The organism is Enterobacter sp. FUJ80071 (assembly GCF_038739915.1).
GTDB classification, from domain to species: Bacteria; Pseudomonadota; Gammaproteobacteria; order Enterobacterales; family Enterobacteriaceae; genus Enterobacter; species Enterobacter kobei.
The window spans coordinates 1-56,062 of sequence record NZ_JBBXKH010000001.1; the positions used below are offsets into that span (position 1 = coordinate 1).

The window sequence follows — 56,062 nt, forward strand, 5'->3', positions numbered from 1 at the left end:
GTGTCACTTTCGCTTTGGCAGCAGTGTCTTGCCCGATTGCAGGATGAGTTACCAGCCACAGAATTCAGTATGTGGATCCGCCCGTTGCAGGCGGAGCTGAGCGATAACACGCTGGCTTTGTATGCGCCAAACCGTTTTGTGCTCGATTGGGTAAGAGACAAGTACCTTAATAACATCAATGGCCTGCTGAACGATTTCTGCGGGTCAGATGTCCCGCAGCTGCGTTTTGAAGTGGGCACCAGGCCCGTCACCCAAACCGTTCGTGAAACCGTGAATGTCGCAGCGCCAGCTCAGGCCGCTCCTGCGCCAGCCCCTCGCGTTGCACCTGCTCGTCAGGGCTGGGATAACGTGCCTGCACCGGCAGAGCCAACCTACCGCTCCAACGTTAACGTGAAGCACACGTTCGATAACTTCGTTGAAGGTAAGTCGAACCAGCTGGCGCGCGCGGCGGCTCGTCAGGTTGCTGATAACCCCGGAGGCGCCTACAACCCGCTGTTCCTGTATGGCGGCACGGGTCTGGGTAAAACGCACCTGCTGCACGCGGTGGGTAACGGCATTATGGCCCGCAAGCCGAATGCGAAAGTGGTGTATATGCACTCCGAGCGCTTCGTTCAGGACATGGTAAAAGCCCTGCAAAACAATGCGATCGAAGAGTTTAAACGCTACTACCGTTCCGTTGATGCGCTGCTGATCGATGACATCCAGTTCTTTGCCAATAAAGAACGATCGCAGGAAGAATTTTTCCACACCTTCAACGCCCTGCTGGAAGGTAATCAGCAGATCATTCTGACCTCGGATCGTTATCCTAAAGAGATCAACGGCGTTGAAGATCGTCTGAAATCCCGCTTCGGCTGGGGCCTGACCGTGGCGATCGAGCCGCCGGAGCTGGAAACCCGCGTCGCGATCCTGATGAAAAAAGCCGATGAGAACGACATTCGCCTGCCGGGTGAAGTGGCGTTCTTTATTGCCAAGCGTCTTCGTTCCAATGTGCGTGAGCTGGAAGGAGCACTGAACCGCGTGATCGCCAATGCCAACTTTACCGGTCGTGCGATCACCATCGATTTTGTGCGAGAAGCGCTGCGTGATCTGCTGGCATTGCAGGAAAAACTGGTCACTATCGACAATATTCAAAAGACGGTGGCCGAGTACTACAAGATCAAAGTGGCAGATTTACTGTCTAAACGTCGTTCCCGCTCGGTGGCGCGTCCGCGTCAGATGGCGATGGCGCTGGCAAAGGAGTTAACCAACCACAGTCTGCCGGAAATCGGCGATGCGTTTGGTGGCCGTGACCATACGACCGTGCTGCATGCGTGCCGCAAGATTGAGCAGTTACGCGAAGAAAGCCACGACATAAAAGAAGATTTCTCCAATTTAATCAGAACACTATCATCGTGACGCTATGAAATTTACCGTTGAACGTGAACATTTATTAAAACCGCTGCAACAGGTGAGTGGCCCATTAGGTGGCCGCCCAACGCTGCCTATTCTCGGAAACCTGCTGCTTCAGGTCGCGGACGGTACGCTGTCGCTGACCGGTACAGATCTGGAAATGGAAATGATCGCGCGCGTTACGCTGACGCAGCCGCACGACGCGGGCGCGACCACGGTTCCGGCACGTAAATTCTTTGATATCTGCCGTGGGCTGCCGGAAGGCGCTGAAATTGCTGTGCAGCTGGAAGGCGATCGTATGCTGGTGCGCTCTGGCCGCAGCCGTTTTTCACTCTCCACGCTGCCTGCTGCAGACTTCCCGAACCTGGACGACTGGCAGAGTGAAGTTGAATTCACCCTGCCGCAGGCGACGATGAAGCGTTTGATTGAAGCCACGCAGTTCTCCATGGCGCATCAGGACGTTCGTTACTACTTAAACGGCATGCTGTTCGAAACCGAAGGCGAAGAGCTGCGTACCGTAGCGACCGACGGCCACCGTCTGGCGGTCTGTTCTATGCCGATTGGCGACTCGCTGCCAAACCATTCGGTTATCGTGCCGCGTAAAGGGGTGATTGAGCTGATGCGTATGCTCGACGGTGGCGACACGCCGCTGCGCGTGCAGATCGGTAGCAACAACATCCGCGCGCATGTGGGCGATTTTGTCTTCACTTCAAAGCTGGTTGACGGCCGTTTCCCGGATTATCGCCGCGTATTGCCGAAGAACCCGGACAAGACGCTGGAAGCGGGCTGCGATAGCCTCAAGCAGGCGTTTGCCCGTGCCGCCATTCTCTCTAACGAGAAATTCCGCGGCGTGCGTCTGTACGTGAGTGAAAACCAGATCAAAATCACCGCCAATAACCCGGAGCAGGAAGAGGCAGAAGAGATTCTGGACGTCACCTACGCCGGAACCGAGATGGAAATCGGCTTCAACGTCAGCTATGTGCTGGACGTGTTGAACGCGCTGAAATGCGAGAACGTGCGCATTCTGCTGACCGACTCCGTATCGAGCGTACAGATTGAAGATGCTGCCAGCCAAAGCGCGGCTTATGTTGTCATGCCAATGAGACTGTAATGTCGCTCACCCGTCTGTTGATCCGCGACTTTCGCAACATCGAAAGTGCGGATCTCGCTCTCTCCCCTGGCTTTAACTTCCTGGTTGGCGCAAACGGCAGTGGCAAAACCAGCGTGCTGGAAGCCATCTATACGCTCGGCCATGGTCGGGCGTTTCGCAGTTTGCAGATTGGCCGCGTCATTCGCCACGAGCAGGAATCTTTTGTTCTGCATGGGCGTTTGCAGGGGGCGGAGCGAGAAACCGCCATTGGCCTGACCAAAGACAAGCAGGGCGACAGCAAGGTACGCATCGACGGCACCGACGGCCACAAGGTGGCGGAGCTGGCGCTGCTCATGCCGATGCAGCTGATTACGCCCGAGGGGTTTACTTTACTCAACGGCGGCCCCAAATACAGAAGAGCATTCCTCGACTGGGGATGCTTTCACAACGAAGCCGGTTTCTTTAACGCCTGGAGCAACCTGAAGCGCCTGCTCAAGCAGCGTAACGCCGCGTTGCGCCAGGTCACCCGTTACGCCCAGCTGCGCCCGTGGGATTTGGAGCTTATCCCTCTCGCGGAACAGATCAGCCGCTGGCGTGCCGAATACAGCGCAGGTATCGCCGAAGACATGGCCGACACCTGCAAACAGTTTTTACCCGAGTTCTCTCTCACCTTCTCCTTCCAGCGCGGCTGGGAGAAAGAGACGGATTATGCTGAGGTGTTAGAGAGAAACTTCGAGCGCGACCGCATGCTGACCTACACCGCGCACGGCCCGCACAAGGCGGATTTCCGCATTCGTGCCGACGGTGCGCCGGTGGAAGACACATTGTCGCGCGGGCAACTCAAGCTCCTGATGTGCGCACTGCGCCTGGCGCAGGGAGAGTTCCTCACTCGCGAGAGCGGGCGACGCTGCCTGTACCTGATAGATGATTTTGCCTCGGAACTTGACGACGCGCGGCGCGGGCTGCTTGCCAGCCGCTTAAAAGCCACGCAGTCGCAGGTTTTCGTCAGCGCGATTAGCGCTGAACACGTTATGGACATGTCGGACGAAAATTCGAAGATGTTTACCGTGGAAAAGGGTAAAATAACGGATTAACCCAAGTTGAAATGAGCGAGAAACGTTGATGTCGAATTCTTATGACTCCTCCAGTATCAAAGTCCTGAAAGGGCTGGATGCGGTGCGTAAGCGCCCGGGTATGTATATCGGCGACACGGATGACGGCACCGGTCTGCACCACATGGTATTCGAGGTGGTAGATAACGCTATCGACGAAGCGCTCGCGGGTCACTGTAAAGACATCGTGGTCACCATCCATGCGGATAACTCCGTCTCCGTCACTGATGATGGCCGTGGCATCCCAACCGGTATTCACCCGGAAGAGGGCGTCTCTGCTGCGGAAGTGATCATGACCGTTCTGCACGCAGGCGGTAAGTTTGACGATAACTCCTATAAAGTTTCCGGCGGCCTGCACGGCGTAGGCGTCTCCGTGGTTAACGCCCTGTCGCAGAAGCTGGAGCTGGTTATCCAGCGTGAAGGCAAAATTCACCGTCAGCTTTATACGCACGGCGTGCCGCAGGCACCGCTGGCCGTCACTGGCGACACCGACAAAACCGGTACCATGGTGCGTTTCTGGCCGAGCCTCGAAACCTTCACCAACGTCACCGAATTCGAGTATGACATCCTGGCGAAACGCCTGCGTGAACTGTCGTTCCTAAACTCCGGTGTGTCGATTCGTCTGCGCGACAAGCGTGACAACAAAGAAGACCACTTCCACTACGAAGGCGGGATCAAGGCATTCGTTGAGTATCTGAACAAGAATAAAACGCCAATTCACCCGAATATCTTCTACTTCTCCACAGAAAAAGACGGTATCGGCGTTGAAGTGGCGTTGCAGTGGAACGATGGTTTCCAGGAAAACATCTACTGCTTTACCAACAACATTCCACAGCGTGACGGCGGTACGCACCTGGCGGGCTTCCGCGCGGCGATGACCCGTACCCTGAACGCCTACATGGACAAAGAAGGCTACAGCAAAAAAGCGAAAGTCAGCGCCACCGGCGACGATGCCCGTGAAGGTTTGATTGCCGTTGTCTCCGTGAAAGTGCCGGATCCGAAGTTCTCATCACAGACCAAAGATAAGCTGGTCTCTTCTGAGGTGAAATCGGCGGTTGAACAGCAGATGAACGAACTGCTGAGCGAATACCTGCTGGAAAACCCGTCTGACGCGAAAATCGTTGTCGGCAAAATTATTGACGCGGCACGTGCTCGTGAAGCTGCGCGTAAAGCCCGTGAAATGACCCGTCGTAAAGGCGCTCTGGACTTAGCGGGTCTGCCAGGCAAGCTGGCTGACTGCCAGGAACGCGACCCGGCGCTCTCTGAACTGTACCTTGTGGAAGGGGACTCCGCGGGCGGTTCTGCGAAGCAGGGCCGTAACCGTAAGAACCAGGCAATCCTGCCGTTGAAGGGTAAAATCCTCAACGTTGAGAAGGCGCGCTTCGACAAAATGCTCTCTTCTCAGGAAGTAGCGACGCTTATCACCGCGCTGGGCTGCGGCATTGGGCGTGACGAGTACAACCCGGACAAACTGCGTTATCACAGCATCATCATCATGACCGATGCGGACGTCGACGGCTCGCACATCCGTACGCTGCTGTTGACCTTCTTCTATCGTCAGATGCCGGAAATCGTTGAACGTGGCCACGTCTACATTGCACAGCCACCGCTGTACAAAGTGAAGAAAGGCAAGCAGGAACAGTACATTAAAGATGACGATGCGATGGATCAGTACCAAATCGCGATCGCGCTTGACGGTGCAACCCTGCACGCGAACTCTCATGCCCCTGCACTGGCCGGCGAGCCGCTGGAGCGTCTGGTTTCTGAGTTCAACGCCACTCAGAAAATGATTGGTCGTATGGAGCGTCGTTATCCGAAAGCGCTGCTGAAGGAGCTGATCTATCAGCCAACCCTGACTGAAGCCGAACTGAGCGACGAACAGGCAGTTACCCGCTGGGTGAACACCCTGGTGAGCGAGCTGAACGAGAAAGAGCAGCACGGTAGCCAGTGGAAATTTGACGTTCAGCAGAACGCGGCCCAGCAGTTCGAGCCGATTGTTCGCGTGCGCACCCACGGCGTCGACACCGACTACCCGCTGGAGCATGAATTCGTGACCGGTCCGGAATATCGTCGTATCTGCACCCTCGGCGAGAAGCTGCGCGGTCTGATCGAAGACGATGCGTTTATCGAACGTGGTGAACGCCGTCAGCCGGTAGCCAGCTTCGAGCAGGCGCTGGACTGGCTGGTGAAAGAGTCCCGTCGCGGTCTTTCTATCCAGCGTTATAAAGGTCTGGGTGAAATGAACCCGGATCAGCTGTGGGAAACCACCATGGATCCAGAAAGCCGTCGTATGCTGCGCGTCACCGTGAAAGATGCGATTGCAGCCGACCAGCTGTTCACGACGTTGATGGGCGATGCGGTTGAACCACGCCGTGCCTTCATCGAAGAGAACGCGCTGAAAGCGGCGAATATCGATATTTAATCGTAGTGAGATTGCTTTACTGAGGCCGCGCATTTAGCGCGGCTTTTTTATGGACGCAGACAAATCCAGCGACAGCACTGACGGTAAACGGCTGGCGAGCATATCGACGGCAATTCTGACTCTCAGTGGCAGATGTGGCGTCTTTTGCCAGACTGCATGAACGTCGAAGCGCACTTCCGGTGCCTGCTTTAACAGCGGGATGAGTTTTCCCTGATGAATTTTTCTGCTGGCCATCCAGCAGGGCAGCCACGCAATGCCGTGTCCGGCCAGCGCCGCATCGCAGATAGCCTGCAAGTCGTCCATGTTGAGTGAGGTGCGGGGAGTAAAGGTGTGCGACGTCCCTTCGTTATCCATCAGCTCCCAGGGCAAAACTCTGCCTGCGCGCAGATAGTTAATGGCTGCATGGTGTGCTAAATCCGCAACGCTTTGTGGCTGGCCCCTCTCCAGCAGGTAATCCGGCGCGGCGCACAGCACCATCCGGTGCTCCCCCAGCCTTCTGGCGACCAGCATGCTACTGTCCTGTAGCGTGCCGTTACGTACCGCCATATCGAATCCTTCCTCCACGAGATCCACCACGCGGTCGCTGAAAGACATTTCCAGTTCAAGACCGGGGTGCTCCTGCGCCAGTTCTATCAGCAAAGGGGCAACGCACTGGCGGCCAAACAGAACCGGCATGGCGACGCGCAGGCGGCCACGGATCTGCTGTTTCCCGGACTCAAGCAACGATTCTGCGCCCCGAATCTCCTCCAGCGCGCGCAGGCAGCGTTCATAAAAAAGTGCGCCGTTATCGGTCAGCTTCAGGCTACGAGTGGTGCGCTGAAACAGACGAACGCCAAGACGCTGTTCAAGGCGAGCGATGCTTTTTCCTACCGCCGAGCGTGACAAATGCAGACGGATGGCGGCCTGAGCAAAACTTCCCGCCTCCACGGCGGCGACAAAAACAGGGATATCCTTCAGCGTATCGCTCATGAATTGTATCTTTTGTGGCGTCAATAAAGAGAAAACTTATCGCCACTGGAGAGATTAAGTCAACGGTAGACTGTCAGAACTGAAGCTTAATAGATGGCAGGAGTAAATTATGACAGAGACAATGCAACGCTGGTCCATGAATGCCCTCGGGCGCGAGAACCTCAGACTCATTCAGGAACCTGTTCAAACGCCTGGCCCGGGTGAAGTGCGCGTACGGGTAAATGCCGTTGCACTTAACTATCGCGATAAAATGGTTATTGAAGGCACGATGCCGATTCCGCTTGCCTTCCCGTTTACCCCTGCGTCTGACATGGCGGGCGTGGTGGACAGCACGGGCGAAGGCGTAACACGTTTCAAACCCGGCGCTCGTGTCATTTCCACTTTCTTCCCGGAGTGGATCGACGGCAGGCCGCAGGCGGACGCGCGCAATTTGCCCTATAAAACCTCCGGCGGCTATTTCCAGGGAATGCTGGCCGAGTATGTGATTGTGAAGGAAGACGCGCTGGTGGCCGCCCCGGACACTCTGGACGATGCAGAAGCCAGCACGCTGCCCTGCGCAGGGCTTACCGCCTGGTTCGCGCTGGTGGAGCGCGGTCAGTTACGTGCCGGGCAATCGGTACTGGTGCAGGGGACGGGCGGCGTGGCGATATTCGCCCTGCAGATCGCAAAAGCGCACGGCGCAGAGGTATTTGTCACCTCGGGGAGCGATGAAAAACTGGCGCTGGCCAAAAAACTGGGCGCCAGCCAGGGCATCAACCGGCTGAAAGGCGACTGGGCTGAAAATACCCTGGCGCTCACGGAGGATCGCGGCATCGACCATATTATCGAAACCGTGGGGGGAGAGAACCTGAAGCATTCCCTGCGTGCCGTTGCCGTTCACGGGCGTATTTCTGTTATTGGCGTGCTGGCCGGAAGTGAGATTTCGCTGTCCGCTAGCGAACTGTTGCTGAAATCTCCGGTCATTCAGGGGATTGGCGTCGGGCACCGCCGGGCGCTGGAAGATTTCGTCCGCGCTGTGGATGTGACGGGACTGAAACCTGTGATCGAGCATCGCTACCGCTTTGATGAACTCGAACAGGCGCTTAAACACCTGGATCGCGGTGCGTTTGGCAAAATTGTCCTGACCCGCGAGTAAGGCATTATTCCCCGGGATGCGGGTAAAAGGGGCACTTCTGTTGCGCAATGTAGCTCTATTTTTGTGTGCTTAATCGCGTTAGCATGAGACAGCACTCATTTATCCCGGGGAACTCATGGCTATCAAACTCATTGCAATCGACATGGACGGCACGCTGCTGCTGCCAGACCACACTATCTCTCCTGCCGTTAAAAACGCGATCGCTGCCGCACGCGCGAAGGGCGTGAATGTGGTACTGACCACCGGGCGTCCGTATGCGGGCGTGCATAGTTACCTGAAAGAGCTGCACATGAACCAGCCGGGCGATTACTGCATCACCTATAACGGCGCGCTGGTGCAGAAAGCCGCAGATGGCAGCACGGTTGCGCAAACGGCACTGAGCTACGACGACTATCTGTTCCTGGAAAAACTTTCCCGTGAAGTGGGCTCTCACTTCCACGCGCTCGATCGCAATACGCTCTACACCGCCAACCGCGATATCAGCTACTACACGGTACATGAATCTTACGTTGCGACCATTCCGCTGGTCTTCTGTGAAGCCGAGAAAATGGACCCGGCGACGCAGTTCCTGAAAGTGATGATGATCGATGAGCCGGAGATCCTGGATAAAGCCATCGCGCGTATTCCGGCAGAGGTCAAAGAGAAGTACACCGTGTTGAAAAGCGCGCCGTACTTCCTCGAAATTCTCGATAAACGCGTCAATAAAGGCACGGGTGTAAAATCACTGGCTGACGCGCTGGGTATTAAACCTGAGGAAATCATGGCGCTGGGCGACCAGGAAAACGACATCGCGATGATTGAATTTGCGGGGATGGGCGTCGCGATGGATAACGCGATCCCGTCGGTGAAAGACGTGGCTAACTTCGTCACCAAATCCAATCTGGAAGACGGTGTGGCGTACGCCATCGAGAAGTTTGTGCTGCAGTAACGCCTGTTTGCATTCATCGGCCTCGGTTATCAACCGGGGCTTTTTTTTGCGCTGAATTTATTGAATTGTTCTTTTTGTGATCTTTATTGTAGTACAATATTGAATGATTGTACTACATTACAGCCATGGCAAAGACGAACTCCCTCACGTTTGTACTGCAAAAGTGAGGTGAAATTCGGCGGTCGCGGTAAAGTAGTCATGTACACAAAGAGCACAAGGACTCTCCATGACTCTCAATAAAACCGATCGCATCGTCATTACGCTGGGCACCCAGATTGTCGGGGGCAAATATGTTCCCGGTTCGCCACTGCCAGCAGAGGCTGAACTGTGTGAGGAATTTGAAACTTCGCGCAACATCATCCGGGAAGTATTCCGCTCGCTGATGGCGAAGCGTCTGATTGAAATGAAACGGTATCGCGGCGCGTTTGTTGCCCCGCGCAACCAGTGGAACTACCTCGATACCGACGTATTGCAGTGGGTACTGGAAAACGATTACGACCCGCGGCTTATCGGCGCGATGAGTGAAGTCCGAAATCTGGTGGAACCGGCAATCGCACGTTGGGCAGCGGAACGGGCAACGTCCGGCGACCTGGCACAAATCGAGTCGGCTTTAAACGACATGATTGCCAATAACCAGAACCGGGAAGCGTTCAATGAGGCTGATATTCGCTATCACGAAGCGGTGTTGCAGTCGGTACATAACCCGGTATTACAGCAGCTTAGCGTGGCGATCAGCTCGCTACAGCGAGCAGTATTTGAACGTACCTGGATGGGCGATGAGGCCAACATGCCAAAAACGCTCCAGGAACATAAAGCGCTGTTTGATGCGATACGGCATCAGGATGGCGATGCGGCAGAGCAGGCGGCACTTACCATGATTGCCAGCTCGACACGAAGGTTGAAGGAAATCACATGACATCTCGCTACATCGCAATTGACTGGGGTTCGACCAATCTGCGCGCCTGGCTGTACCAGGACGAGCAGTGCCTGGAGAGCAGGCAATCAGAAGCAGGCGTAACGCGCCTGAACGGTAAATCCCCTGAGGCGGTGTTAGCAGAAGTGACGCAAAACTGGCGCGATAGCGCCACGCCGGTAGTCATGGCGGGTATGGTAGGCAGTAACGTAGGCTGGAAAACCGCGCCTTATTTGCCTGTTCCCGCCCATTTCTCTGCTATTGGCGATCGTTTAACGTCCGTAGGCGACAATATCTGGATTATTCCCGGTTTGCGCGTTTCTCGCGACGATAACCACAACGTGATGCGCGGCGAAGAGACGCAGCTCCTTGGCGCGCGCACGCTATCTCCTTCTTCTGTCTACGTTATGCCCGGAACGCACTGCAAGTGGGTCCAGGCGGATGCTGAGCAAATCCACGACTTTCGCACCGTGATGACCGGCGAGCTGCATCATTTGCTGCTCAACCATTCGCTGGTGGGGGCTGGTTTGCCGGAGCAAAAATCCTCGCCAGAGGCGTTTGCTGCTGGTCTGGCGCGTGGGATCGCCTGTCCTGTCGTTTTGCCGCAACTTTTTGAGGTTCGCGCCTCGCACGTGCTGGGCGATCTCCCGCGCGAGCAGGTCAGTGAATTTCTCTCGGGCCTGCTGATTGGCGCTGAGGTCGCCAGCATGCGTGACTTCATCGTGCACGAGCAGGCCATCACGATTGTCGCAGGCGCATCGCTAACGTCACGCTACGAACAGGCGTTCCGCGCTGTTGGGCTTACCGTTTCAACGGTACCCGGCGACACGGCATTTCAGGCAGGAATAAGGAGCATCGCTCATGCAGTGGCAAACTGACCTTCCCCTTATCGCGATTTTGCGCGGTATCACGCCCGATGAGGCGTTAGCGCACGTCGGCGCAGTTATAGACGCCGGGTTCGACGCGGTGGAGATTCCGCTCAACTCCCCACAATGGGAAAAGAGCATTCCGGCCGTGGTGGATGCGTTTGGTGATAAAGCGCTGATTGGCGCGGGGACCGTCTTACAACCGGAGCAGGTGGACCAGCTGGCAAAGATGGGCTGCAAGCTCATCGTCACCCCGAACATCCATCCTGAGGTGATCCGCCGTGCAGTGGGTTACGGCATGACCGTTTGTCCGGGATGCGCGACGGCCACAGAAGCGTTTACTGCCCTCGACGCGGGCGCGCAATCGCTGAAAATTTTCCCGTCCTCGGCTTTTGGTCCGGATTACATCAAAGCGCTGAAGGCGGTATTGCCCGCCAGCGTGCCGGTCTTTGCCGTGGGTGGCGTTACGCCAGAAAACCTGGGCCAGTGGATAAGCGCTGGCTGTGTGGGCGCGGGGCTGGGCAGCGATCTTTATCGCGCCGGACAGCCCGTTGAACGTACCGCACAGCAGGCGGCAGCATTTGTGAAAGCGTATCGAGAGGCAGTGAAATGAAAATAACCAAACTCACCACGTACCGTTTACCCCCGCGCTGGATGTTCCTGAAAATCGAAACCGACGAAGGTGTTGTGGGCTGGGGCGAGCCGGTGATTGAAGGGCGAGCCCGCACCGTTGAAGCTGCAGTGCATGAGCTGGGGGAATATCTGATTGGGCAGGATCCGGCACGCATTAACGACCTCTGGCAGGTGATGTATCGCGCGGGTTTCTACCGCGGTGGTCCGATTCTCATGAGCGCTATCGCCGGTATCGACCAGGCGCTATGGGATATCAAAGGTAAAGTGCTGAACGCCCCGGTCTGGCAACTGATGGGTGGCCTGGTGCGCGACAAAATCAAAGCCTATAGCTGGGTCGGAGGCGACCGCCCTGCGGAAGTGATCGACGGCATTACACAGCTGCGCAACATCGGTTTTGACACCTTCAAGCTCAACGGCTGCGAAGAGATGGGCGTCATCGACAACTCGCGCGCGGTAGACCGGGCGGTAAATACCGTGGCGCAAATCCGTGAAGCCTTCGGCAACGAGATTGAGTTCGGTCTGGATTTTCATGGGCGTGTCAGCGCGCCGATGGCGAAGGTGCTCATTAAAGAACTGGAACCATATCGCCCGCTGTTTATCGAAGAGCCGGTGCTGGCCGAGCAGGCCGAATACTATCCGAAGCTGGCTGAACAGACGCACATTCCTATCGCGGCGGGCGAACGGATGTTCTCACGCTTTGAATTTAAACGGGTGCTCGAAGCGGGCGGCATTGCGATCCTGCAGCCGGATCTCTCCCACGCGGGCGGTATCACCGAATGCTACAAAATTGCCGGCATGGCAGAAGCCTACGACGTGGCGCTGGCTCCGCACTGTCCGCTCGGACCAATCGCGCTGGCGGCCTGCCTGCATGTCGATTTTGTCTCCCGCAATGCCGTGTTCCAGGAACAAAGCATGGGGATTCACTATAACAAAGGCGCGGAGCTGCTCGATTTTGTGAAAAACAAAGAAGACTTCAGCATGGAAGGCGGATTCTTTAAACCGTTAACGAAACCGGGTCTGGGCGTTGAAATTGACGAAGCCAAAGTTATTGAGCTGAGTAAACATGCGCCGGACTGGCGTAACCCGTTATGGCGGCATGAAGACGGTTCAGTCGCCGAGTGGTAAATGCGCGTCATACTTCGCGCTGGTGAGGCGTTGGCTGCGCTTTCTTACCCCGGTCACATACTTTTGTATGCTCCCGGGGATGCGAAAACTTGCCGCCTTCCCCCCAGCACGAATTATTTAGCGCATTCTGGCTACGTTTTTAAATAAAAAAATAATTACACCCTCTGAAACTACAGGGCATGGTGAGCGGCTTCGCTATGCCCAAAATCTGGAGACAGATTGCGATGGATATTCCAGTTACTGCTGCAAAAACCGGGCGTCGCCGTTACCTGACGCTGTTGATGATCTTTATTACCGTGGTCATTTGTTATGTTGACCGCGCCAACCTTGCCGTGGCATCGGCCCATATTCAGGAAGAGTTTGGTATCACTAAAGCGGAAATGGGTTATGTCTTCTCGGCGTTTGCCTGGCTCTATACGCTTTGCCAGATCCCGGGCGGCTGGTTCCTTGACCGCGTGGGTTCACGTCTGACTTATTTTATCGCTATTTTTGGCTGGTCCGTGGCGACCTTGTTCCAGGGCTTCGCGACCGGACTAATGTCGCTGATCGGTCTGCGTGCCATCACCGGGATATTTGAAGCACCCGCGTTCCCGACCAATAACCGCATGGTGACCAGCTGGTTCCCGGAACACGAACGTGCCTCCGCAGTGGGCTTTTACACCTCCGGGCAGTTTGTTGGTCTGGCATTCCTGACGCCATTGTTAATCTGGATCCAGGAACTGCTGAGTTGGCACTGGGTGTTTATTGTTACCGGTGGGATCGGCATCATCTGGTCGTTTATCTGGATTAAGGTCTATCAGCCGCCGCGCCTGACCAAAAGCATCAGCAAAGCAGAGCTGGACTATATCCGCGACGGCGGCGGCCTGGTGGATGGTGATGCGCCCGTGAAAAAAGAGGCGCGACAGCCGCTGACCAAAGCCGACTGGAAGCTGGTCTTCCACCGTAAGCTGGTGGGGGTTTACCTGGGGCAATTTGCGGTGACGTCCACGCTGTGGTTCTTCCTGACGTGGTTCCCAAACTACCTGACGCAGGAGAAGGGGATCACCGCGCTGAAGGCGGGCTTTATGACCACCGTACCGTTCCTTGCCGCGTTCTTCGGTGTCCTGCTCTCGGGCTGGCTGGCGGATAAGCTGGTAAAAAAAGGGTTCTCATTGGGGGTAGCGCGTAAAACACCGATTATCTGCGGATTGCTGATCTCCACCTGCATCATGGGTGCCAACTATACCAACGATCCGGTGTGGATAATGACCCTGATGGCAGTGGCGTTCTTTGGTAATGGTTTCGCATCGATTACCTGGTCGCTGGTGTCGTCCCTGGCACCGATGCGGCTGATCGGTCTGACCGGCGGTGTGTTCAACTTCGTTGGCGGGCTGGGTGGAATTACCGTGCCGCTGGTCATTGGTTATCTGGCTCAGGATTACGGTTTTGGCCCGGCGCTGGTTTACATCTCCGCCGTGGCGTTGATTGGCGCGCTTTCTTACATACTGCTGGTAGGCGATGTGAAACGAGTAGGCTAATCCACACGGATGTTTTACCCTGATGCGATAACTGCGCATCAGGGTATCCTCATGAAACAAATCACCTTCGCTTCCCGCAACCACCAGCTTACTAATATCAATACCTGGACGCCGGACAGCCAGTGGCTGGTCTATGACGTGCGTCCGTCAGGGGCGTCGTTCACCGGTGAAACCATCGAGCGAGTTAATGTAGGCACGGGCGAGGTCGAGGTGATTTATCGCGCGACGGACGGCGCGCACGTTGGCGTGGTGACCGTTCATCCTGCACAGGATGAATACATCTTTATCCACGGTCCGAAACACCCGGATGCGGACTGGCGCTACGATTTTCATCATCGCCAGGGGGTGATTGCGCATCACGGTCAGGTAAGCAATCTGGATGCGATGGATATCACTGCGCCCTATACTCCAGGCGCGCTGCGCGGTGGCAGCCACGTACATGTCTTCAGCCCGAACGGGCAGTTGGTCAGCTTTACCTATAACGACCATGTCATGCATATGCGCGATCCGAAGCTCGATTTACGCAACGTTGGCGTGGCGGCGCCTTTCGGCCCGGTGAATCCACAGGGGAACCATCCGCGTGAATATCCGGGAACCTTCTGGAGCGTGCTGGTCAGCCGCACGACGCCTAACCCACAACCGGGCAGCGACGAAATCAATCGCGCCTACGAAGAGGGCTGGGTGGGCAACGACAGGCTGGCGTTTATCGGCGATACCCTCTCAGCACAGGGCGAAAAAGTGCCTGAACTGTTCATTGTTAACCTGCCAGAAGATGAACAGGGCTGGAAACGTGCGGGCGATGCGCCGCTGCAGGGAACGCCAGAAACGCTGCCTGCGCCGCCAGAGGGCGTGATGCAGCGTCGGTTAACCTTCACGCACCACAACCGCTATCCGGGTCTGGTGAACGTGCCGCGCCACTGGGTGCGCAGTAACCCGCAGGCGACACAAATCGCGTTTCTGATGCGTGATGATAACGGCGTTGTGCAGCTGTGGCTGATCTCGCCTGAGGGTGGCGAGCCGCGCCAGCTCACCCACGCTGAGCGCGATATCCAGTCTGCGTTCAACTGGCACCCGTCCGGGAAGATGCTGGGATTTGTGCTCGAAAATCGGATTGCGTGCTGCGACGCACAGACCGGAGAGGTGACGTTTTTGACGTCCGATCACGGCAATCCACCTTCTGCGGATGCCGTCGTGTTTTCTCCGAACGGGCGCGTTATTGCATGGATGGAAGAGACGGGCGGTTTCCGTCAGCTTTGGATAACGGAAACCGCACAGAACTAGCGCGGAGGCATCTCGGCGGGCGGAATGACGGCGTTGGTCGCCAGGTTTTCCTGCTCGCTTTTCTCTACCCGTGAACGTACGGAGTCATCCTTACGGAATACATCCCACGGCAGCAGAAGCGTATCCGCTACTGCCGTAAACGGCATATCCAGGATAACCAGGGATTTGGTGCCCCAGTTGGTATCGTCATCGGAGATCATCGCCGCGCTGGCGCGCGTCCCCGGATATGTTCCTTCTTTACCGCCGGTGTGAGACATCACGCTCGAACACCCGCAAAGTAAAACTACCCCGCTGAACGTCGTCAGCTTTATCAGAACATTTTTCATCATCACTCAGTCATCGTTAATGTTACTGCATAGACCTGCAACTCAGGGTTATAGCGAGCCTTATCAGAAATGGATAGCTCGATAATCCCGCACTGTGGCAGTCATCGCAATTTAACCCTTTGTGCTGTTGTCCCAGAGTCTATGCGACAACCAGCAAAGTGCAAAAAAATCTCACATAAATAGTCTTGAAAAGCCCGGTTCCAGACCCATTTTAAGAATGTGACCCGATAACGAACGCGCCTGATGGGCGTTCGGGGGCACAAAGGCCTGTCCATGGTGGAAGGCTATAATTTCTCGCTGATTTCAGGAGTTTTATTTATGCGTAACTTCGATCTTTCTCCGCTATACCGTTCTGCAATTGGTTTTGACCGCCTGTTTAACCATTTAGAAAATAACCAAAGCCAGAGCAATGGCTACCCTCCATACAATGTCGAGCTGGTTGACGAAAACCACTACCGCATCGCGATTGCCGTTGCCGGTTTTGCAGAAAACGAACTGGAGATCACCGCGCAGGACAACCTGCTGGTGGTGAAAGGTTCCCATACGGCCGAGCAGAAAGAACGTACCTACCTCTACCAGGGCATCGCCGAGCGTAACTTTGAACGCAAGTTCCAGTTAGCCGAGAACATTCACGTCAAGGGCGCGAACCTGGTTAACGGCCTGCTGTTTATCGAACTGGAACGCGTGATTCCGGAAGAGAAAAAACCGCGCCGTATCGAAATTAACTAATCACGGGGGTCGCAAGCGCGGCCCACACAGACTTGCTTGCCGTAACGGGAGCATATGCGAATCCATCAGGATTTGCAGGAACAACTGCGCACAAAATTAAACTGTGCCGAACTCGCTTCTTAGAAGGAGATTTAGTATGCGTAACTATGATTTATCCCCTCTGCTGCGTCAGTGGATTGGTTTTGACAAACTGGCTAACGCCCTGCAAAGCACGACTGAGCACCAGACGTTTCCGCCGTATAACATTGAAAAAAGTGACGATAACCACTATCGCATCACCCTTGCGCTGGCCGGTTTCCGCCAGGAGGATCTGGACATCCAGCTTGAAGGTACCCGTCTGACCGTGAAAGGGACGCCGGAAAAACAGGAGACCGAGACTCAATGGCTGCATCAGGGGCTGGTTAATCAGCCGTTTAGCCTGAGCTTTACCCTGGCAGACCATATGGACGTGTCCGGTGCGACCTTTACCAACGGGCTACTGCATATCGATCTGACCCGTAACGTGCCGGAAGCCATCGCGCCGCAGCGTATCGCCATTAGCGAGCGGCCGGCGTTGAACAGTTAACAAGCCCGCCGAACCTGTAGGTCGGGTAAGGCGTAGCCGCCACCCGACACCGCTCACAGACCGCATAAGGCCCTGCCACGGCAGGGCTTTTTTGTGCGCCATCGCCCATACAACGCCCCACGGCTCTGAGAGAATCCCTGATATAACTAAGGTTATGGGCAGGGAGAGGATCATGAGTGATATCGCGTTAACCGTTAGCGTGTTGGCCCTGGTCGCTGTTGTGGGACTATGGATAGGCAATATCAAAATCCGCGGCGTCGGGTTTGGCATTGGTGGCGTGCTGTTTGGCGGCATTTTTGTCGGGCATTTTGCCGATCGGCTCGGGCTGGCTCTGAGCGCTGAAATGCTCCACTTTGTTCAGGAGTTCGGCCTGATCCTGTTCGTTTATACCATCGGGATTCAGGTAGGCCCTGGCTTTTTTGCCTCCCTGCGTGTCTCCGGACTACGGCTCAATCTTTTTGCGTTCGGCATTGTGGTCATGGGCGGGCTGGTCACCGCGATTCTGCACAAAATCTTTGATATTCCCCTTCCTGTGGTTCTGGGTATTTTCTCCGGCGCGGTCACCAACACCCCGGCGCTCGGTGCGGGCCAGCAAATCCTGCGCGATCTGGGGATTCAACCCGGCATTGTCGACCAGATGGGGATGAGCTACGCCATGGCCTATCCGTTTGGCATCTGTGGCATTCTGCTCTCCATGTGGCTGGTACGCGTACTGTTTCGCGTTAACGTCGAATCAGAGGCCAAAGATCACGAAACCACGCTGACCAACGGCCATATGCCCATCAAAACCATCAACATTCGCGTCGATAATCCCAACCTGAATAATATGGCGATTCAGGACGTGCCGATCCTGAACAGCGCCAACATCATCTGCTCCCGCCTTAAGCGTGACGATATGCTGATGGTGCCCGCGCCCGGCACCGTTATTCAGCAAGGCGATCTGCTACATCTGGTCGGCCAGCCCGGGGATTTAAACAATGCGCGGCTGGTCATCGGTCAGGAGGTGGACACCTCGCTCTCCACGCGCGGCACCGATATGCGGGTGGAACGCGTCGTGGTGACCAATGAGCATGTTCTCGGCAAAAAAATACGCGATCTGCAGGTAAAAGAACGCTATGACGTGGTTATCTCCCGTCTGAATCGCGCGGGTGTTGAACTGGTCGCCAGCCCGGAAGCCAGCCTGCAGTTCGGGGATATCCTCAACCTGGTTGGTCGCCCGTCGTCAATTGACGCGGTGGCGGATATGGTGGGTAACGCCCAGCAAAAACTGCAGCAGGTACAGATGCTGCCGGTGTTTATCGGCATCGGCCTGGGCGTGCTGCTGGGCTCCATTCCACTGTACGTGCCGGGCTTCCCGGTGGCGCTTAAGCTGGGCCTGGCAGGCGGGCCGCTGATTATGGCGCTGATCCTCGGGCGCATCGGCTGTATTGGTAAGCTCTACTGGTTTATGCCGCCGAGTGCCAACCTGGCGCTGCGCGAGCTGGGCATCGTGCTGTTTCTGGCAGTGGTCGGGCTGAAATCCGGCGGGGATTTTGTCGATACCCTGATCAAGGGCGAAGGGATGAGCTGGGTCGGTTACGGCATATTTATCACGGCAATCCCGCTGCTGACGGTAGGCATTCTGGCGCGGATGTTCGCCAAAATGAACTACCTGACGCTGTGCGGCATGCTGGCGGGCTCCATGACCGATCCCCCTGCGCTCGCGTTTGCCAATAACCTGCATGCCACCAGCGGTGCAGCGGCACTCTCCTATGCCACCGTCTACCCGCTGGTAATGTTCCTGCGCATCATCACGCCGCAGCTACTCGCGGTGCTGTTCTGGGGGATGAGCTAGCAGCACTTCCGGGTGGATGCGCCGCAGATGGTAGTCCACCTGGTAATCACTGGTATTACGAAACATCACGGAATAATTGAGGAACTCGCCGCTGTCGCTGTAGGAAAGTGACGTGATTCGCAGCAGCGGCGTCTGTTCCGGCAGGTTCAGGTAACCGGCCAGCTGTTTATCTGCCAGCACCGGCGTCAGGCTCTCATAGTTGCCGCTGATGGTGATCCCGCACTCTTTCTCGATGTAATCAAACTTTGACCCTTCCAGATGCGCCAGCGAGAGGTTGCGAAACAGCTTCACCGGCATAAAGCTGTCCTCCAGCATCAGCGGCTTCCCGTCCACGTAGCGTACCCGCCGGGAAAAGTAGATCCGCTCATCGACCTGAATCCGCAGCTGGCTGGCGATGGCGGGCGGCGCAGGCATCACTTCAAACTGCAACACTTTACTCTGCACCTCTTTTCCCTGCTGACGCAGCACCTCCACCAGCCCGGTCAGATTCGTGGTTTCGTGGTGAACGTCCTTACGCGAGACAAACGTGCCGCTGCCGTGCCGTCGCTCAACCAGCCCCCAGCTCACCAGCAGATCCAGCGCCTTGCGGATGGTCATGCGCGCCACGCCGAACTCCTGCGCCAGCGCTTTCTCACCCGGTAGCGGGCTGCCGATGTTGTAGTCCGACGAATTCAGCCGCAGCCGCAATCTGTCGGCAATAGATTTGTAGATCACCAGTAGACCTCTCTGCCCGCATCATGGCGTCGGTTACGTCTTCACATGTCCATATTTACAACGAAAAGTAGACCTCACTGGTCAAAATAAAACCATGAATGCGATCACGAATCGCAACGGCACGCCATGTTCGCGTATCAGTAAGTTCTTATGCTCACCTCAGGCCAGCAAAAAACCATAAAGGCCTCTACCCCCTACAGGTTGTTACGTGAGGATTTAAAAATGCTCAGTCAAATACAACGTTTTGGCGGTGCCATGTTTACCCCGGTATTGCTGTTTCCGTTTGCCGGGATCGTGGTGGGAATCGCCATTATGCTTCGCAACCCGCTGTTTGTCGGCGAAGCCTTAACGGCCCCTGATAATCTTTTCGCACAGATCGTTCACATTATTGAAGAGGGCGGCTGGGCGGTATTTCGCAATATGCCGCTGATTTTCGCCGTCGGTTTACCGATTGGCCTGGCAAAGCAGGCGCAGGGCCGCGCCTGTCTGGCGGTGCTGATTAGCTTCCTGACCTGGAACTACTTCATGAACGCGATGGGGATGACCTGGGGTCACTTCTTCGGCGTCGATTTCTCCGCCGAACCCACGGCGGGAAGCGGGCTGGCGATGATTGCCGGGATCAAAACGCTCGATACCAGCATCATCGGTGCCATTGTGATTTCTGGCATCGTGACCGCTATCCACAACCGCTATTTCGACAAGCCGCTGCCGGTTTTCCTGGGGATTTTCCAGGGCAGTTCGTTTGTCGTTATCCTCGCGTTTTTCGTCATGATCCCCTGCGCCTGGCTGACATTGCTGGGCTGGCCGAAAGTGCAGATGGGCATTGAGTCCCTACAGGAGTTCCTGCGCTCAGCCGGTGCGCTGGGCGTGTGGGTGTACACCTTCCTGGAACGCATTCTGATTCCAACCGGACTGCACCACTTCGTCTATGGCCCGTTCATCTTCGGCCCGGCGGCGGTGGAAGGCGGTATTCAGGTCTACTGGGCGCAGCATCTGCAGGAATTCAGCCAGAGTACCCTGCCGCTGAAAACCCTCTTCCCCGAAGGCGGGTTCGCGCTCCACGGCAATTCAAAAGTGTTTGGCTCGGTCGGGATTGCGCTGGCGATCTGGTACACCGCCTCAGCGGAAAACCGCGTCAAGGTGGCGGGGCTGCTGGTCCCGGCCACGCTCACTGCCGTGCTGGTGGGCATTACTGAACCACTAGAATTCACCTTCCTGTTTATCTCGCCGCTGCTGTTTGCCGTTCACGCCGTGCTGGCGGCCACCATGGCAACGGTGATGTACACCTTTGGGGTGGTCGGCAACATGGGCGGCGGCCTGCTGGACCAGTTCCTGCCGCAAAACTGGATCCCGATGTTCCATAACCACGCCTCAACGGTCTTCACGCAAATCGGCATCGGCGTCTGCTTTACCGGCCTCTACTTCATGGTTTTCAAAACGCTGATTGTGCGTCTGAACCTCAAAACGCCGGGCCGGGAAGAGAGCGAAATCAAACTGTACAGCAAGGCCGACTATAAGGCGGCACGCGGGCAAACCACTGCCCCGGCGGCGGCCAGCCAGCAGGTCGGACAGGCCGCCGGATTCCTGCAGGCGCTCGGCGGTGCGGCCAATATCGAAAGCATCAACAACTGTGCCACCCGATTGCGTATCGCGCTGGTGGATATGGCGAAAACCCAAAGCGACGACGTCTTCAAAGCCCTGGGCGCACACGGTGTGGTGCGACGCGGCAACGGCATTCAGGTGATTGTCGGTCTGCACGTTCCTCAGGTGCGTGACCAACTGGAATCGCTGATGAAAACCCCTTTAACGAATGAACAAACCACCCTGACAGAGGCTATATCATGAAAAAATTCTCAGTTGTCATTGCAGGCGGCGGCAGCACCTTTACGCCTGGTATCGTCCTGATGCTGTTAGCCAACCGTGACCGTTTCCCGCTGCGTGCCCTGAAGTTTTATGATAACGATGGCGCACGTCAGGAGACCATCGCCGAAGCGTGCAAAATCATCCTTAGAGAGCAGGCGCCGGAGATTGAGTTTAGCTACACCACCGATCCTAAAGCGGCGTTTACCGATGTGGATTTCGTGATGGCGCATATCCGCGTCGGCAAATACCCGATGCGTGAAAAAGATGAGAAAATCCCGCTGCGCCACGGCGTGCTGGGCCAGGAAACTTGCGGGCCAGGTGGGATTTCCTACGGCATGCGCTCGATCGGCGGCGTGCTGGAGCTGGTAGATTACATGGAGCAGTACTCCCCGAATGCGTGGATGCTGAACTACTCCAACCCGGCGGCGATTGTCGCGGAAGCCACGCGCCGCCTGCGTCCGAATGCCAAAATCCTCAACATCTGCGATATGCCGATTGGCATCGAAGGACGCATGGCGCAGATCGTTGGCCTGAAAGACCGCAAAGAGATGCGCGTGCGCTACTACGGTCTGAACCACTTCGGCTGGTGGACCTCGATTGAAGATCTCAACGGTAACAATTTAATGCCGAAACTGCGCGAATACGTGGCGAAAAACGGCTATGTTCCGCCTTCTGAAGATGCGCATACCGAAGCAAGCTGGAATGATACCTTTGCCAAAGCAAAAGATGTGCAGGCGCTGGATCCGGACACCATGCCGAACACCTATCTGAAATACTATCTGTTCCCGGACTACGTTGTTGCGCACTCTAACCCGGAACGGACCCGCGCCAATGAAGTCATGGATCACCGCGAGAAACATGTGTTCAGCTCCTGTCGGGCGATCATCGAAGCGGGTAATTCCGCCGCCGGGGAGCTGGAAATCGACGAACATGCGTCGTACATCGTCGATCTGGCGACCGCGATTGCCTTTAACACCCAGGAACGCATGTTGCTGATTGTGCCAAACAACGGTGCTATTCATAACTTTGATGCCGATGCGATGGTGGAAATTCCGTGTCTGGTGGGCCATAACGGACCGGAGCCGCTCACGGTTGGCGATATTCCACACTTCCAGAAAGGGTTGATGAGCCAGCAGGTGGCGGTGGAAAAACTGGTGGTGGATGCCTGGGAGCAGCGTTCGTATCAGAAACTCTGGCAGGCGATTACCCTGTCGAAAACCGTGCCGAGCGCGTCAGTCGCGAAAGCGATTCTGGATGACCTGATCGAAGCCAACAAAGAGTACTGGCCGGAACTGCACTAACCTTCCTGACCGGCATCCCCCGATGCCGGTCTCCTTGTCCTGGTCGATTTACGCTATGCTGAAGCCTGCCCGTAGCTCGACAAGGAACCTCCATGAAAATTTCCCGCCTCGGTGAAGCGCCGGATTATCGCTTCTCTCTGGCTAATGAACGCACGTTCTTAGCGTGGATCCGCACGGCGCTGGGCTTTCTGGCTGCAGGTGTCGGCCTCGATCAGCTCGCACCTGATTTCGCCACGCCGCTGATCCGCGAAGTACTGGCGCTGCTTCTGTGCCTGTTCGCAGGCGTGCTGGCGATTTACGGCTATCTGCGCTGGTTGCGCAATGAGAAGGCGATGCGTCTGAAGCAGGATTTACCCTATACGCGCGGGTTACTCATCATCAGCGCGATCCTGCTGACGGTGGCAGGCGTGGTGATGGTGCTGGTGTTCTATGGCGGATAGCCGCAAAGCGCGACGCGAAGCGGACCCTGGCCTGCAGCCGGAGCGGACGTCGCTCGCATGGCTGCGCACGTTGCTGGGGTATGGCGCGCTGATTGCTCTGGCGATCAAGCACAACTGGCACCGGACCGGGGTGCCATTCTGGATCTCAATTGTTGTGCTGGCGCTAGTAGCCTTCATTTTGTGGCGCTATACCCGCAGCCGTAACCTGATGGACGTGGCGCAGGATGATTTTGTGCAGCCGAAAGCGGTGCGGGATAAGTTCCTGATCGCGCTCGCTGTGCTGTCTCTGTCTTTACTCTTTGCCGTTACACATATTCAGCAAATGGTGAGCTTATAAGCCCGGTGGCGGCTACGCCTTACCGGGCCTACGATTAACGGCTTTTTGCTAAATACTTCGCCATCTCGTCTTCCGGCACCATGCCGCCCCCGGTTGCCCATACCAGGTGGGTGACGTTGGCATCTGAATGCACACGCAGCGGCCCGGCCATGCCCGCCAGCGCGGACGGTTCCAGACGAATGTCTTCCTCCTGCGCCAGCCAGCCGAGCATGTCATACATGCTTTGATCGGAAAGCGTGTAGAACCCGTCCAGCAGACGCTCCATCGCGCGGCCCACGAAGCCGGACGCGCGCCCGACCGCCAGGCCGTCTGCCGCCGTCACGTTGTCGATACCCAGGTCCTGCACCGCAATCTCGTCGTGCAGGCCGGTGTAAACGCCGAGCAGCATGCACGGCGAGTGCGTGGGTTCCGCAAAGAAGCAGTGGACGTTATCACCGAAGGCCAGCTTCAGGCCAAACGCCACGCCGCCAGGGCCGCCGCCGACACCGCAGGGCAGGTAGACGTACAGGGGATGCGCCGCATCCACCACGCGGCCCTGTTCGGCAAACTGCGCCTTCAGCCGCTCGCCTGCCACCGCATAGCCCAGGAACAAGGTGCGGGAGTTTTCATCATCAATGAAGAAGCAGTTCGGATCGCTTTCTGCCGCTTTGCGCCCCTGTTCCACCGCCACGCCGTAATCCTGCTCATACTCCACGACGATGACGCCGTGGCTGCGGAGCTTGGCTTTCTTCCACTCCCGGGCATCGGCGGACATGTGCACCGTCACCTTAAAGCCGATGCGTGCGCTCATAATGCCGATGGACATCCCCAGGTTGCCGGTTGAGCCCACCGCAATGCTGTACTGGCTGAAGAAGTCCTTAAAGCGCGGCTCCAGCAGGACGCTGTAGTCGTCTTCGATGCTCAGCAAGCCGGCGTCCAGCGCCAGTTTCTCCGCGTGGGTCAACACCTCGTAGATGCCGCCGCGTGCTTTAATCGAGCCGGAAATCGGCAGATGACTGTCTTTTTTCAGCAGCAGGGTGCCGTGAATGGTCTTGCCATATTCTTTCCCCAGTCGCGCCTGCATGGCCGGAATGGTGACCAGTTCGGATTCAATAATCCCCTTCGTGACGGCCGTTTCCGGAAAGGCTTTCGCCAGATACGGCGCGAAGCGGTTAAGGCGCGCGTGCGCGTCGTCCACGTCGGCTTTGGACAGCCCGACGTAAGGCAATCCTTCCGCCAGCGTGGTGGTACGTGGGTTAAGCCAGGTGGTTTCTTTCAGGGCAATCAGATCCTCAACCAGAGGAAACTGTGCGGTTAAAGTAGTGATAGTTGCGTTTTCCATAGTACGTCTCTTCGCGCTCAGATAATGAAAGAAAGCAGGAATGTGCCGCCAAGTGCAAGCACCGAGGCGATAAACGTCGCCGTCGTATAGTATTTGAAGGTCTCATTCAGGGTTGCGCCGCAGTATTGCTTCACCAGCCAGAAGAGAGAATCGGTGACGATCGTGCAGCCAATGGCGCCGGAACCGATAGCAATGGTGATGATCTCCGGACTCACGTCCGGATAAAGCGGCAGCATCGGCGCGACTATCGCCGTGGCGCCCATCATCGCGACCGTGGCGGAGCCTACGGCGGCATGCAGCACCAGCGCCACCAGCCAGGCGAGAAGGATAGGATGCATGTGCAGATTCGAGAGAATATGCGCCAGTGAGTCCGCCAGTCCGCTGGTTTTGAGGATGGCGTTGAACGCGCCGCCCGCGCCGATAATCAGCAAAATATTGGCGATAGAGCCAAAACCGTGCTCGGTGTGCGTCAGCATCGCCCCCATGCTCATATGCTGGCGGATCCCCAGCAGGTAGTAGGCGACAAACACGGCGATAAACATCGCGGTGATCGGGTTGCCGATAAATTCGAGGAGCGTATACAGCGAACCTTCTTTTGCCATATTCAGCTCGGCAATGGTCTTCACCAGCATGAGGCCAATTGGCAGCAGAACCGTAAACAGCGTGGCGCCCAGAGACGGGAGGGTGTGTTCTTCCCGCACCTTGAGGTCTGAAAATTCTGCCGGAACCGGTTTAAACGGCAGACGATTGCCGAGCAGTTTCAGGAACAGCGGGCCACCGACCAGAGACGCCACCAGTCCTACCATCAAACCATAAACAATTACCGTTCCGACATCCGCGCCTAACTTATTGGTCACAAACAGCGCGGCTGGATGCGGAGGCACCACGCAGTGCACCGCCATCAGCGCGGTACAGAGCGGAATGGCCAGCTTGAGCAGCGACGTGTTGGTCTTTTTGGCGATGGAAAACGCCAGCGGGATCAGCAGTACCACGCCCACTTCCACGAACAACGTAATGCCGCAGATCAGGCCCACCAGCACCATAATCACGTCTGCTGACAGCCAGCGGCAGCGCTGTAGCGTGATCCCGATGCGCTCTGCCGCGCCGGAGACTTCCATCATTTTGCCGAGAATGGTACCCAGACCAATCACCGCCGCCAGGAAGCCCAGCGTACCGCCAATCCCGCTCTCAATGGCGTTCACCATATCCAGTGGGCTCATTCCCATCATCGCACCGACGAAAAAGCTCGCCAGCAGCAGCGCGAGGAACGGGTGAAACTTCAGCTTAACGATGGTTAAAACAATTAACACAATGCTGACCAGCAGCGTTGCCACAACCCAGACCTGAGATCCCATATCTCACCTCACCCTTATGTCATCTGTGGGTATTGGACGAAAAAACGGCGGGGGCTGACAAACGATATAAATTGGCATTCAGGTGAGCCAGATTGGATCAACTGAGTGACTACGCTCTAAAAAACGCACTTAACTTGCATTAGGTTCACATAAATTCACCCTTAAACGGTATGCTGAGCGCAGAAACCACGCGTGAGAATTGTGATGACCGATGCGAATGAAGCCAGAAACCGGCTGTTAAACGGCTGGCAGCTGTCGAAAATGTACACCTTTGAAGTGGCCGCCCGGCATGAGTCCTTCGCGCTGGCCGCGGAGGAGCTCTCGCTCAGCCCCAGCGCGGTGAGTCACCGCATTAATCTACTGGAAGAGGAGCTGGGTATTCAGCTGTTCGTCCGCTCGCACCGTAAGGTTGAGCTGACGCAGGAGGGGAAGCGCGTTTACTGGACCCTTAAATCCTCCCTCGATACCCTGAATCAGGAGATCCTGGACATCAAAAACCAGGCGCTCTCCGGTACGCTAACGGTGTACTCCCGGCCATCGATTGCGCAGTGCTGGCTGGTTCCCATGCTGGGAGATTTTACCCGCCGCTATCCGTCGATTTCACTCACCGTCCTGACCGGAAATGATTACGTCAATATGCAGCGAACGGGCATCGATCTGGCGCTCTATTTCGACGATACGCCGGCAAACCACCTTTCCCAACACTTCCTGATGGATGAGGAGATTTTGCCCGTTTGTTCGCCAGCGTACGCCCGCGAACATCAACTGGTTAAAAACCCCCATAACCTCAGCCACTGTACGTTGCTGCATGACCGTCAGGCCTGGAGCAATGATTCCGGTACGGATGAATGGCAAAGCTGGGCGCAGCATTTTGCGGTAAATATGCCGTCATCGTCGGGGATTGGTTTTGATCGTTCTGATTTAGCGATTATTGCGGCCATCAATGATGTGGGGGTGGCGATGGGCAGAAAGCGGCTGGTGCAGAAACGGCTCGAGAAGGGAGAGTTGATTGCACCGTTTGGTGAAAAGACCCTCAAATGCCATCAGCATTACTATATCTCAACGCTTCCGGGCCGCCAGTGGCCGAAAATTGACGCCTTTATTAGCTGGCTGAGAGAACGGGCAAGGTGAAGAATTATTACGCTTTGACGCTACACCAAATGTGAAAAAGCGTGCTAAATACAGGTAATGCTTTCGATTTATCCAGGGTAAACCGTGTTAAAGCCTTTTATTGCCTCTGCGTTACTGATCTCTTCCGGCTGGGCGATTGCCGCTGAGCCGGCGATGACGGCTGCCCGCTATGCTCAGCAGCTGGGTGTGGGGATGGATGTAGACTGGGCGCGTACCGAGCGCGGTATACGTGAATTTGACCCGCTGGTGGTACGCGATTTTCGTGCAAAAGGCATTAGCCATGTGCGCATCCGCGTCGCCGATGAGCCGACGGAAGCGCGGCTCATCCATCTGCGCAAGCTGGTGGAAGCCTGCGAGCAGTATGGTGTCATCCCGATTATTGCTTATCAGGCAGATGAATATAAAAACGACCCGAAAGCCGATAATGAGAAAGAGACAATCAACTGGTGGATTACCGTCGCCCACTATTTCGGCCAGAGCTACCCGCAGTTGGGTTTTGACCTGATTTACGAGCCCGCCGACAAGCTCAACCACAACCTCGCGTCGTTAAATCGCGTGTATGAAAAAACCATAAAAGCGATCCATGACATTGACCCGCAGCGCATGATTTTCATCGCACCGCGCCTGCGCGCCGCGCCGGAGGATTTAACCAGCCTGAAGCTGCCTGCGCACAGCCAGAACTTCCTGCTGGCGGAGTGGCATATTTTCCCGTGGGGGCCGCTGAAAAATAACGGTAAATACCCGTGGACGTCCGGCACGGCGGCAGAGAAAGCGGCTATCCATAATCGCATCAATACCGCGCTGCGCTGGCAGCAAAAAACCGGGCACGTCAGCTGGGTCGGAGGCTGGGGCGTGGGGGAGTCAAACCACCTCACGCCAACCGCTTCGCAAATGGCCTTCGCCACCTTTATGGCCTGCGAGCTGCAAAAGGCGAAAATTCCGTATGCGCTTAACGCGGATTTCCAGTTTTACGACGGGGAAGAGGGCGCCTGGCGACCTGCGCCAGAGCCGTTATTACAGGCGATGATTGCTCCCGTCTGTGAAAAACCCGGCGACAAGCCGGGCCATCATGCGGTTAAACCGGCTGCTCGTGATGCGGGACACGCGACGCCAGCGGCAGCCAGCACAGTAAAATCAGCAGCCCCATCAGCGTCATCAGCAAACCCAAACTAGCCTGCCCGGTCTGCGGCATCATGGCCGAGAGCCAGGCCAGCGCGCCGGAGCCGATGTTTTGCAAACCGCCCACCAGCGCGCCCGCCGTGCCCGCGAGGAACGGGAACGGCTCCATCGCGCCGCTGGTGGCGAGCGGGAACAGCATCCCTGCGCCGAAGAAGAACAGCGCCGCCGGGATCAGCAGCGTCCAGACGGTCATCACGCCAAACAGTCCCGGGATCCACATCATTAGTCCCGCCAGCAGACAGCTAATCACTGCCTGCCACATCAGGGTGGAGAAACGCTTGTTCTGACGTCCGGCAAACCAGGCGCCGAAGAACGCCGCCGGGATAGGTAGAATAAACAGAATACTCACCACCATGCTGCTCAGGCCAAGCCCAGCGCCCAGCAGCACGCCGGAGCAGGCTTCGAACACCGCTATGCCTGCCAGGCCGCCGATCAGCATCAGCAGGTAACAGGTAAACGCACCGTTGCCGAACAGCGTTTTGTAGCTGGCGATAAGCTTCGTGCGCGGCGCGTCCTGCGGGCGCGTTTCCGGCATCCACCGTGCCATGCTGAAGGTCACTATCACGCAGAGCACCAGCAGGAAGGCGTAACAGGCGCGCCAGGACCACATTGTATCCAGCAGGCCGCCAATCAGCGGTGCCAGCAGCGGGCTGACCAGAATCCCCATATTCAACAGGCTGTTGGCATGGCGGAGCTGGGTGCCCTGGTACATATCGCGCGGTAAGGTTCGCGCCATCACCCCGCCGACGCCGGTTCCGACGCCTTGCAGGGCGCTGGCGGCAATCAATACGGTCAGGCTATGGGTGGTGATGGCAATCACCGTCGCCACCATGAATATGCTCATGCCGACCAGGATCACCGGGCGACGCCCGACGCGGTCGGACAGCGGGCCATAGACGAGTTGTGAAACGCCGTAGGTTAGCAGGTAGGCGGCCATTACGCTTTGTACCGCGCCCTCGCGGACGTTTAATTCCTTTGCCATGTCGGCGATCGCCGGAATGTAGATGGTTTGCGCCATCTGACCGACGGCCACCAGTAACACCAGCATCAACAATAAGTTAACGTTCCTTTGTTTTTTCATGTCGCTGAATACTTTTGCCAAAAGAGAAAAATGAAGAATAAGTGACTGCGCATTCCCATAAATGCGCGAGGAATCTACCACAGTGAGATGACAATTTAATCATTGTGATGGTGAATGGATGAACGTCAAAAGGCAGGATTTGTAAACAAAAACGGCAACTAATGTTGCCAGTGATTTATGCGAGGCGCAGGAGAATAGCGCCGCCAGCAATACCCAGCGCCGCAGCGATGCGCAGGCCCACAACCTTCTCTTTTAAAAGCACAAAGGCAATCAGCGCCCCGAAAAGAATCGAGGTTTCACGCAGCGCCGCGACTACGGCCAGCGGTGCCTGCGTCATCGCCCACAGTGCCAGGCCATACGAGCCCATGGTGCCGACGCCGCCGAGCAGCCCCTTTTTCCAGTGCAGACGCAGGTAGCCAAAGGCTTCACGCCGACGCGCCACCATCGCCCAGCTCAGCAGGCAAAAACCGTTCATAAAGAAGGTCCACAGCGTGTAGCCCAGCGCAGTGCCCGAGAGCCGCACCCCGGTGCCGTCCACCAGCGTATATCCGGCGATAAAACAGGCGTTCAGTAGCGCCAGCCAGATCCCTTTTCGGGACTGCATGCGTCCGTTCATCGCCATCGCCAGAATCGACAGGCAGATCACTCCGATGCCGGACCAGGCCAGCCAGGAGAGACGATCGCCGAGCGCCAGGACGCTGATCAGCGCCACCAGCAGCGGGGCGGTGCCGCGCATCAGCGGGTAGGTTTGACTCATATCGGAGACCTGATAGGTCTTCGCCACCAGCACGGTGTACACCACCTGTAAGGCGCAGGAGACGATTAAAAACGGCCAGCTTGCAGCAGAAGGCTGTGGAGAGAAGGGGAGCAACACCAGCGCAATAAGCGTAGCGGAGCCGCTGACGCTTATCGCAGAATAGAGCTTGTCCGTTCCAGCCTTAACGATAGCGTTCCAGCTGGCATGCAGCAGCGCGGCAAACAGCAAAATGCAAAATACGGTGATGGTCATGGCGTATCGGGTGGTGAATTGTCACTCAACTGTAACATTCACGTCCTGATGCTGCCAGCCGGTTACACCGCACAAAACAAGCGGTGCGTCACCCGCGGCTCATCCGAGACCAGCGTGAAACCCGCCCGGCGGTAGAACCCATACGCGGTATCCGGCGCGTGGGTATTCAGGAAATCAAACCAGATGCTGGCATCGGCCATCACCACGGTTAAAAGCTGTTTGCCGATGCCCAACCCGCGACACTTCTCGCTAACATAGAGATGGCGAATGCGCCCGGCGCGCGGTTGCTGGCTGAAGGGATCGCGGTTGAGACCGCATACGCCTACCAGCTTGCCGTTAAGAAACGCCCCCAGCAGCTTTTCGCCCGGCGCGTTAAAGCGGTTTTCACCCCGCTGCCAGTTCTCTTCCAGCCTGCGCAGCATGTTGAAATTCAATGCGATACTTTCCGCCTTCAGGGCGATATAGCCCGGTTCATCAGGCGTAACAGGCTCAATTAACAGACGCGACATAGCATTCCCTCGTTATTAAAGAGGGGCGGTTGCCCGCCCCTCTCAGGTGCGACTTGAACCTGACTTACCGAACGTATTTCAGGACAGCATCAAGCAGTTGCAATACTGCAACAATGAGTTTGAGGATAAGTATCACCATATCCACGATGCCCATACGCGTCTCCTTTTGGTAAAAAGGAGCACGATGCTGGCGTACCTTTCCGCCGCCTGTTGCCAGCACCTGGATTGACGTAACACAGTGTGCTCACTTCAGGGGTTAAGGCACTGACGGCACCACCCGTTTCAGCCAGGACTTCATTGCGCCGGTAGAACTGCGGCCCCCTCGCTCACTGCGAACACCCTCAGTATAGATAAATACTGTATGTATGAACAGTATTTTTTGGACAAAAAACGAAAGGCGACCCATACTCAAAAACGTCAAAATCCGTGCCGGAATTGCGCGTTCGTCCTCGATCGCGTATACTTTTTGCGTTGACGTAACACAGTGTGTTCTGCGGCGACCAACCGCAAAACCCTGATAAAAACCTCGCTCCGGCGGGGTTTTTTGTTTTCTGGCTGCGTTCAAAGCAAGTCCGTCGTTGACCAATTGGCAATGTGTGATATTGTTGCCATAATGGCAATGGACGCGGCAGGTATGCAGTATGCATTTAATCTCAATGAAGGCAATTTTGGATGCGGTGATCCAATTTCCGCAACACAGAGAGGAGCTTCTCTTTTTGGGGCGAACCATCGAAAAGAGCCATTGCACGACGCCTGTTGCGCTAAGAAAAATCTTTCCAACGCTAGATAATTTGAAGTATCTCGATAAGCATTATGTTATTGATATTGCTAACAACAACCTCAGAGTAGTGGCTCTCATATTCTTTGAAAGCCAAAAGTTTTATGTGCGCCATGTTTTTACTCATAAGGAATATGACCGTTTTACGGAGAAACATCGCACTAAGGGGAAGAAATGATGATCGTAGCCGATGCAATGAAAGCAACGCATGCCCTTGTCGCGGCGGTTCCTTTATTGGGTGAAAATCCAAACGAGAAAGATTACCAGGACGCACTTGAGCTGGTTGAGTATTTACTGATGAACGAACCTGGCAGCCCTTTGCTGGATATCGTATGTGCAAGAATTCGTCGTTACGAAGCCAATCGGCCCGAAATTGTCGCCTTACGCCAGGAGATGGAATCTGTCCCAGTGGGCATTGCCGTTTTAAGAACCCTTATGGATCAATACAAACTGACTATTTCGGATTTTCAGGATGAAATTGGCAGTAAATCAATGGTTTCAAGGGTGTTGAACGGTCAACGTCAGCTGACGTTGAACCATATAAAAAAACTGGCTGCTCGCTTTGGGGTATCGCCTGCGCTGTTCATTGAATGAAATACTCACGTCCGACTACTGTTTTCATCACCCAACAAACGAAACGTGATCCCTGACGCATTTTTGTCCAGATGAAAATATTTCCATTGTCACGCCCGAAAACCTGTGTTTGTATAAATTCAATCAATGATTCCAAACACAGGTTCCTAATGACTCCATCTCTGTTCACCTCGACCCTACTAAAAACTGCGCAACCAGCCGCAGTGGTCGTCGTGCGTGTGGTGGTGGTCGTCGGCAATGCGCCGTAGGGACTGGATCAACACACGAATCCAAAACCCCGCCGGCGCAAACCGGGCGGGGTTTTTCGTTTAGGACCCTCCCCGGAAGGCTGGCTCAGAAGAAAAGGACTGGAGCATGGCAAGTTCGGGCACAACATCTACTAAGACGCGTTTTACGGGCGCGCAGCTGATCGTTCATTTGCTGGAACGACAGGGCATCACCACGGTTGCGGGCATCCCGGGCGGCACGGTGCTGCCGCTGTACGATGCGTTAAGCCAAAGCACAAAAATCCGCCACGTGCTGGCTCGCCACGAGCAGGGCGCGGGCTTTATCGCGCAGGGCATGGCGCGTACCCAGGGGAAACCGGCGGTTTGTATGGCGTGTAGCGGGCCGGGGGCAACCAACCTGGTAACGGCCATCGCCGACGCGCGCCTCGACTCCATTCCGCTGATCTGCATTACCGGCCAGGTGCCGTCTTCGATGATCGGTACCGATGCGTTCCAGGAAGTGGATACCTACGGCATCTCTATCCCCATCACCAAACATAACTATTTAGTTCGCGATATCAGCGAGCTTCCTCAGGTTATCAGCGATGCGTTTCGCATTGCGCAGTCTGGCCGCCCGGGCCCGGTGTGGATAGACATTCCTAAGGATGTCCAGACCGCAGAGATCGAGATTGACGTGCTGCCAGAGCCGGGCGACCGTGCCCCCGCGCCGGAATTCAGTGCTGAGAGCGTGCGTGACGCCGCGGCGATGATTAATGCCGCCAAACGCCCGGTGCTCTATCTGGGCGGTGGGGCGATTAACGCCGCGAATGAAATCCGCCAGTTCGCTGAAAAAGCCAGCCTGCCCACCACCATGACCCTGATGGCGCTCGGCATGCTGCCTAAAGCGCACCCGCTCTCTCTTGGCATGCTGGGCATGCACGGCGCGCGCAGCACCAACTACATCCTGCAAGAGGCGGATTTGCTGATTGTGATGGGGGCACGTTTTGATGACCGGGCGATTGGCAAAACCGAGCAGTTCTGTCCGAACGCCAAAATCATCCATGTGGACATCGACCGCGCCGAGCTGGGTAAAATTAAGCAGCCGCACGTGGCCATTCAGGGCGACGTGGCTGAAGTGCTGGCGCAGTTGATCCCGCAGACGGACGCAGCCGACCGTGCCGACTGGCGTCAGCTGGTCGCCGATTTGCAAAAAGAGTTCCCGGGCGCCATCCCGACCGAGGGCGATCCGCTGAGCCACTATGGTCTTATCAACGCTGTGGCCGCCTGCGTGGACGACAGCGCGATTATTACCACCGACGTGGGCCAGCATCAGATGTGGACCGCCCAGGCCTACCCGCTGAACCGTCCGCGCCAGTGGCTGACCTCCGGTGGCCTCGGCACTATGGGCTTTGGCCTGCCTGCTGCCGTGGGTGCGGCGCTGGCGAATCCGGACCGCAAAGTCATCTGCTTCTCCGGTGACGGCAGCCTGATGATGAACATTCAGGAAATGGCGACCGCGGCCGAAAACCAGTTAGACGTCAAAATCATTCTGATGAACAACGAGGCGCTGGGGCTGGTACACCAGCAGCAGAGCCTGTTCTACAAGCAGGGCGTATTTGCCGCGACCTATCCGGGAATGATTAACTTTATGCAGATTGCTGCCGGTTTTGGCCTTCACACCTGCGATCTGAACGCCGAAGAGGATGCCCACGCGGCGCTGCAGGCGGCGATTTCGCGTCCCGGCCCGGCGCTGATCCACGTGCGTATCGACCCTGAACAAAAAGTGTATCCGATGGTGCCGCCGGGTGCGGCAAATACTGAGATGGTGGGAGAATAAGCCATGCAGAAACAACATGATAACGTCATTCTGGAACTCACCGTCCGCAACCATCCTGGCGTCATGACCCACGTCTGCGGGCTGTTTGCCCGCCGGGCGTTTAACGTGGAAGGCATTCTCTGTCTGCCGATTCAGGGCAGCGAGCACAGCCGCATCTGGCTACTGGTCAACGATGACCAGCGTCTGGAGCAGATGATGGCGCAGATTGACAAGCTGGAAGATGTCACCAAAGTGGCGCGCAACCAGTCCGATCCCACCATGTTTAACAAAATTGCGGTGTTTTTCGAGTAGATCGCTTAAGGTAAGCGTCTTTCGCTCTTGTAGGCCGGATAAGCGCAGCGCCATCCGGCGTTTTCAGACCGCAGGATCAAACATGACCACCATCGCGCTTATCGACGACCACCTTATCGTCCGCTCCGGCTTTGCCCAGCTTCTCAACCTCGAACCCGATTTTCAGGTCGTGGCCGAGTTTGGCTCCGGTCGTGAGGCGCTGGCGGGCCTGCCGGGGCGCGGAGTGCAGGTCTGTATCTGCGATATCTCAATGCCGGATCTCTCCGGTCTGGAGCTGTTAAGCCAGCTGCCGAAAGGGATGGCGACGATCATGCTCTCGGTCCACGACAGCCCGGCGCTGGTCGAGCAGGCGCTCAACGCGGGCGCACGCGGGTTCCTCTCAAAACGCTGTAGCCCGGACGAGCTGATCGCCGCCGTGCGTACCGTCTCCACCGGCGGCTGCTATTTAACACCGGATATCGCCATCAAGCTGGCGGCCGGACGTCAGGATCCGCTCACTAAACGCGAACGTCAGGTTGCAGAGAAACTCGCACAGGGGATGTCGGTGAAAGAGATTGCGGCCGAGCTGGACCTGTCGCCAAAAACCGTTCACGTTCACCGCGCCAATCTGATGGAAAAACTCAACGTCAGCAACGATGTCGAGCTGGCGCGCCGCATGTTTGATAGCTGGCAATGAACCCGCTGTTTTCGCGGCTGATCGCCGTCGTCGCCAGCTTTTTTATCTTTTCTGCCGCATGGTTCTGCCTGTGGAGCATCAGCCTGCATCTGGTGGAGCGACCCGAGCTGGCGGTATTGCTGTTCCCCTTCGGCCTGCGTCTGGGGTTGATGCTGCAATGTCCCCGCGGCTACTGGCCCGTTTTGCTGGGCGCAGAGTGGCTGATGCTGGTCTGGCTGGCGCAGGAAGTTGCGCTCACGCAGCTGCCATTATTGATGACCGGAAGCCTGCTCACGCTTATCCCGGTTGCGCTCATTTCCCGTTATCGTCACCAGCGTGACTGGCGCACGCTGCTGCGTCAGGGGGCGGCGCTGATTGCCGCCGCGCTGCTGCAATCGCTGCCGTGGGCTGGCGACAAGGAGATGCTCAACGCCCTGCTGCTGACCCTCACCGGCGGGCTGACCCTTGCGCCGACCTGTCTGGTTTTCTGGCACTACCTCACCAGCACCGTCTGGCAGCCGCTGGGGCCTGCGCTGGTCTCCCAGCCCGTCAACTGGCGCGCCCGGCATCTCATCTGGTATCTGCTGCTGTTTGTGGTGAGCCTGTGGCTACAGCTCGGCCTGCCCGCAGAGCTTTCACGCTTCACACCGTTTTGTCTGGCGCTGCCGATCATCGCCCTCGCCTGGCACTACGGCTGGCAGGGCGCCTTAATTGCCACGCTGATGAACGCCATCGCGCTCATTGCCAGCCAGACCTGGCACGACCATCCGGTGGACCTGCTGCTTTCCCTGCTGGCCCAGAGCCTGACCGGGCTGCTGCTGGGGGCGGGGATCCAGCGTCTGCGCGAGCTGAACCAGTCTCTGCAAAACGAGCTGGCGCGTAATCGCCGTCTGGCGGAGCGTCTGCTGGAGACGGAAGAGAGCGTGCGGCAGGAGGTCGCCCGTGAGCTGCATGATGACATCGGCCAGACCATCACCGCCATCCGCACCCAGGCGGGCATTGTCCAGCGTCTGGCGGCGGAAAATGCCGGTGTGAAGCAGGGCGGGGCGCATATCGAACAGCTTTCGCTGGGGGTTTATGACGCCGTTCGCCGTTTGCTGGGACGGCTGCGTCCGCGCCAGCTTGACGACCTGTCACTTGAGCAGGCGATACGCTCCCTGATGCGCGAGATGGAGCTGGAAAGCCGCGGCATTGTCAGCCATCTCGACTGGCGAATTAATGAATCTGCGCTGAGTGAAGGCCAGCGCGTGACGCTGTTCCGCGTCTGTCAGGAAGGGCTGAATAATATCGTCAAACACGCCAATGCCAGCGCGGTCACCATTCAGGGCGGCCAGCAGAACGATCGCCTGACGCTGGTGATTGAAGACGACGGCTGCGGCCTGCCGCCGGGCTCCGGCCAGCAGGGTTTTGGCCTGGCGGGCATGCGCGAGCGCGTGAAGGCGCTGGGTGGCACGCTGGCTATCTCCTGTACCCACGGGACGCGCGTTAGCGTCAGCCTGCCGCTAAGGAACCACCATGTTTAAAATGCCTGCCAACGCCTCACCGCTAGGCGACAAAGCGGAAATTGACGCGCGCTACCGCTACTGGCGTCGCCATATCCTGATGACCATCTGGCTTGGCTATGCGCTGTTTTACTTTACCCGCAAAAGCTTTAACGCCGCCGCGCCGGAAATCCTCGCCAGCGGCGTGATGACGCGTACCGATATCGGCCTGCTGGCGACGCTGTTTTACATCACCTACGGCCTGTCGAAGTTCTTCTCCGGCATCGTCAGCGACCGCTCCAACGCGCGCTACTTTATGGGCGTCGGGCTGATTGCCACCGGCGTGGTGAATATCCTGTTCGGCTTCTCCACCTCGCTGTGGGCCTTTGCCCTGCTGTGGGCGCTGAACGCTTTTTTCCAGGGCTGGGGAGCGCCGGTTTGTGCCCGCCTGCTCACCGCCTGGTACTCGCGCAACGAGCGCGGCGGCTGGTGGGCAATCTGGAACACCGCGCATAACGTCGGCGGGGCGCTGATCCCGATGGTGGTCGGTGCGGCGGCGCTGCACTACGGCTGGCGCGCAGGAATGATGATTGCCGGGGGCCTGGCGATTGTTGCCGGGCTGTTCCTCTGCTGGCGCCTGCGCGACAGGCCGCAAACCGTTGGACTGCCTGCGGTGGGCGACTGGCGGCACGACGAGATGGAGATTGCCCAACAGCAGGAAGGGGCGGGGCTGACCCGCAAAGAGATCCTGACCAAATACGTGCTGAAAAATCCCTACATCTGGCTACTCTCGCTCTGTTACGTGCTGGTTTACGTGGTACGTGCGGCGATCAACGACTGGGGCAATCTGTACATGTCGGAGACGCTCGGGGTGGATCTGGTCACCGCCAACTCGGCGGTCACGATGTTCGAGCTGGGCGGATTTATCGGCGCGCTGGTGGCAGGCTGGGGCTCGGACAAGCTGTTTAACGGCAACCGAGGCCCGATGAACCTGATCTTCGCCGCCGGGATATTGCTCTCCGTCGGCTCGCTGTGGCTGATGCCGTTCGCCAGTTACGTGATGCAGGCGGCATGCTTCTTCACCATCGGCTTCTTCGTGTTTGGCCCGCAGATGCTGATCGGCATGGCCGCGGCGGAGTGCTCGCACAAAGAGGCGGCGGGTGCGGCGACGGGGTTTGTCGGGCTGTTTGCCTATCTTGGCGCATCGCTCTCCGGCTGGCCCCTGGCGCGGGTGATCGACACCTGGCACTGGAGCGGTTTCTTCGCGGTCATCGCCATCGCGGCGGGGATCTCTGCCCTGCTGCTGCTGCCCTTCCTGCACGCGCAGGCCCCGCGCGAAGCGTGACACACTTCACCTTTTACTGCCGAGTGGCGCAAAACTAAGAAATTTTCCCGGTTTTACCTGGACGCTGTCTCAGGCATCTCTCCCGGCTGATTTTTACAATGCCTGCCATTCGCAGGTAAAAATCAGCTCAGGAGCAAACCATGCTGGCCTTCCTCAATCAGGTGCGCAAGCCGACCCTGGATCTGCCGCTCGACGTGCGGCGCAAAATGTGGTTCAAACCGTTCATGCAGTCGTATCTGGTGGTCTTCATCGGCTACCTGACCATGTACCTGATCCGCAAAAACTTTAACATCGCGCAGAACGACATGATCTCGACCTACGGGCTGAGCATGACGCAGCTGGGGATGATTGGCCTGGGATTCTCCATCACCTACGGTGTGGGGAAAACGGTGGTTTCCTACTATGCGGACGGTAAAAATACCAAGCAGTTCCTGCCGTTTATGCTGATTCTCTCCGCCATCTGTATGCTCGGCTTCAGCGCCAGCATGGGCGCAGGCTCCGTGAGCCTGTTCCTGATGATCGCTTTCTATGCCCTGAGTGGTTTCTTCCAGAGTACCGGCGGATCGTGCAGCTACTCCACCATCACCAAATGGACCCCGCGCCGCAAGCGTGGTTCGTACCTCGGCATGTGGAACATCTCGCATAACCTCGGCGGTGCGGGTGCGGCAGGCGTGGCGCTGTTCGGCGCGAACTATCTGTTCGATGGCCACGTGATCGGCATGTTTATCTTCCCGTCGATTATCGCCCTGATTGTCGGCTTTATCGGCCTGCGCTTCGGCAGCGATTCCCCGGAATCTTACGGCCTCGGCAAAGCCGAAGAGTTGTTCGGCGAGGAGATCAGCGAAGAGGACAAAGAGACCGAAGAAAACGAGATGACCAAATGGCAGATCTTTGTTGAGTACGTGCTGAAAAACAAAGTGATCTGGCTGCTGTGCTTCTCAAACATCTTCCTGTACGTGGTGCGTATCGGCATCGACCAGTGGTCGACGGTGTATGCCTTCCAGGAGCTGAAGCTTTCTAAAGAAGTCGCGATTCAGGGCTTCACCCTGTTTGAAGTGGGCGCGCTGGTCGGCACGCTGCTGTGGGGCTGGCTCTCGGATCTCGCCAATGGCCGCCGCGCGCTGGTGGCCTGCGTCGCACTGGCGCTGATTATCGCCACGCTCGGCGTCTACCAGCACGCCAGTAACCAGTATGTTTACCTGGCTTCCCTGTTTGCGCTCGGCTTCCTGGTATTTGGTCCACAGCTGCTGATTGGCGTGGCGGCGGTCGGGTTTGTACCGAAAAAAGCGATCGGCGCAGCCGATGGGATTAAAGGCACCTTCGCTTACCTGATCGGCGACAGCTTCGCCAAGCTGGGGCTGGGGATGATTGCCGACGGTACGCCAATTTTTGGCCTCACCGGCTGGGCAGGTACCTTTGCGGCGCTGGATGCGGCAGCCATTGGCTGTATCGTCCTGATGGCGATGGTTGCGGTGCTGGAAGAACGTAAAATTCGTCGCGAAAGGCGAGTGCAGAAATTGAAAACAGCCTGAGTGTGCAGGTAACTTCTTTGCCCGGTGCGTTTTGCCGGGCTTTTTTGTTTTGTACGTCCTGCCTTTACCCCGCTTTACACTCTCCCTCCCCTGTATGCTCTACAGTATTTTTGCTGCCGCCTTTTGTGCAGCCTTAGAACGGAGAGCCTGCATGTTAACCCGACGATTATCCTGCCTTGCGCTGCTGATGGCGCTGGCGTCACCCGCAATGGCCGCGGATACCCCTTCCTACGGCGAAAAGCTGGAAGGTTTCGATTACGGCTGGCCGGTAAAACACTTTACCTTTACCTCGCAAAACCAGTCTCTGGATATGGCTTATCTGGACGTTAAGCCGGAAAAACCCAACGGTCGCACCGTGGTATTGATGCACGGCAAAAACTTCTGCGCTGGAACCTGGGACGGCACGATCCGAGCGCTGTCGGCCAGCGGGTATCGCGTGATCGCACCCGACCAGATTGGTTTCTGTAAATCCACCAAGCCGGAGCGGTATCAGTACACCTTCCAGCAGCTGGCGGACAATACCCATGCGCTGCTCGCATCCCTGGGTGTCGATCGCGTGACGGTTATCGGGCATTCGACCGGCGGCATGCTGGCGACGCGCTACGCGCTAATGTGGCCGCAGCAGGTGGAACAGTTGGTGATGGTCAATCCGATTGGGCTGGAAGACTGGAAAGCGCGCGGTGTGCCGCATATTACCGTCGACCAGTGGTACCAGCGCGAACTGAAAGTCAGTGCCGACGGTATTCGTCAGTACGAGAAAAACACCTACTACGCTGGGGAGTGGAAGCCGGAATACGAGCGTTGGGTGACCATGCTCGCCGGGCTGAACAACGGGCCGGGCAAAGCGCGCGTGGCCTGGAACTCGGCGCTGCTCTACGACATGATCTACACCCAGCCAGTTATCTACGAATTTAGTGAACTGAAGATGCCGGTATTATTGATGATCGGCACGAAGGACAACACCGCCATCGGGAAAGATCTCGCCCCGCCGGAGATCCGCAAGACGCTCGGCAACTATGCGGTGCTGGGGAAAGAGACGGCAAAACGCATTCCGCACGCGACGCTGGTGGAATTTAACGATATGGGTCATGCGCCGCAGATGCAGGATCCTGCGCGCTTCCACGAGGCACTGCAAAAGGGGCTTCAGCGCGGCGATCCGCTTTTAGAATGATTTTCCACCTCTTTTCACTACACTAATAGCATTTTGCCCGCTGTCGAGGCCTTGCGTTTCCCGCTATGATAAGCGGCTAGTCTGAGGAGAATGCATGGTCTGGATAATGCTGGCAACGCTTGCCGTGGTGTTTGTGGTGGGATTTCGTGTCCTGACCTCAGATTCCCGCCGCGCCATCAAACGTTTAAGCGAACGGCTGGGAATCACCCCAATGCCGGTTGAGTCGATGATCGATCAGTTCGGTAAAACAGCCGGGAATGAGTTTATCCGTTATCTTGAACGCCCGGACGAGGCGCATCTGCAAAACGCGGCGCAGGTATTGCTGATCTGGCAGGTCTGCATTGTCGACGGCAGTGAAGAGAACCTGCATACGTGGCACCGTCTGCTGCGTAAAGCCCGCCTGGGTGCGCCGATCACCGATGCGCAAATTCGTCTGGCGCTCGGCTTTATGCGCGAGATGGAGCCCGACCCGCAGGAGCTTAATGCCTTTCAGCTACGCTATAACCATCTTTTCCTGCCGGAAGAGGGCGTGTTTTACCTGCATTAGTTCTCCTTCCCGCACAAGATATTCTGAGCGTTGAGGATCTCCTCCCGGTTTTCATTGAGGCGGGTTGCCGCATAGATATCAATATTGAGTCGCTTTGCCTCATCATCCGTTAGCTCGCGGTAACAGAGCCCCTCCTGATTGAAGGTGCATTTTGACTGAGGTAGCAGCGCAAACCCTTTCCCTCTTGCGATACGACTTAGCATCACCAGTGAATCGTCTGGTTCTTTTATGCGCTTCAGCGGCGTTTTCAGCGTGTCAAAGTAGCTTTCACATTTGTCGTAAAACGACGGATTAGCACTTCTGGAAAACCAGAAAATCGGTAAATCACTGATATCGTCGAGAGCGACTTTTTCTTTCAGGCTTGCAGGGTGTAAAGAAGGCATTGCGATAAGGAGCGGCTCCTGGCAAACCCAACGGTACTGGACAATATCTTCATGACCTGTCCCTTTTTCCCCTGTTAGCACCAGATCCAGCATATTTTTGGACAAGCTTTGCAGCAGCTGCGCTGATGTCAGGTCCGGTGTTTCAACATCATCCCCGGCGTTCAGTTTTTGAAGCTGCCTATTCACCGGTTCAATATATTCAAAATTAAGCGTCCGGGTGAGTCCGATCCGTAAGGTGGTTTCAGAGGAGAGGGAATCCGTTTTCAGTTCACTGATTTCGCGAAGAATTTTCTCAGCTTTTACCACCAGTGCGCGCCCTGATTCAGTGAGGCTTACGTCGTGCGTATTTCGACTGAAGAGCTGACGCTTCAAAACGGCCTCAAGACATTTAATCTGCCGGGTCAGAGGGGGCTGCGTCATCCTCAGACGTTCAGCTGCCTTGCGGAAGTTCAACTCATGCGCGACAGCGAGAAAGCATTGCAATTGTTTGATACTGGGAAGGTTATTGCTGATTAAATGTTCTGCTGTAGCCATAACGATGATCCTGAAAAGCGAAAAGGTATTTTCGTTTTATTTTATCTTCTCAGATCTTACACGGGAACGTTTAAAATAAAAACCTAAAAAAATAGTAATACAAAAACTATATTACAAATTTAATAATTCCATTTGAGTACTGGATTGATAAATTTCTCATGCAATTTTGACTCATTTTCTCTAACGCGAAATATGGCATTTAAATTCTGTTAAAGGTCGTCCACGTAATTATCAGAACTAGCGTGTTTGGCAAGAGGGTTCTGTGTAGATGATTATATCTTGCTTACGAGATGCACAGCAGAAAAAATGGCTAATTATATAAACGATTATTGAGGTAAGTAATATGATTTCAGAGAAATTACCGCAAAATATGACGCTAAAGTCATGGCTCGCTTTAGTTATTCTGGCAATTTCAACATTCACCATCGTTACCACTGAACTTGCGCCTGTAGGGTTATTAACTCCTATTGCAGAGGGGCTCCATTCTTCGGAATCCGCGGTTGGCATGACCGTGTCTCTTTATGCGTGGGTAGGGGCATTAAGCGCATTGTTTGCCTCCGTGTTCCTGGGAAATGTGGCGAAAAAGCGTCTTTTGTTGGTACTCACCGTCGTTCTTATGATATCCAATATTTTGGCCGCCACGGTAAGCACTTACGGTGCTCTACTGAGTGCGCGCGTATTGGGTGCACTTGCGCATGGTGCATTCTGGGCAATGATTGGAGCGACTGCAGTAGCCATTGTTCCTGCCCGTTATATCGGTACGGCAACATCAATCGTATTTGGCGGTGTTTCTGCGGCAAGCGTGTTTGGTGTACCGGTTTCAAATTATATTGGCATTCATTTGGGCTGGAGACAGGCATTCTGGCTGATGGCAGCACTCAGCGTCGTGGCCTTTGTGGGCATTACTGTTCTTGTCCCGCAAATAAACAATAAAAGCGCGATGGGTATTGATGCTCTCAAAAGAGTGCTGAAATCGTCCACGCTGTGGAAAATTTACTTTGCCACGCTGCTTGCCGTTACCGCCCACTTTGCCGCATTTACCTACATTGAGCCTTGGTTACACATGCAGAGTTTACTCTCCGCTGCTTTTGTTCCGGCTGTGCTTTTAGTTTACGGCATCGCGGGTCTGGCCGGTAATTTCCTGACCGGCGTGTTGATTGATAAATATCTAAAGATGACGGTAGCTTTATCCGTGCTGCTTATCTGTGCGGTGCTGATCTTCCTCGGACGGTCAGGTTCCTCACTCTCTGTCGCGCTCATTTTCACTGCCATGGTTATCTGGGGCGTTGCGGTATCAGGAGTATTTGTCGGATTTCAGACATGGGTGTTACGTATGGCGGAAGATAAAACGTTTCCAGCCTCAGCACTCTATGTTTCGTTTTTCAATATCGCCATCGGTATCGGTGCTTCAGTGGGGGCCTGGATGGTGTCATCGTTCCCGGTCCCCCTTCTGTATATCGTAGCGGGCACAGCCATTGGCCTTTCCATCCTGCTTGTCGCGGTTATTCCTGCGAGCCTTACGACAAAACATTCTCGCGTGGAGAAATCGTACGAGTCAAATTAACGATTGTGCAAGGCACTGCTGAGAAATAAAAAAACGTGACTTTGTTAGCCATAAAAAACCGGGTCTCCCCGGTTTTTTTACGTTGTTGAGCGGAATATATCAGGCGTTCACACCTTTCATGCCTTCTTCCGAATATCGTTCCCCTTTAATTTCTATCTTCCGATGAATGTTGTTCAGCGATTCAACATCGCTTTTTTCCAGAATAACTTCCGCCGCATGGGCGTTTTCAGCCAGATAACGGGTATGCTTAGTGCCAGGAATTGGAACCAGCTTATCGTATTGTGCTAGCAGCCAGGCCAGAGCAATTTGCCCTGTAGTGCAATCGTATTTCTGTGCAAGCGGGGTAATTGCATCGAGCAACTGGCGATTATGATCAAGACTGGACTGAACAAAACGTTCGTTATTCTTGCGGAAATCACCCTCTGCAAAATCACTGTTGTTCAGGTATTTTCCGGTAAGGAAGCCTCTACCGAGAGGAGAGTAAGGGACCAGGCCGATACCCAACGCTTTCACAACCGGTAGAACGGTATCCTCAATATCACGCGTCCACAGCGAATATTCGGTTTGCAGCGCGGTGACCGGATGTACCGTATGGGCTCGCTGTAACGTTGAAGCCGACACTTCACAAAGACCAATGTGATTAATTTTACCTTCCTTAACGAGTGTGCTCAGGCACTCCATGCTTTCTTCGACCGGCGTTTCGTTGCTGACCCTGTGAAGATAAAAGAGATCAATCCGTTCAACGCCAAGCCGCTTAAGGGATTCGTTACAGCAGCGGATAATATAGTCGGGTGTGTTATTGATAGTGCGGGCATAGGACTCGTCAGGAGAGCGATCGATACCGCATTTCGTGGCAATTTTAAACTGCTCGCGAGTGCTTTTATCCAGCCCGGCAAGAAAGTGACCGATTAGCCTTTCATTATGGCCACGGCCATATAAATTTGCGGTATCAATAAACGTCACGTTCAGATCGATGAGGTTATGCAATACCTGCAGTGAGCCTTTGTCATCAGTCTGGCCATAAAATTCACTCAGACCCATGGCACCGTAGCCGACGGCACTGACGGTAAGATTTTGAGATAAAGTACGTGTTTTCATAGTTTCTCCTTTTCAGACGCTATGATTGTTTCACCTCAATTGTGGTTACTGAATTTTCATTTTCGTTATGCTGAAAAGGTATCAGTCACCGCCGATCTGCCTTCCGAATCATTAAAAACGACAAAAGTTGTCTAAACGTTAAATCCGTCACACTTTTGATGATAAACTGCGCGACTTTTCCGCACGTTTTTATCTTCAGGTGACGCCATGACAGAACATATCCAGCCTTCGACCAGACCGCAGACCAAAGAGGTTTCACGCCCCAACTGGTCGGCGGTTTTCTCCGTGGCGTTCTGCGTTGCCTGCCTGATCACCGTCGAGTTTCTGCCGGTCAGCCTGCTGACGCCGATGGCGCAGGATCTGGGCATTTCCGAGGGCGTGGCTGGGCAGTCCGTTACCGTGACCGCCTTTGTGGCGATGTTCGCCAGTCTGTTTATTACGCAGATGATTGGCGCCATTGACCGCCGCAAAGTGGTTATTCTTTTCAGCGTCCTGCTGACGCTCTCTTGCCTGCTGGTCTCCTTCGCGGAAAACTTCACCCTGTTGCTGCTGGGGCGCGCCTGTCTGGGACTGGGTCTTGGCGGTTTCTGGGCGATGTCCGCCTCGCTCACCATGCGCCTGGTACCCGCGCGTACGGTGCCGAAAGCGCTGTCCGTCATCTTCGGTGCGGTCTCCATCGCGCTGGTGATTGCCGCGCCGCTGGGCAGCTTCCTCGGCGGGATCATCGGCTGGCGTAACGTCTTCAACGCGGCGGCGGTGATGGGCGTGCTCTGTATTATCTGGGTATGGAAGGCATTGCCGTCCCTGCCGGGCGAAGCGGCGCATCACAAACAGAATATGTTCAGCCTCCTCAAGCGTCCGGGTGTGCTGGCGGGGATGACCGCCATCTTTATGGCCTTTGCCGGGCAGTTTGCCTTCTTCACCTATATCCGTCCGGTGTATATGACCATGGCGGGCTTTGACGTGGATGGTCTGACGCTGGTGTTGCTGAGCTTTGGTATCGCCAGCTTTGTCGGTACGTCGCTGTCGTCACAGTTCCTGAAACGTTCCCTGAAAGTGGCGCTGGCTGGCGCGCCGCTGGTACTGGCAGTGAGTGCCACGGTGCTGGTGCTGTGGGGCAGCGATAAGTGGGTCGCCTCGGCGATTGCGGTTATCTGGGGCTTTGCCTTTGCGCTGGTGCCGGTGGGCTGGTCGACGTGGATCACTCGCTCGTTGGCCGATCAGGCGGAGAAAGCCGGGTCGATTCAGGTGGCCGTGATCCAACTGGCAAACACCTGCGGCGCGGCGGTGGGCGGCGTTGCACTGGACCATCTGGGACTGACGTCACCGCTGGTGATTTCCGGTACGCTGATGTTGCTGACAGCGCTGCTGGTGGCCGGGAAGGTTAAGGCGAAGTAAACAAAATTTCCCCTCTCCCGTATGGGGAGAGGGTTAGGGAGAGGAGACATCAGGCTACGCCGATGCCTTAACCCTTCTACGCGAATCCATCGAAATCAACACCACCGACGACACGATCAACAGCGTCCCCAGCCAGTCCGGCAGGGTGAACGCCACACCCAGCAAAACCACCGACAGTAATGCGCTGCTCAGCGGCTCGGCGCAGCTCAGAATACTTGCCTTCGGCCCGCCAATCATTTGTGCGCCTTTCAGATACAGGCTAAATGTCAGCGCCGTACCGATTACCACCAGGTAGAAGAAGGCCAGCAGCAGGCCGCCGTCAATCACAAAGGTGGTCCCGCGTCCGGCGTAGAACGGCGTCAGCATGAGCCCGGCAATCAACATACTCCAGCCGACAATCGGCAGCGTGCCGTAGCGGGCAATAAGTGTTGAGGGATACGTGGTGTAAAACGCGGCGGCAAAGGCCGAGGCGATACCGAAGAACAGCGCGGCAGGGGAGATGGAGAGCGAGGTCGGGTCGCCGTGAGTCACCAGCAGGAAAGTACCGATCAACGACGTAAAAATCGCTGACAGGACAAACACGCCGGGACGCTTTTTCCGCGCCAGCGCAAACCAGGCCACGATAATGGTCGGTGACAGAAACTGCAGCACGGTGGCGGTCGCCGCGTTGGATTTTTCAATCGTAAGCAGGAAGGTGAGCTGCACGGTAAGCGCGCCAACCAGAGAGAAGAACAGCAGGCTGAGGGCATCTTTGCGATGCTTGATGACCGAGAAAATCTTGTCGCCGTGAACGAAAGAAAGCGTCAGCAGGATCACGCCGGTAAACAGCAGGCGAACCATGGTCAGGTAAGGCGAAGAAATGTGGCTTTTCTCCATGATGTACTGCGCGCAAACCCCTGAACTTCCCCATAAAACGGCGGCGATCAGGACGTTTAACATCCCTTTGCGTGTGGAACCCATGTTCTCCCCTGCTATGTTGATTTTTTTTGTAGCATAACATGGGATATAGCCGGGTGGCGCTACGCTTACCCGGCCTACAAGGTTTTGTAGGCCCGTGCAAGCGCAGCGCCGCCGGGCGAAACAAACGGCGCCGTATTAGAACCATGCCTCCCACATCGCGCCGACGTTGAAGTCGTCCAGCGTTTCGTCTTTGGTATTATTCACGCGGGCGGTGCGTTCGTTATCCACTTTGCCGCCGGTCACGTAGAAGCGCAGCATTGGACGGAACTCCGGACCCATGGCGATAGACATGTTCTGCGACAGGGTCAGCTTCCAGCCCTTGTTATCGCCGCCGTTGTCATAATCAACGTGCTGCCAGCCCGCTTCGAGCCAGGTGGAGTGAACGTCGTTCCACCAGTGCATTGGGCGCACGATGGCGTTGTAGTTCTTACGGTTGTCGGTCTTATCACGACTGTTGTCGTAGTCGTGGAAGGCGAGGATGTACTCTACCTGCGTGGCCTGGGTGAATTTGTATAACCCTTCGAAGCTGGCGTAAACCGTGGTCAGATCCTCGGTTTTGTTGAACACGCTGTTGTCCGCATTATCGGAGTAACGCGCGATCACCTTGTTCACGCCGCTGTCGTTGGTGTGGCTCAGCACCACGCCGCCCTGCCAGGCGTTCAGGCGCTCGTCGCTTTCAACCGCTTTGGAGTCAAAGCCGTAGTTAGCGTACAGCTCCATGTCGATCGGGCCGAGCTTCATGCCGTGAATTTTTGACGTCGCGGCGTAGTTGCCTTTGTCGCCCGTGCCGGAACCGCCGGTACAGGTGATGCGCGACGGGTTGGCTTCATCCTCCATCACTTCCGGGCTACAGGATTCCACTGCCGCCACGGCAGCGACGTCAAACTGCACGCCGCCGATGTCGAAGTTTTTCACACCGGCACCTTGGCCGTCGTGGTTCATCCAGAAGTAATCGTTAATGCCCTGCTGTGGACGCTGATGGAAGTCACGACCCGCCCAGAAATAGGCGTTCGGGTTGGAGGCCATAATGTTGGTCACGCCCGCGTAGGCTTTTTTCAGGTTAACTTCGTCGCCCCAGTGGTCGATCATCACGTTGATGTCCCAAATGGCGCCGTTATCACCCTTGAAGGCTTTAGAGAGCTGGAATTCCCCACCGTTGCCCTCGTTACCCAGACGACCAATCGCGGAGGCGCCGTTGTAGGAACCGTCCACCGCCACGTATTTCTGATCGGCGGCCTGGAAGTGCGCGCCGTAGCGGGCGTAACCGGTAAATTTCACCCCGAACGGGATCGCCATATCCGGGGATTGCGCCGCGCTTTGCGGCTCGGTCACCACGTCTGCCTTTTTCGCGACCGCCGAATCCATTTTGGCCTGCCGCTCGGCCAGCGCTTTGTCCACCGCTTTAGCCACAATGGCGTCGATTTGCTCCTGCGTAAATTCTTGTGCGAGTACAGAAATTGGGCAAAGCGCGGCGATAACCGCCATGGTTAATGGAAGTTTTTTAATCGTATTCATGGTTATCTCAATATAGTTTAATTTTATTCAGACAATAACCATCCCGCTCCGATCTGACAGAGTATGTCGCTATCATCAGAACAAGTGGATCTCTATTTAGGGTACAGAGGTATTATATTAATTATTTCGCCATAGACTATCTCTGATATAAATGAATAATTTCTTCGGATAATTCACGCGCTAATAAGGAGTTCATTAAATGATCCTGGGCATGAACCATAATTAAGGTCATCGGCTGGCGGCCTTCGCCAGCATCCTGCTCAATCAGTTTGGTTTGCATCTTGTGCGCCTGGCGCGCGTAGCCATCGGCTTCGCGCAGCAGACTTTTGGCCTCGTCAATGTTGCCCTGACGCGCCGCGTGCAGGGCTTCAAAGCACAGGCTGCGGGACTGTCCGGCATTGACGATAATTTCCATTACGGCTTCTTCTAGTGCGATCATCATCATTACTCTTGTTCAAAACTATTATTTAAGGCGGTGGCGGCAAACCACTCTCCGCTTTTCTTAATGGTGCGCTGCTGCGTCTCTACATCGAGCTGAATAAACCCGTAGCGATTTTTATACGCATTACACCATGACCAGTTATCAATAAACGTCCACATATGGTAGCCAAGACAATTGCAGCCCTCGCTAATCCCTTTATGCAGCCACGTTAAATGCTCAGAAATAAACTCGATACGGTATTTATCGTTAATCTGGCCATTTTCAATAAAGCGCTGTTCATTTTCGACACCCATGCCGTTTTCCGAAATAAAGCAGCGCGGGTTGCCGTAATTATCACGCAGGTTAACCAGAATATCGTAAATACCCGGCGCGTAGATTTCCCAGCCGCGGTACGGGTTCATCTTGCGGCCCGGCATTTCGTAGTTATCAAAGAACCACTCCGGCATAAACGGCGCCTGCGGGTTCACCGCGCTGTCACGACACTTAACGCGGCGCGGCTGATAGTAGTTCACGCCGAGCAGGTCGATTTTCCCTTCCGCGATCAGGGCGCTATCTTCCGGCTTACAGGCAGGCAGCTGATCGTATGCCTTCAGCAGCGCAACCAGCTCCGCCGGGTATTCGCCGCGCAGGACCGGGTCGAGGAAGCTGCGGTTAAACATCAGATCCGCAATGTGTGCCGCCTTCACGTCCGCCGGGTTTTGCGAGCGCGGATAGGACGGCGTCAGGTTTAATACGATGCCGATTTCCCCCGCGTAGTGACCGGCGCGGTAGGCCTGAACCGCCTTTGCGTGGGCCAGCACGGTGTGATACGCCACGGTGGCTGCCCGACGAAAATCCACCACGTTCGGATAGTGGAAGTCGTACAGATAGCCGCCTTCCACCGGCACAATCGGCTCGTTGAAGGTAAACCAGTGCAGCACGCGATCGCCAAACAGCTCGAAGCAAATCTGCGCATAGCGGGCGTATGCGTCCACGACTTCTCGGTTTTCCCAGCCACCGATCGCCTGCATCGCCATCGGCATGTCGAAATGGAACAGGGTAATAAACGGCGTGATGCCCTGTTCATTCAGCTCATCAATGACCTGATGATAAAAATCGACCGCTTCCGGGTTCACTTCTCCGATACCGTCAGGGATCAGGCGCGCCCAGCTAATCGAGGTACGAAAGCTGTTGTGGTTCAGCTGCTTTAACAGCTGAATGTCCGTTTTCCAGTGCTGATAAAACGTGGAGGTCTGCTGCGGCCCCACGCCGTTGTGAAAACGGTTTGGCTCGCGGGCAAACCAGTAATCCCACGTGGTTTCGCCCTCTCTTGCCCCTTCCGTCTGGAGAGCGGAGCTTGCGCTGCCCCACCAGAAGTTATCGGGAAATGCGTATTTCATGACCTTTCCTCTTTGACTTAATTGCTTGCGGTTTCGGCAGCACCGACGGTTGCCTGCGCTTTCTGCTCTTCGTTTTTCATCAGCGTACGCTCATAGGCACGCAGGAAAGGCAGATACATCAGCGCGGACATCACCATACACACAAGGCACATCACCACCGGGCTCAGCGCCCAGTTCGCCGCCCACGAGGCGCCAATCGGTGCCGGGGTGGTCCACGGGGTTAACGAGACGACCTGCGCCAGCCAGCCGAGTTTGGTTGCCGCATACGCCAGACAGGCGTTGATCAGCGGAACGCACACGAACGGAATGAACAGCATCGGGTTCATGATGATCGGCGCGCCGAACAGAATCGGTTCGTTGATGTTAAAGAAGCTGGGCACCACGCCCATTTTGCCGATGGTACGCAGATGGGTAACGCGGCTGCGCAGCAGCAGGAACGCCAGGGGTAACGTGGAGCCTACGCCGCCAATCAGCAGGTAGTGATCCCAGAAGCCCTGCAGGTATACGTGCGGCAGCGCCGCGCCGGCCGCCAGTGCCGCCTGGTTTGCCGAGAGGTTCGCCATCCAGAACGGGTTCATGATGCCGGTGACAATCAGCGAGCCGTGGATACCGGCGAACCAGAAGATCTGGCACAGCAGCACGGAGAGCAGAATAGCGGGCAGGGAGTCGGAGGCAGAGACCAGCGGCTCCAGCAGGTGCATGATCGCCTGCGGGATAATCATGCCGGTTTGCGCTTCGATGAACAGGTTCAACGGGTGCAGGGTACCGATCACCACCATCACCGGGATCAGGATCTCAAACGAACGCGCCACGCCGGTCGGTACTTCTTTCGGCAGGCGGATGGTGACGTTGTTCTGCTTCAGCCACGCATAAACGCGGGTGGCGTAGATGGCGGTGATCAGCGCGGTAAAAATGCCCTGGCCGGAGAGATACTGGGTCGAGATTTTACCGTCGGCATACGGCGCGGCGACCAGCAGGAAGGCCATAAAAGCCAGCAGGCCGGACATCACCGGGTCGAGGTTAAACTGGCGCCCCAGGCTCGCCCCAATCCCCACCGAGATGAAGAAGGTCATCACGCCCATGCTGAGGTTAAACGGCAGCATCAGCTGTTCGCGGTAAGTCTGGGAGAAATCCAGCCAGCCGCGCGCAAAGCTATTGGTAGTATCCGCCGAAAACGGCGGGAAGATGAACACCAGCATAAACGAGCCGATGATCATGAACGGCAGCGCGGCGGTAAAGCCGTCGCGGATAGCAATCACATACTTTTGCTGACCAAGTTTGGCGGCCAGCGGGGTAATTGACTGCTCAATCACCGCGACCATGGATTGATATAACGAACTCATGTGAACACCTTTTAGTGTGCCGCTTCGATGAGCGACAGAGCATAGTCCAGTACTTTATCGCCACGCTGCATGCCGTAGTCCATCATGTCGATGGGCTGGACCGGAATGCCTTTCGTAGCCGCCTTGTCTGAGAGTGTCTGTAACATGTATTTCACTTGTGGTCCGAGAAGCACCACCTGGTATTGCGGAAACTGCGTATCAAATTCGGAAACACCGTACGCATCTATTTTCACCGGCAAACCACGTTCTTTCGCGACATCGACCATTTTGCTGACCAACAGGCTGGTGGACATCCCGGCAGAGCAGCACAGCATAATCTTGAACATCGACAACCATCCTCTAAATGTAAAAAGTTATTGCGGGAATGATTGGACATTATACGGAAACCGGTTTCCATTCATAAAAGATAGAAGTGTGACAACCATCAAGATCCCTTACTTATGAGGCTAATTAACCGGATGTAAGTCACATAATTTGGCTGTTTTGACATCATTTTGAGTGGAAACGGAAAATCGGTTTCCATGGAAAACGGAAACGGATATACTCCGTTCTGGCTATAATATGAGCCGAAGCGGTCATGGAATTTGCAGGCGCGAGGTAAGCCTGTCAGGGGAAAGAGATGTCGACAATCAATGATGTATCACGTCTTGCCGGGGTATCTAAAGCCACGGTATCGCGAGTGTTGAGTGGGTCGCGTGGCGTAAAGGAAGCCAGCCGTCAGGCCGTTCTGAAGGCAGTGGATGAGCTTAACTACCGGCCTAATGTGATTGCCCAGTCGCTGCTGAGCCAGTCGACGGGATGTATCGGCGTCATTTGCGCACAGGAAAATATTAACCAGACCACCGGTTATTTGTACGCGCTGGAAAAACATCTTAGCCAGCATCAAAAACACCTGCTGCTGCGCTTCGCGCATAGCAAAGCCGAAGTAATGAATGCGCTCGAAGAGCTCTCCTGCGGTTTGTGTGATGACATCCTCGTCATCGGCGCGCGTTTCCCGCTGGACGTGGATATGGACAACGTCATCCTCGTGGACTGTATGGAGTCCGATAATTCCAATAGCATCCAGTTCGATCACGCCTTTGCCGCTGAAACCGCCTGTAACTACCTGACCAGCCAGGGTCGTCGCCAGATTGCCCTGATCCACCCGCACGGCAGCGGTTTTGCCGATCAGGTGCTGCTCGGCTACAAACATGCGCTGGAGAAAAATTTTCTGCCCTTTAATCGCAACCTCGTCTTTATGGACGCGACCTCCTCGTCCGTTGCGCTACAGGAGCTGCTTAACAACGCCAGCACGCTGAATTTCAACGCATTACTGGTGGCGGACGAGCAAGAAGCCCAGCGAGTGATCCCACAGCTGCAGGCGTTTAATAAATCCGTGCCGGAAGACATTATGGTCTTCAGCCTTGCTGGATCCCTGCACCTGCCGGGTATTCCGGTGATCCCGGCCATTGAATATTCCATGGATGCCATGGCGGCGCGTATCGTGAGCTGGCTGACGGAGAAAACGCAGATGCTGGGTTCGTATGTGCTGCGCGGGGATTTAATTATTCCGGATGTGCGTAAGCGTTAAAAATGTTGTGTAGGCTGGGTAAGGCGCAGCCGCCACCCGGCGAGAAGCACGTTTCCAGCCCTCAATAATCTTCCATACAGTCCACCTGACCAATCGCCGCCCAGTAAGCATCCAGATTGTCGCGCTTGACGGCGGTAACGGCATTTTTGATCAGCAACTGATTGGCCTCGGACGACAAAATCATCTCCTGCCAGGCTTTATCGCTCTGCTTTCTCTGTGGCGTACAGGTTTTCTTAATATCTTTAAGGACCTGCTGCTTTATTTGCGCCTCTTTCGCGGGGTCATCCTTTTCCTGAGCATGGACAAACGCGGCGAAGAGCAGACAAACCAGCAGGCAGACCAGGTGCGCAGCTTTCATCAAAACCCCCTTTAGAAGTCACATGCTTCCCATGAAATATATCGTTACATTCAGTGTAGCGACGCCAGTCGAAAGTATGAATTTTCTCCACGCTACCGGTGTGCGATAGTGAGACGGCACAGAAACAAGGAGAGAAAATATGCACTTGAGCATTACTGACGCCGTCACGCCGCAGGAAAAAGAAGAGCTACTTGTGGGTCTGAGAGCCTATAACGGACGGTTCCTCGATTTGACGAACTTTAGCGGTGACATAGGCGTTTACGTTCGAGACGAAAAGGGCGTCATGCTGGGCGGCTTAATTGGCGTACGTAAAGGCGACTGGCTGAATATCGACTATCTCTGGGTGAGCGATACCGTGCGGGGCAGCGGTGTGGGCGGCCAGCTTATCAACACGGCGGAAAATGAAGCCAGGCGTAAAGGCTGCAAGCACGCGCTGGTGGATACCGTTAGCTTCCAGGCGCGCCCGTTCTATGAAAAACAGGGCTACCAGCTGCAGATGTCTTTGCAGGATTACCCATATCCGGGTATGCAGCGTCATTACCTGACGAAAGCGCTTTAAATTCTGATTCTGCGGGCCGGGGAAGCGCAGAGCCACCCGGCGATACCCGCATATAACTTATCCTTCTTATTGATTCTTTTTCGTTTTTTATTTCCCCGCCTCGTTGTCGATATAGTCATTGAAACATTCAGCAAAAGGAACTGTCTCGTGAAACGTCGATTGGGTGCGCTGGTCCTCGCTGGCCTGCTGCTGGCAGGGTGCGATCAAAACGGCAGCGATGCCAGACACATTAAAGTAGGCGTCATCAACGGCGCCGAGCAGGACGTAGCGGAAGTCGCCAAAAAGGTGGCGAAAGAGAAATATGGTCTGGACGTGGAGCTGGTCGGCTTCAGCGGCTCGCTATTGCCTAACGATGCTACCAACCAGGGGGAGCTGGATGCCAATGTCTTTCAGCACCGTCCGTTCCTTGCAGAAGATAACAAGGCGCATGGCTACAAGCTGGTTGCCGTGGCGAATACCTTCGTGTTCCCGATGGCCGGTTATTCACGCAAAATCAAATCCGTTTCGGACCTGAAGAACGGTGCGACCATTGCCATTCCAAACGACCCAACCAACCTTGGCCGTGCGCTGTTGCTGCTGCAAAAAGAGAAGCTCATTACCCTGAAGCCAGACACCGGCCTGCTGCCGACGGCGCTGGATATTACCGCTAACCCTAAACATCTGAACATCATGGAGCTGGAAGGGGCGCAACTGCCGCGCGTGCTGGACGATCCCAAAGTGGATGTCGCCATCATCAGCACCACCTATCTTCAGCAAACCGGGCTGTCGCCGGTGCATGACAGCGTCTTTATTGAAGATAAAAATTCGCCGTACGTGAACATCGTGGTGGCGCGCGAAGACAACAAAGACGCGGAGAACGTGAAGGAATTTATCCAGTCGTATCAGTCACCGGAAGTGGCGAAAGCGGCTGAGACGATCTTTAACGGCGGAGCGGTACCGGGCTGGTAAATTCTGCCTGAAAACGCGGAGTTTAAATTGGCCCGATTCCATCGGTAATCGCCCTTTAACCCACAGCGTGACCTGCGACGTCGGGCTATTCTCCTTATCACACCAACCGGAGGATAGCCCATGAACATTACCCAAATTCGCAACGCCACCCTGCTGATTACCTACGCTGGGAAACGTCTTTTAATCGACCCGATGCTGGCCCCGAAAGATGCTTATCCGGGTTTTCCCGGCACGGCGCATGCCGAGCGTCGTAACCCAATGGTTGAGCTCCCCGTTAACGTCAACACGCTGCTGAACGCCGATGCAGTGATTGTCACCCATACCCATGACGATCACTGGGATCGCACCGCGGCAGAGCTGATCGCCAAAGACAAACCGATCTACGTGCAAAACGACCGTGACGCCGCGCTGCTGCGCAGCCAGGGGTTTAGCAACCTGACGGTCATGACCGACGCGACCTTCTTCGGCGATATTCAGATTACGAAAACCCACGGCGGGCA

The 56,062-nt window shown here is 55.9% G+C and carries 56 protein-coding genes and 1 other annotated feature (1 of these 57 cut by a window edge); of the genes, 38 read left to right on the plus strand and 18 right to left on the minus strand.

Annotation, left to right across the window (positions count from 1 at the left end):
* The 4 genes from dnaA to gyrB all read left to right on the plus strand — a co-directional run.
* The coding region (gene dnaA, locus AAER43_RS00005; protein ID WP_232931883.1) for a chromosomal replication initiator protein DnaA at positions 1-1,395 on the plus strand (1,395 nt) is incomplete at its 5' end.
* A 4-nt stretch (positions 1,396-1,399) separates the two neighbouring features.
* Complete coding sequence (gene dnaN, locus AAER43_RS00010) at positions 1,400-2,500, plus strand: DNA polymerase III subunit beta (protein ID WP_010426557.1); 1,101 nt, start codon at positions 1,400-1,402, stop codon at positions 2,498-2,500.
* Positions 2,500-3,573 (plus strand): DNA replication/repair protein RecF, encoded by a 1,074-nt coding sequence (gene recF / locus AAER43_RS00015; protein WP_014881903.1) that lies wholly within the window; start codon positions 2,500-2,502, stop codon positions 3,571-3,573. The genes dnaN and recF overlap by 1 nt, the downstream gene beginning before the upstream one ends.
* 28 nt (positions 3,574-3,601) lie before the next feature.
* On the plus strand, positions 3,602-6,013 hold the full coding sequence (gene gyrB, locus AAER43_RS00020) for a DNA topoisomerase (ATP-hydrolyzing) subunit B (RefSeq protein WP_014881904.1): 2,412 nt from the start codon (positions 3,602-3,604) through the stop codon (positions 6,011-6,013).
* Positions 6,014-6,046: 33 nt separating this feature from the next.
* On the opposite strand, the gene AAER43_RS00025 is transcribed toward gyrB, so the two are convergent.
* Positions 6,047-6,982, minus strand: a complete 936-nt coding sequence (locus AAER43_RS00025; protein WP_050862190.1) for a LysR family transcriptional regulator — start codon at positions 6,980-6,982, stop codon at positions 6,047-6,049.
* 109 nt (positions 6,983-7,091) lie between these two features.
* On the opposite strand from AAER43_RS00025, the gene AAER43_RS00030 reads away from it, so the two are divergent.
* From AAER43_RS00030 to AAER43_RS00065, 8 genes are all read left to right on the plus strand, one after another.
* Entirely contained in the window at positions 7,092-8,117 is a 1,026-nt protein-coding gene (locus AAER43_RS00030; RefSeq protein WP_050862191.1) for an NAD(P)-dependent alcohol dehydrogenase, read from the plus strand.
* Between the two features lie 115 nt (positions 8,118-8,232).
* Entirely contained in the window at positions 8,233-9,045 is an 813-nt protein-coding gene (gene yidA, locus AAER43_RS00035; protein ID WP_014881907.1) for a sugar-phosphatase, read from the plus strand.
* A 226-nt stretch (positions 9,046-9,271) separates the two neighbouring features.
* Entirely contained in the window at positions 9,272-9,961 is a 690-nt protein-coding gene (gene dgoR, locus AAER43_RS00040; RefSeq protein WP_003861109.1) for a D-galactonate utilization transcriptional regulator DgoR, read from the plus strand.
* Complete coding sequence (locus AAER43_RS00045) at positions 9,958-10,836, plus strand: 2-dehydro-3-deoxygalactonokinase (protein ID WP_050862192.1); 879 nt, start codon at positions 9,958-9,960, stop codon at positions 10,834-10,836. The genes dgoR and AAER43_RS00045 overlap by 4 nt, the downstream gene beginning before the upstream one ends.
* Positions 10,820-11,437 carry a 2-dehydro-3-deoxy-6-phosphogalactonate aldolase gene (locus AAER43_RS00050; RefSeq protein ID WP_032635239.1) on the plus strand — a complete coding sequence of 206 codons (618 nt, stop codon included), beginning with the start codon at positions 10,820-10,822 and terminating at the stop codon, positions 11,435-11,437. The genes AAER43_RS00045 and AAER43_RS00050 overlap by 17 nt, the downstream gene beginning before the upstream one ends.
* Positions 11,434-12,582: a galactonate dehydratase gene (gene dgoD / locus AAER43_RS00055; protein ID WP_024907394.1), complete on the plus strand. Its 1,149-nt coding sequence runs from the start codon at positions 11,434-11,436 to the stop codon at positions 12,580-12,582. The genes AAER43_RS00050 and dgoD overlap by 4 nt, the downstream gene beginning before the upstream one ends.
* A 179-nt stretch (positions 12,583-12,761) precedes the next feature.
* Positions 12,762-14,099, plus strand: coding sequence for an MFS transporter (locus tag AAER43_RS00060; protein WP_045269315.1), 1,338 nt, complete (start codon positions 12,762-12,764; stop codon positions 14,097-14,099).
* Between the two features lie 51 nt (positions 14,100-14,150).
* On the plus strand, positions 14,151-15,380 hold the full coding sequence (locus AAER43_RS00065; RefSeq protein WP_072093680.1) for a DUF3748 domain-containing protein: 1,230 nt from the start codon (positions 14,151-14,153) through the stop codon (positions 15,378-15,380).
* On the opposite strand, the gene AAER43_RS00070 is transcribed toward AAER43_RS00065, so the two are convergent.
* Positions 15,377-15,709 carry a YceK/YidQ family lipoprotein gene (locus AAER43_RS00070; RefSeq protein ID WP_014881914.1) on the minus strand — a complete coding sequence of 111 codons (333 nt, stop codon included), beginning with the start codon at positions 15,707-15,709 and terminating at the stop codon, positions 15,377-15,379. The genes AAER43_RS00065 and AAER43_RS00070 overlap by 4 nt on opposite strands.
* A 250-nt stretch (positions 15,710-15,959) precedes the next feature.
* Positions 15,960-16,031 (plus strand) — a sequence feature (ROSE (Repression Of Heat Shock gene Expression) occurs in the 5'-region of heat shock genes and acts as an RNA thermometer to modulate expression.).
* On the opposite strand from AAER43_RS00070, the gene ibpA reads away from it, so the two are divergent.
* The 3 genes from ibpA (at position 16,025) to AAER43_RS00085 (ending at position 18,834) form a co-directional block, all read left to right on the plus strand.
* Positions 16,025-16,435 carry a small heat shock chaperone IbpA gene (ibpA, locus tag AAER43_RS00075; protein ID WP_008500162.1) on the plus strand — a complete coding sequence of 137 codons (411 nt, stop codon included), beginning with the start codon at positions 16,025-16,027 and terminating at the stop codon, positions 16,433-16,435. It overlaps the preceding feature by 7 nt.
* A 136-nt stretch (positions 16,436-16,571) precedes the next feature.
* Positions 16,572-17,000, plus strand: coding sequence for a small heat shock chaperone IbpB (gene ibpB, locus AAER43_RS00080; RefSeq protein ID WP_014881915.1), 429 nt, complete (start codon positions 16,572-16,574; stop codon positions 16,998-17,000).
* 172 nt (positions 17,001-17,172) lie between these two features.
* Complete coding sequence (locus AAER43_RS00085; RefSeq protein WP_014881916.1) at positions 17,173-18,834, plus strand: putative transporter; 1,662 nt, start codon at positions 17,173-17,175, stop codon at positions 18,832-18,834.
* On the opposite strand, the gene AAER43_RS00090 is transcribed toward AAER43_RS00085, so the two are convergent.
* The gene (locus AAER43_RS00090) at positions 18,802-19,548 is read right to left on the minus strand and encodes a GntR family transcriptional regulator (RefSeq protein ID WP_014881917.1); all 747 of its coding nucleotides are present in this window, start codon (positions 19,546-19,548) and stop codon (positions 18,802-18,804) included. The genes AAER43_RS00085 and AAER43_RS00090 overlap by 33 nt on opposite strands.
* 222 nt (positions 19,549-19,770) lie before the next feature.
* Between AAER43_RS00090 and AAER43_RS00095 the strand changes: the two genes are divergently transcribed.
* From AAER43_RS00095 to AAER43_RS00110, 4 genes are all read left to right on the plus strand, one after another.
* The gene (locus tag AAER43_RS00095; protein ID WP_050862194.1) at positions 19,771-21,393 is read left to right on the plus strand and encodes an alpha-glucoside-specific PTS transporter subunit IIBC; all 1,623 of its coding nucleotides are present in this window, start codon (positions 19,771-19,773) and stop codon (positions 21,391-21,393) included.
* Entirely contained in the window at positions 21,390-22,712 is a 1,323-nt protein-coding gene (locus tag AAER43_RS00100) for a 6-phospho-alpha-glucosidase (protein ID WP_050862195.1), read from the plus strand. The genes AAER43_RS00095 and AAER43_RS00100 overlap by 4 nt, the downstream gene beginning before the upstream one ends.
* Before the next feature lie 92 nt (positions 22,713-22,804).
* Positions 22,805-23,152 carry a YidH family protein gene (locus AAER43_RS00105; protein WP_014068263.1) on the plus strand — a complete coding sequence of 116 codons (348 nt, stop codon included), beginning with the start codon at positions 22,805-22,807 and terminating at the stop codon, positions 23,150-23,152.
* Positions 23,142-23,489 (plus strand): DUF202 domain-containing protein, encoded by a 348-nt coding sequence (locus tag AAER43_RS00110; protein ID WP_023331677.1) that lies wholly within the window; start codon positions 23,142-23,144, stop codon positions 23,487-23,489. The genes AAER43_RS00105 and AAER43_RS00110 overlap by 11 nt, the downstream gene beginning before the upstream one ends.
* Positions 23,490-23,523: 34 nt before the next feature.
* Here AAER43_RS00110 and dsdA read toward each other — a convergent pair whose 3' ends face one another.
* On the minus strand, positions 23,524-24,810 hold the full coding sequence (gene dsdA / locus AAER43_RS00115; protein WP_050862196.1) for a D-serine ammonia-lyase: 1,287 nt from the start codon (positions 24,808-24,810) through the stop codon (positions 23,524-23,526).
* A gap of 17 nt (positions 24,811-24,827) precedes the next feature.
* A complete protein-coding gene (dsdX, locus tag AAER43_RS00120) occupies positions 24,828-26,165 on the minus strand; it encodes a D-serine transporter DsdX (RefSeq protein ID WP_023331679.1) in 1,338 nt (445 codons plus the stop codon).
* Between the two features lie 204 nt (positions 26,166-26,369).
* Here dsdX and dsdC point away from each other — a divergent pair, with 204 nt between their 5' ends.
* Both dsdC and AAER43_RS00130 read left to right on the plus strand, forming a co-directional pair.
* On the plus strand, positions 26,370-27,296 hold the full coding sequence (gene dsdC, locus AAER43_RS00125) for a DNA-binding transcriptional regulator DsdC (protein WP_050862197.1): 927 nt from the start codon (positions 26,370-26,372) through the stop codon (positions 27,294-27,296).
* An 84-nt stretch (positions 27,297-27,380) separates the two neighbouring features.
* Positions 27,381-28,469, plus strand: coding sequence for a cellulase family glycosylhydrolase (locus AAER43_RS00130; protein WP_050862198.1), 1,089 nt, complete (start codon positions 27,381-27,383; stop codon positions 28,467-28,469).
* On the opposite strand, the gene emrD is transcribed toward AAER43_RS00130, so the two are convergent.
* The 4 genes from emrD to tisB all read right to left on the minus strand — a co-directional run bounded on the left by emrD (position 28,372) and on the right by tisB (position 31,228).
* Positions 28,372-29,556, minus strand: coding sequence for a multidrug efflux MFS transporter EmrD (emrD, locus tag AAER43_RS00135; protein ID WP_045269345.1), 1,185 nt, complete (start codon positions 29,554-29,556; stop codon positions 28,372-28,374). The genes AAER43_RS00130 and emrD overlap by 98 nt on opposite strands.
* Before the next feature lie 175 nt (positions 29,557-29,731).
* Positions 29,732-30,565 carry an EamA family transporter gene (locus AAER43_RS00140; RefSeq protein ID WP_050862199.1) on the minus strand — a complete coding sequence of 278 codons (834 nt, stop codon included), beginning with the start codon at positions 30,563-30,565 and terminating at the stop codon, positions 29,732-29,734.
* 62 nt (positions 30,566-30,627) lie between these two features.
* Positions 30,628-31,074: a GNAT family N-acetyltransferase gene (locus AAER43_RS00145; protein ID WP_014881927.1), complete on the minus strand. Its 447-nt coding sequence runs from the start codon at positions 31,072-31,074 to the stop codon at positions 30,628-30,630.
* A 64-nt stretch (positions 31,075-31,138) separates the two neighbouring features.
* Complete coding sequence (gene tisB, locus AAER43_RS00150) at positions 31,139-31,228, minus strand: type I toxin-antitoxin system toxin TisB (RefSeq protein WP_023331685.1); 90 nt, start codon at positions 31,226-31,228, stop codon at positions 31,139-31,141.
* A 487-nt stretch (positions 31,229-31,715) separates the two neighbouring features.
* Here tisB and AAER43_RS00155 point away from each other — a divergent pair, with 487 nt between their 5' ends.
* From AAER43_RS00155 to AAER43_RS00205, 11 genes are all read left to right on the plus strand, one after another.
* Positions 31,716-32,030 (plus strand): type II toxin-antitoxin system HigB family toxin, encoded by a 315-nt coding sequence (locus tag AAER43_RS00155; protein ID WP_023331686.1) that lies wholly within the window; start codon positions 31,716-31,718, stop codon positions 32,028-32,030.
* Positions 32,027-32,446, plus strand: coding sequence for a helix-turn-helix domain-containing protein (locus AAER43_RS00160; protein WP_127353113.1), 420 nt, complete (start codon positions 32,027-32,029; stop codon positions 32,444-32,446). Before AAER43_RS00155 ends, AAER43_RS00160 begins: the two co-directional genes overlap by 4 nt.
* Before the next feature lie 149 nt (positions 32,447-32,595).
* Positions 32,596-32,694, plus strand: a complete 99-nt coding sequence (ivbL, locus tag AAER43_RS00165) for an ilvB operon leader peptide IvbL (protein WP_023331688.1) — start codon at positions 32,596-32,598, stop codon at positions 32,692-32,694.
* A gap of 106 nt (positions 32,695-32,800) precedes the next feature.
* Positions 32,801-34,489: an acetolactate synthase large subunit gene (gene ilvB / locus AAER43_RS00170; protein ID WP_014881930.1), complete on the plus strand. Its 1,689-nt coding sequence runs from the start codon at positions 32,801-32,803 to the stop codon at positions 34,487-34,489.
* Positions 34,490-34,492: 3 nt separating this feature from the next.
* Positions 34,493-34,780, plus strand: coding sequence for an acetolactate synthase small subunit (gene ilvN / locus AAER43_RS00175; RefSeq protein ID WP_010426528.1), 288 nt, complete (start codon positions 34,493-34,495; stop codon positions 34,778-34,780).
* An 82-nt stretch (positions 34,781-34,862) separates the two neighbouring features.
* On the plus strand, positions 34,863-35,456 hold the full coding sequence (gene uhpA / locus AAER43_RS00180) for a transcriptional regulator UhpA (protein WP_014881931.1): 594 nt from the start codon (positions 34,863-34,865) through the stop codon (positions 35,454-35,456).
* Positions 35,453-36,958, plus strand: coding sequence for a signal transduction histidine-protein kinase/phosphatase UhpB (gene uhpB, locus AAER43_RS00185; protein WP_045134486.1), 1,506 nt, complete (start codon positions 35,453-35,455; stop codon positions 36,956-36,958). Before uhpA ends, uhpB begins: the two co-directional genes overlap by 4 nt.
* Positions 36,951-38,261 carry an MFS transporter gene (locus tag AAER43_RS00190; RefSeq protein ID WP_032635256.1) on the plus strand — a complete coding sequence of 437 codons (1,311 nt, stop codon included), beginning with the start codon at positions 36,951-36,953 and terminating at the stop codon, positions 38,259-38,261. The genes uhpB and AAER43_RS00190 overlap by 8 nt, the downstream gene beginning before the upstream one ends.
* A gap of 140 nt (positions 38,262-38,401) precedes the next feature.
* Positions 38,402-39,793: a hexose-6-phosphate:phosphate antiporter gene (uhpT, locus tag AAER43_RS00195; RefSeq protein WP_045269323.1), complete on the plus strand. Its 1,392-nt coding sequence runs from the start codon at positions 38,402-38,404 to the stop codon at positions 39,791-39,793.
* Between the two features lie 151 nt (positions 39,794-39,944).
* Complete coding sequence (locus AAER43_RS00200; protein WP_050862790.1) at positions 39,945-40,964, plus strand: alpha/beta hydrolase; 1,020 nt, start codon at positions 39,945-39,947, stop codon at positions 40,962-40,964.
* Positions 40,965-41,058: 94 nt separating this feature from the next.
* A complete protein-coding gene (locus AAER43_RS00205; RefSeq protein WP_045281345.1) occupies positions 41,059-41,511 on the plus strand; it encodes a DUF1198 domain-containing protein in 453 nt (150 codons plus the stop codon).
* Here the strand turns inward: AAER43_RS00205 and AAER43_RS00210 are convergent.
* Entirely contained in the window at positions 41,508-42,428 is a 921-nt protein-coding gene (locus tag AAER43_RS00210) for a LysR family transcriptional regulator (RefSeq protein ID WP_048997365.1), read from the minus strand. The genes AAER43_RS00205 and AAER43_RS00210 overlap by 4 nt on opposite strands.
* Before the next feature lie 343 nt (positions 42,429-42,771).
* Between AAER43_RS00210 and AAER43_RS00215 the strand changes: the two genes are divergently transcribed.
* Positions 42,772-43,992 (plus strand): MFS transporter, encoded by a 1,221-nt coding sequence (locus tag AAER43_RS00215; protein WP_023331695.1) that lies wholly within the window; start codon positions 42,772-42,774, stop codon positions 43,990-43,992.
* Positions 43,993-44,091: 99 nt separating this feature from the next.
* Here AAER43_RS00215 and AAER43_RS00220 read toward each other — a convergent pair whose 3' ends face one another.
* Positions 44,092-45,090: an aldo/keto reductase gene (locus tag AAER43_RS00220; protein ID WP_050862789.1), complete on the minus strand. Its 999-nt coding sequence runs from the start codon at positions 45,088-45,090 to the stop codon at positions 44,092-44,094.
* 207 nt (positions 45,091-45,297) lie between these two features.
* Between AAER43_RS00220 and nepI the strand changes: the two genes are divergently transcribed.
* Positions 45,298-46,488, plus strand: coding sequence for a purine ribonucleoside efflux pump NepI (gene nepI / locus AAER43_RS00225; RefSeq protein WP_050862788.1), 1,191 nt, complete (start codon positions 45,298-45,300; stop codon positions 46,486-46,488).
* Between the two features lie 54 nt (positions 46,489-46,542).
* Here nepI and AAER43_RS00230 read toward each other — a convergent pair whose 3' ends face one another.
* From AAER43_RS00230 to AAER43_RS00255, 6 genes are all read right to left on the minus strand, one after another.
* The gene (locus AAER43_RS00230) at positions 46,543-47,448 is read right to left on the minus strand and encodes an EamA family transporter (protein WP_014881941.1); all 906 of its coding nucleotides are present in this window, start codon (positions 47,446-47,448) and stop codon (positions 46,543-46,545) included.
* Positions 47,449-47,583: 135 nt separating this feature from the next.
* Positions 47,584-48,963: a carbohydrate porin gene (locus AAER43_RS00235; RefSeq protein WP_050862787.1), complete on the minus strand. Its 1,380-nt coding sequence runs from the start codon at positions 48,961-48,963 to the stop codon at positions 47,584-47,586.
* A gap of 136 nt (positions 48,964-49,099) precedes the next feature.
* A complete protein-coding gene (locus AAER43_RS00240) occupies positions 49,100-49,402 on the minus strand; it encodes a PTS lactose/cellobiose transporter subunit IIA (RefSeq protein ID WP_029741865.1) in 303 nt (100 codons plus the stop codon).
* A gap of 5 nt (positions 49,403-49,407) precedes the next feature.
* Positions 49,408-50,784 (minus strand): glycoside hydrolase family 1 protein, encoded by a 1,377-nt coding sequence (locus AAER43_RS00245; RefSeq protein WP_057057778.1) that lies wholly within the window; start codon positions 50,782-50,784, stop codon positions 49,408-49,410.
* A gap of 17 nt (positions 50,785-50,801) precedes the next feature.
* On the minus strand, positions 50,802-52,127 hold the full coding sequence (locus tag AAER43_RS00250) for a PTS sugar transporter subunit IIC (RefSeq protein WP_023331699.1): 1,326 nt from the start codon (positions 52,125-52,127) through the stop codon (positions 50,802-50,804).
* Positions 52,128-52,138: 11 nt separating this feature from the next.
* The gene (locus tag AAER43_RS00255) at positions 52,139-52,453 is read right to left on the minus strand and encodes a PTS sugar transporter subunit IIB (RefSeq protein ID WP_014830072.1); all 315 of its coding nucleotides are present in this window, start codon (positions 52,451-52,453) and stop codon (positions 52,139-52,141) included.
* A 293-nt stretch (positions 52,454-52,746) separates the two neighbouring features.
* On the opposite strand from AAER43_RS00255, the gene AAER43_RS00260 reads away from it, so the two are divergent.
* Positions 52,747-53,697 (plus strand): LacI family DNA-binding transcriptional regulator, encoded by a 951-nt coding sequence (locus AAER43_RS00260; protein WP_014881946.1) that lies wholly within the window; start codon positions 52,747-52,749, stop codon positions 53,695-53,697.
* Between the two features lie 61 nt (positions 53,698-53,758).
* On the opposite strand, the gene AAER43_RS00265 is transcribed toward AAER43_RS00260, so the two are convergent.
* Positions 53,759-54,055 carry a YicS family protein gene (locus AAER43_RS00265; protein WP_014881947.1) on the minus strand — a complete coding sequence of 99 codons (297 nt, stop codon included), beginning with the start codon at positions 54,053-54,055 and terminating at the stop codon, positions 53,759-53,761.
* A gap of 139 nt (positions 54,056-54,194) precedes the next feature.
* Here AAER43_RS00265 and AAER43_RS00270 point away from each other — a divergent pair, with 139 nt between their 5' ends.
* The 3 genes from AAER43_RS00270 to AAER43_RS00280 form a co-directional block, all read left to right on the plus strand.
* Complete coding sequence (locus AAER43_RS00270; protein WP_023331700.1) at positions 54,195-54,614, plus strand: GNAT family N-acetyltransferase; 420 nt, start codon at positions 54,195-54,197, stop codon at positions 54,612-54,614.
* A gap of 147 nt (positions 54,615-54,761) precedes the next feature.
* Positions 54,762-55,562, plus strand: a complete 801-nt coding sequence (gene nlpA / locus AAER43_RS00275) for a lipoprotein NlpA (RefSeq protein ID WP_014881949.1) — start codon at positions 54,762-54,764, stop codon at positions 55,560-55,562.
* Between the two features lie 120 nt (positions 55,563-55,682).
* Positions 55,683-56,062, plus strand: the 5' portion of a protein-coding gene (locus tag AAER43_RS00280) for an MBL fold metallo-hydrolase (RefSeq protein WP_050862775.1). It continues 400 nt past the right edge of the window; only the first 380 of its 780 coding nucleotides appear in the window; its start codon is at positions 55,683-55,685; its stop codon lies off the right edge, out of view.

What these genes read in the sequence shown, in the direction of transcription:
- dnaN (WP_010426557.1), top strand. Translation starts at nt 1,400, where the DNA reads ATGAAATTTACCGTTGAACGTGAACATTTATTAAAACCGCTGCAACAG.
- recF (WP_014881903.1), top strand. Translation starts at nt 2,500, where the DNA reads ATGTCGCTCACCCGTCTGTTGATCCGCGACTTTCGCAACATCGAAAGT.
- gyrB (WP_014881904.1), top strand. Translation starts at nt 3,602, where the DNA reads ATGTCGAATTCTTATGACTCCTCCAGTATCAAAGTCCTGAAAGGGCTG.
- AAER43_RS00025 (WP_050862190.1), bottom strand. Translation starts at nt 6,982, where the DNA reads ATGAGCGATACGCTGAAGGATATCCCTGTTTTTGTCGCCGCCGTGGAG.
- AAER43_RS00030 (WP_050862191.1), top strand. Translation starts at nt 7,092, where the DNA reads ATGACAGAGACAATGCAACGCTGGTCCATGAATGCCCTCGGGCGCGAG.
- yidA (WP_014881907.1), top strand. Translation starts at nt 8,233, where the DNA reads ATGGCTATCAAACTCATTGCAATCGACATGGACGGCACGCTGCTGCTG.
- dgoR (WP_003861109.1), top strand. Translation starts at nt 9,272, where the DNA reads ATGACTCTCAATAAAACCGATCGCATCGTCATTACGCTGGGCACCCAG.
- AAER43_RS00045 (WP_050862192.1), top strand. Translation starts at nt 9,958, where the DNA reads ATGACATCTCGCTACATCGCAATTGACTGGGGTTCGACCAATCTGCGC.
- AAER43_RS00050 (WP_032635239.1), top strand. Translation starts at nt 10,820, where the DNA reads ATGCAGTGGCAAACTGACCTTCCCCTTATCGCGATTTTGCGCGGTATC.
- dgoD (WP_024907394.1), top strand. Translation starts at nt 11,434, where the DNA reads ATGAAAATAACCAAACTCACCACGTACCGTTTACCCCCGCGCTGGATG.
- AAER43_RS00060 (WP_045269315.1), top strand. Translation starts at nt 12,762, where the DNA reads ATGGTGAGCGGCTTCGCTATGCCCAAAATCTGGAGACAGATTGCGATG.
- AAER43_RS00065 (WP_072093680.1), top strand. Translation starts at nt 14,151, where the DNA reads ATGAAACAAATCACCTTCGCTTCCCGCAACCACCAGCTTACTAATATC.
- AAER43_RS00070 (WP_014881914.1), bottom strand. Translation starts at nt 15,709, where the DNA reads ATGATGAAAAATGTTCTGATAAAGCTGACGACGTTCAGCGGGGTAGTT.
- ibpA (WP_008500162.1), top strand. Translation starts at nt 16,025, where the DNA reads ATGCGTAACTTCGATCTTTCTCCGCTATACCGTTCTGCAATTGGTTTT.
- ibpB (WP_014881915.1), top strand. Translation starts at nt 16,572, where the DNA reads ATGCGTAACTATGATTTATCCCCTCTGCTGCGTCAGTGGATTGGTTTT.
- AAER43_RS00085 (WP_014881916.1), top strand. Translation starts at nt 17,173, where the DNA reads ATGAGTGATATCGCGTTAACCGTTAGCGTGTTGGCCCTGGTCGCTGTT.
- AAER43_RS00095 (WP_050862194.1), top strand. Translation starts at nt 19,771, where the DNA reads ATGCTCAGTCAAATACAACGTTTTGGCGGTGCCATGTTTACCCCGGTA.
- AAER43_RS00100 (WP_050862195.1), top strand. Translation starts at nt 21,390, where the DNA reads ATGAAAAAATTCTCAGTTGTCATTGCAGGCGGCGGCAGCACCTTTACG.
- AAER43_RS00105 (WP_014068263.1), top strand. Translation starts at nt 22,805, where the DNA reads ATGAAAATTTCCCGCCTCGGTGAAGCGCCGGATTATCGCTTCTCTCTG.
- AAER43_RS00110 (WP_023331677.1), top strand. Translation starts at nt 23,142, where the DNA reads ATGGCGGATAGCCGCAAAGCGCGACGCGAAGCGGACCCTGGCCTGCAG.
- dsdA (WP_050862196.1), bottom strand. Translation starts at nt 24,810, where the DNA reads ATGGAAAACGCAACTATCACTACTTTAACCGCACAGTTTCCTCTGGTT.
- dsdX (WP_023331679.1), bottom strand. Translation starts at nt 26,165, where the DNA reads ATGGGATCTCAGGTCTGGGTTGTGGCAACGCTGCTGGTCAGCATTGTG.
- dsdC (WP_050862197.1), top strand. Translation starts at nt 26,370, where the DNA reads ATGACCGATGCGAATGAAGCCAGAAACCGGCTGTTAAACGGCTGGCAG.
- emrD (WP_045269345.1), bottom strand. Translation starts at nt 29,556, where the DNA reads ATGAAAAAACAAAGGAACGTTAACTTATTGTTGATGCTGGTGTTACTG.
- AAER43_RS00140 (WP_050862199.1), bottom strand. Translation starts at nt 30,565, where the DNA reads ATGACCATCACCGTATTTTGCATTTTGCTGTTTGCCGCGCTGCTGCAT.
- AAER43_RS00145 (WP_014881927.1), bottom strand. Translation starts at nt 31,074, where the DNA reads ATGTCGCGTCTGTTAATTGAGCCTGTTACGCCTGATGAACCGGGCTAT.
- tisB (WP_023331685.1), bottom strand. Translation starts at nt 31,228, where the DNA reads ATGGGCATCGTGGATATGGTGATACTTATCCTCAAACTCATTGTTGCA.
- AAER43_RS00155 (WP_023331686.1), top strand. Translation starts at nt 31,716, where the DNA reads ATGCATTTAATCTCAATGAAGGCAATTTTGGATGCGGTGATCCAATTT.
- AAER43_RS00160 (WP_127353113.1), top strand. Translation starts at nt 32,027, where the DNA reads ATGATGATCGTAGCCGATGCAATGAAAGCAACGCATGCCCTTGTCGCG.
- ivbL (WP_023331688.1), top strand. Translation starts at nt 32,596, where the DNA reads ATGACTCCATCTCTGTTCACCTCGACCCTACTAAAAACTGCGCAACCA.
- ilvB (WP_014881930.1), top strand. Translation starts at nt 32,801, where the DNA reads ATGGCAAGTTCGGGCACAACATCTACTAAGACGCGTTTTACGGGCGCG.
- ilvN (WP_010426528.1), top strand. Translation starts at nt 34,493, where the DNA reads ATGCAGAAACAACATGATAACGTCATTCTGGAACTCACCGTCCGCAAC.
- uhpA (WP_014881931.1), top strand. Translation starts at nt 34,863, where the DNA reads ATGACCACCATCGCGCTTATCGACGACCACCTTATCGTCCGCTCCGGC.
- uhpB (WP_045134486.1), top strand. Translation starts at nt 35,453, where the DNA reads ATGAACCCGCTGTTTTCGCGGCTGATCGCCGTCGTCGCCAGCTTTTTT.
- AAER43_RS00190 (WP_032635256.1), top strand. Translation starts at nt 36,951, where the DNA reads ATGTTTAAAATGCCTGCCAACGCCTCACCGCTAGGCGACAAAGCGGAA.
- uhpT (WP_045269323.1), top strand. Translation starts at nt 38,402, where the DNA reads ATGCTGGCCTTCCTCAATCAGGTGCGCAAGCCGACCCTGGATCTGCCG.
- AAER43_RS00200 (WP_050862790.1), top strand. Translation starts at nt 39,945, where the DNA reads ATGTTAACCCGACGATTATCCTGCCTTGCGCTGCTGATGGCGCTGGCG.
- AAER43_RS00205 (WP_045281345.1), top strand. Translation starts at nt 41,059, where the DNA reads ATGGTCTGGATAATGCTGGCAACGCTTGCCGTGGTGTTTGTGGTGGGA.
- AAER43_RS00210 (WP_048997365.1), bottom strand. Translation starts at nt 42,428, where the DNA reads ATGGCTACAGCAGAACATTTAATCAGCAATAACCTTCCCAGTATCAAA.
- AAER43_RS00215 (WP_023331695.1), top strand. Translation starts at nt 42,772, where the DNA reads ATGATTTCAGAGAAATTACCGCAAAATATGACGCTAAAGTCATGGCTC.
- AAER43_RS00220 (WP_050862789.1), bottom strand. Translation starts at nt 45,090, where the DNA reads ATGAAAACACGTACTTTATCTCAAAATCTTACCGTCAGTGCCGTCGGC.
- nepI (WP_050862788.1), top strand. Translation starts at nt 45,298, where the DNA reads ATGACAGAACATATCCAGCCTTCGACCAGACCGCAGACCAAAGAGGTT.
- AAER43_RS00230 (WP_014881941.1), bottom strand. Translation starts at nt 47,448, where the DNA reads ATGGGTTCCACACGCAAAGGGATGTTAAACGTCCTGATCGCCGCCGTT.
- AAER43_RS00235 (WP_050862787.1), bottom strand. Translation starts at nt 48,963, where the DNA reads ATGAATACGATTAAAAAACTTCCATTAACCATGGCGGTTATCGCCGCG.
- AAER43_RS00240 (WP_029741865.1), bottom strand. Translation starts at nt 49,402, where the DNA reads ATGATCGCACTAGAAGAAGCCGTAATGGAAATTATCGTCAATGCCGGA.
- AAER43_RS00245 (WP_057057778.1), bottom strand. Translation starts at nt 50,784, where the DNA reads ATGAAATACGCATTTCCCGATAACTTCTGGTGGGGCAGCGCAAGCTCC.
- AAER43_RS00250 (WP_023331699.1), bottom strand. Translation starts at nt 52,127, where the DNA reads ATGAGTTCGTTATATCAATCCATGGTCGCGGTGATTGAGCAGTCAATT.
- AAER43_RS00255 (WP_014830072.1), bottom strand. Translation starts at nt 52,453, where the DNA reads ATGTTCAAGATTATGCTGTGCTGCTCTGCCGGGATGTCCACCAGCCTG.
- AAER43_RS00260 (WP_014881946.1), top strand. Translation starts at nt 52,747, where the DNA reads ATGTCGACAATCAATGATGTATCACGTCTTGCCGGGGTATCTAAAGCC.
- AAER43_RS00265 (WP_014881947.1), bottom strand. Translation starts at nt 54,055, where the DNA reads ATGAAAGCTGCGCACCTGGTCTGCCTGCTGGTTTGTCTGCTCTTCGCC.
- AAER43_RS00270 (WP_023331700.1), top strand. Translation starts at nt 54,195, where the DNA reads ATGCACTTGAGCATTACTGACGCCGTCACGCCGCAGGAAAAAGAAGAG.